The 57,671-nt window shown below is 39.8% G+C and carries 55 protein-coding genes and 2 riboswitches (2 of these 57 running past the window's edge); of the genes, 42 read left to right on the forward strand and 13 right to left on the reverse strand.

Going from position 1 to position 57,671, the window contains the following annotated elements; genetic code table 11:
- Positions 1-910: the 5' portion of a metal-dependent hydrolase family protein gene (locus JF53_RS16370; protein WP_047982631.1), read on the reverse strand. 356 nt of this gene lie to the left of the window's left edge; 910 of the gene's 1,266 nt are visible here — the first part of the coding sequence; its start codon is at positions 908-910; the stop codon falls past the left edge of the window.
- Positions 911-1,392: 482 nt separating this feature from the next.
- Between JF53_RS16370 and JF53_RS16375 the strand changes: the two genes are divergently transcribed.
- Together JF53_RS16375 and JF53_RS16380 are read left to right on the forward strand one after the other, a co-directional pair.
- Entirely contained in the window at positions 1,393-2,316 is a 924-nt protein-coding gene (locus JF53_RS16375; RefSeq protein ID WP_053072067.1) for a DMT family transporter, read from the forward strand.
- A 51-nt stretch (positions 2,317-2,367) separates the two neighbouring features.
- Positions 2,368-2,787: a GNAT family N-acetyltransferase gene (locus tag JF53_RS16380; RefSeq protein ID WP_047982633.1), complete on the forward strand. Its 420-nt coding sequence runs from the start codon at positions 2,368-2,370 to the stop codon at positions 2,785-2,787.
- A 200-nt stretch (positions 2,788-2,987) separates the two neighbouring features.
- Here JF53_RS16380 and JF53_RS16385 read toward each other — a convergent pair whose 3' ends face one another.
- Entirely contained in the window at positions 2,988-4,373 is a 1,386-nt protein-coding gene (locus JF53_RS16385; protein ID WP_047982634.1) for a class II fumarate hydratase, read from the reverse strand.
- 331 nt (positions 4,374-4,704) lie between these two features.
- On the opposite strand from JF53_RS16385, the gene JF53_RS16390 reads away from it, so the two are divergent.
- Positions 4,705-5,718 carry a DUF1646 family protein gene (locus tag JF53_RS16390; RefSeq protein WP_157052557.1) on the forward strand — a complete coding sequence of 338 codons (1,014 nt, stop codon included), beginning with the start codon at positions 4,705-4,707 and terminating at the stop codon, positions 5,716-5,718.
- A gap of 80 nt (positions 5,719-5,798) precedes the next feature.
- On the opposite strand, the gene JF53_RS17990 is transcribed toward JF53_RS16390, so the two are convergent.
- Together JF53_RS17990 and JF53_RS16395 are read right to left on the reverse strand one after the other, a co-directional pair.
- Positions 5,799-5,933, reverse strand: a complete 135-nt coding sequence (locus JF53_RS17990; protein WP_269083313.1) for a hypothetical protein — start codon at positions 5,931-5,933, stop codon at positions 5,799-5,801.
- A 131-nt stretch (positions 5,934-6,064) separates the two neighbouring features.
- Complete coding sequence (locus JF53_RS16395; protein WP_083443670.1) at positions 6,065-6,976, reverse strand: LysR family transcriptional regulator; 912 nt, start codon at positions 6,974-6,976, stop codon at positions 6,065-6,067.
- A gap of 107 nt (positions 6,977-7,083) precedes the next feature.
- Between JF53_RS16395 and JF53_RS16400 the strand changes: the two genes are divergently transcribed.
- Both JF53_RS16400 and JF53_RS16405 read left to right on the forward strand, forming a co-directional pair.
- Positions 7,084-8,127 (forward strand): 2,3-butanediol dehydrogenase, encoded by a 1,044-nt coding sequence (locus tag JF53_RS16400; RefSeq protein WP_047982635.1) that lies wholly within the window; start codon positions 7,084-7,086, stop codon positions 8,125-8,127.
- Positions 8,128-8,143: 16 nt separating this feature from the next.
- Complete coding sequence (locus JF53_RS16405; protein WP_047982636.1) at positions 8,144-8,914, forward strand: SDR family NAD(P)-dependent oxidoreductase; 771 nt, start codon at positions 8,144-8,146, stop codon at positions 8,912-8,914.
- A gap of 202 nt (positions 8,915-9,116) precedes the next feature.
- On the opposite strand, the gene JF53_RS16410 is transcribed toward JF53_RS16405, so the two are convergent.
- Complete coding sequence (locus tag JF53_RS16410; RefSeq protein ID WP_047982637.1) at positions 9,117-9,980, reverse strand: TetR/AcrR family transcriptional regulator; 864 nt, start codon at positions 9,978-9,980, stop codon at positions 9,117-9,119.
- 155 nt (positions 9,981-10,135) lie between these two features.
- Here JF53_RS16410 and JF53_RS16415 point away from each other — a divergent pair, with 155 nt between their 5' ends.
- Positions 10,136-11,653, forward strand: a complete 1,518-nt coding sequence (locus JF53_RS16415) for a DHA2 family efflux MFS transporter permease subunit (RefSeq protein ID WP_047982638.1) — start codon at positions 10,136-10,138, stop codon at positions 11,651-11,653.
- A 348-nt stretch (positions 11,654-12,001) separates the two neighbouring features.
- Here the strand turns inward: JF53_RS16415 and JF53_RS16420 are convergent, their stop codons facing one another.
- The 3 genes from JF53_RS16420 to JF53_RS16430 form a co-directional block, all read right to left on the reverse strand.
- A complete protein-coding gene (locus tag JF53_RS16420; protein ID WP_047982639.1) occupies positions 12,002-12,367 on the reverse strand; it encodes a DUF779 domain-containing protein in 366 nt (121 codons plus the stop codon).
- 91 nt (positions 12,368-12,458) lie between these two features.
- Positions 12,459-13,979, reverse strand: coding sequence for an aldehyde dehydrogenase (gene adh, locus JF53_RS16425; RefSeq protein ID WP_047982640.1), 1,521 nt, complete (start codon positions 13,977-13,979; stop codon positions 12,459-12,461).
- A 261-nt stretch (positions 13,980-14,240) separates the two neighbouring features.
- Positions 14,241-14,591, reverse strand: a complete 351-nt coding sequence (locus JF53_RS16430) for a VOC family protein (RefSeq protein WP_047982641.1) — start codon at positions 14,589-14,591, stop codon at positions 14,241-14,243.
- 239 nt (positions 14,592-14,830) lie between these two features.
- Here JF53_RS16430 and JF53_RS16435 point away from each other — a divergent pair, with 239 nt between their 5' ends.
- The 14 genes from JF53_RS16435 (at position 14,831) to JF53_RS16505 (ending at position 28,393) form a co-directional block, all read left to right on the forward strand.
- A complete protein-coding gene (locus JF53_RS16435) occupies positions 14,831-15,559 on the forward strand; it encodes a DUF6904 family protein (protein ID WP_047982642.1) in 729 nt (242 codons plus the stop codon).
- Positions 15,560-15,719: 160 nt separating this feature from the next.
- Positions 15,720-15,835, forward strand: a riboswitch (TPP riboswitch).
- A gap of 125 nt (positions 15,836-15,960) precedes the next feature.
- Positions 15,961-16,449 carry an energy coupling factor transporter S component ThiW gene (thiW, locus tag JF53_RS16445; protein WP_047982644.1) on the forward strand — a complete coding sequence of 163 codons (489 nt, stop codon included), beginning with the start codon at positions 15,961-15,963 and terminating at the stop codon, positions 16,447-16,449.
- A 31-nt stretch (positions 16,450-16,480) separates the two neighbouring features.
- Positions 16,481-17,170 carry a thiaminase II gene (gene tenA / locus JF53_RS16450; RefSeq protein WP_047982645.1) on the forward strand — a complete coding sequence of 230 codons (690 nt, stop codon included), beginning with the start codon at positions 16,481-16,483 and terminating at the stop codon, positions 17,168-17,170.
- Positions 17,167-17,973 (forward strand): bifunctional hydroxymethylpyrimidine kinase/phosphomethylpyrimidine kinase, encoded by an 807-nt coding sequence (gene thiD, locus JF53_RS16455; RefSeq protein ID WP_047982646.1) that lies wholly within the window; start codon positions 17,167-17,169, stop codon positions 17,971-17,973. Before tenA ends, thiD begins: the two co-directional genes overlap by 4 nt.
- A complete protein-coding gene (thiM, locus tag JF53_RS16460) occupies positions 17,970-18,746 on the forward strand; it encodes a hydroxyethylthiazole kinase (protein WP_047982647.1) in 777 nt (258 codons plus the stop codon). Before thiD ends, thiM begins: the two co-directional genes overlap by 4 nt.
- Positions 18,743-19,366: a thiamine phosphate synthase gene (gene thiE / locus JF53_RS16465; RefSeq protein ID WP_047982648.1), complete on the forward strand. Its 624-nt coding sequence runs from the start codon at positions 18,743-18,745 to the stop codon at positions 19,364-19,366. The genes thiM and thiE overlap by 4 nt, the downstream gene beginning before the upstream one ends.
- A 144-nt stretch (positions 19,367-19,510) precedes the next feature.
- Complete coding sequence (locus JF53_RS16470) at positions 19,511-20,248, forward strand: MurR/RpiR family transcriptional regulator (protein WP_047982649.1); 738 nt, start codon at positions 19,511-19,513, stop codon at positions 20,246-20,248.
- A 254-nt stretch (positions 20,249-20,502) separates the two neighbouring features.
- Positions 20,503-21,231: a chitin disaccharide deacetylase gene (gene chbG, locus JF53_RS16475; protein WP_047982650.1), complete on the forward strand. Its 729-nt coding sequence runs from the start codon at positions 20,503-20,505 to the stop codon at positions 21,229-21,231.
- 23 nt (positions 21,232-21,254) lie between these two features.
- Positions 21,255-21,581 carry a PTS lactose/cellobiose transporter subunit IIA gene (locus tag JF53_RS16480; protein ID WP_047982651.1) on the forward strand — a complete coding sequence of 109 codons (327 nt, stop codon included), beginning with the start codon at positions 21,255-21,257 and terminating at the stop codon, positions 21,579-21,581.
- Between the two features lie 75 nt (positions 21,582-21,656).
- Positions 21,657-21,962 carry a PTS sugar transporter subunit IIB gene (locus JF53_RS16485; protein ID WP_047982652.1) on the forward strand — a complete coding sequence of 102 codons (306 nt, stop codon included), beginning with the start codon at positions 21,657-21,659 and terminating at the stop codon, positions 21,960-21,962.
- A gap of 23 nt (positions 21,963-21,985) precedes the next feature.
- A complete protein-coding gene (locus tag JF53_RS16490) occupies positions 21,986-23,329 on the forward strand; it encodes a PTS sugar transporter subunit IIC (RefSeq protein WP_047982653.1) in 1,344 nt (447 codons plus the stop codon).
- Positions 23,316-23,555, forward strand: a complete 240-nt coding sequence (locus JF53_RS16495) for a hypothetical protein (protein ID WP_047982654.1) — start codon at positions 23,316-23,318, stop codon at positions 23,553-23,555. Before JF53_RS16490 ends, JF53_RS16495 begins: the two co-directional genes overlap by 14 nt.
- A 209-nt stretch (positions 23,556-23,764) precedes the next feature.
- Positions 23,765-25,093, forward strand: coding sequence for a 6-phospho-beta-glucosidase (locus JF53_RS16500; protein ID WP_047982655.1), 1,329 nt, complete (start codon positions 23,765-23,767; stop codon positions 25,091-25,093).
- A 171-nt stretch (positions 25,094-25,264) separates the two neighbouring features.
- Positions 25,265-28,393, forward strand: coding sequence for an alpha-mannosidase (locus JF53_RS16505; RefSeq protein WP_047982656.1), 3,129 nt, complete (start codon positions 25,265-25,267; stop codon positions 28,391-28,393).
- A gap of 67 nt (positions 28,394-28,460) precedes the next feature.
- Here the strand turns inward: JF53_RS16505 and JF53_RS16510 are convergent, their stop codons facing one another.
- Entirely contained in the window at positions 28,461-29,429 is a 969-nt protein-coding gene (locus JF53_RS16510) for a sugar phosphate isomerase/epimerase family protein (RefSeq protein WP_047982657.1), read from the reverse strand.
- Positions 29,430-29,618: 189 nt separating this feature from the next.
- Between JF53_RS16510 and JF53_RS16515 the strand changes: the two genes are divergently transcribed.
- The 10 genes from JF53_RS16515 to JF53_RS16555 all read left to right on the forward strand — a co-directional run bounded on the left by JF53_RS16515 (position 29,619) and on the right by JF53_RS16555 (position 40,780).
- Positions 29,619-30,605, forward strand: coding sequence for a LacI family DNA-binding transcriptional regulator (locus JF53_RS16515; RefSeq protein WP_047982658.1), 987 nt, complete (start codon positions 29,619-29,621; stop codon positions 30,603-30,605).
- Positions 30,606-30,633: 28 nt separating this feature from the next.
- Complete coding sequence (locus JF53_RS16520) at positions 30,634-31,644, forward strand: Gfo/Idh/MocA family protein (RefSeq protein ID WP_047982659.1); 1,011 nt, start codon at positions 30,634-30,636, stop codon at positions 31,642-31,644.
- Between the two features lie 120 nt (positions 31,645-31,764).
- Complete coding sequence (locus JF53_RS16525; RefSeq protein WP_047982660.1) at positions 31,765-32,574, forward strand: sugar phosphate isomerase/epimerase family protein; 810 nt, start codon at positions 31,765-31,767, stop codon at positions 32,572-32,574.
- A 12-nt stretch (positions 32,575-32,586) separates the two neighbouring features.
- Positions 32,587-33,597 carry a Gfo/Idh/MocA family protein gene (locus JF53_RS16530; protein ID WP_047982661.1) on the forward strand — a complete coding sequence of 337 codons (1,011 nt, stop codon included), beginning with the start codon at positions 32,587-32,589 and terminating at the stop codon, positions 33,595-33,597.
- Between the two features lie 107 nt (positions 33,598-33,704).
- On the forward strand, positions 33,705-34,667 hold the full coding sequence (locus JF53_RS16535; RefSeq protein ID WP_047982662.1) for an ABC transporter substrate-binding protein: 963 nt from the start codon (positions 33,705-33,707) through the stop codon (positions 34,665-34,667).
- A 187-nt stretch (positions 34,668-34,854) separates the two neighbouring features.
- Complete coding sequence (locus tag JF53_RS16540) at positions 34,855-36,375, forward strand: sugar ABC transporter ATP-binding protein (protein ID WP_047982663.1); 1,521 nt, start codon at positions 34,855-34,857, stop codon at positions 36,373-36,375.
- Positions 36,372-37,448 (forward strand): ABC transporter permease, encoded by a 1,077-nt coding sequence (locus tag JF53_RS16545; RefSeq protein ID WP_047982664.1) that lies wholly within the window; start codon positions 36,372-36,374, stop codon positions 37,446-37,448. Before JF53_RS16540 ends, JF53_RS16545 begins: the two co-directional genes overlap by 4 nt.
- Positions 37,449-37,526: 78 nt before the next feature.
- A complete protein-coding gene (locus JF53_RS17995; protein WP_269083314.1) occupies positions 37,527-37,655 on the forward strand; it encodes a hypothetical protein in 129 nt (42 codons plus the stop codon).
- A gap of 88 nt (positions 37,656-37,743) precedes the next feature.
- Positions 37,744-37,920, forward strand: a riboswitch (Lysine riboswitch).
- A gap of 213 nt (positions 37,921-38,133) precedes the next feature.
- Positions 38,134-39,534, forward strand: a complete 1,401-nt coding sequence (locus JF53_RS16550) for a YfcC family protein (RefSeq protein WP_047982665.1) — start codon at positions 38,134-38,136, stop codon at positions 39,532-39,534.
- 82 nt (positions 39,535-39,616) lie between these two features.
- On the forward strand, positions 39,617-40,780 hold the full coding sequence (locus tag JF53_RS16555) for a M20 metallopeptidase family protein (protein WP_047982666.1): 1,164 nt from the start codon (positions 39,617-39,619) through the stop codon (positions 40,778-40,780).
- Positions 40,781-40,944: 164 nt separating this feature from the next.
- On the opposite strand, the gene JF53_RS16560 is transcribed toward JF53_RS16555, so the two are convergent.
- Together JF53_RS16560 and JF53_RS16565 are read right to left on the reverse strand one after the other, a co-directional pair.
- The gene (locus JF53_RS16560) at positions 40,945-44,031 is read right to left on the reverse strand and encodes a GNAT family N-acetyltransferase (protein WP_047982667.1); all 3,087 of its coding nucleotides are present in this window, start codon (positions 44,029-44,031) and stop codon (positions 40,945-40,947) included.
- 567 nt (positions 44,032-44,598) lie between these two features.
- Positions 44,599-45,000: a hypothetical protein gene (locus tag JF53_RS16565; protein ID WP_047982668.1), complete on the reverse strand. Its 402-nt coding sequence runs from the start codon at positions 44,998-45,000 to the stop codon at positions 44,599-44,601.
- A 279-nt stretch (positions 45,001-45,279) separates the two neighbouring features.
- Between JF53_RS16565 and JF53_RS16570 the strand changes: the two genes are divergently transcribed.
- The 8 genes from JF53_RS16570 (at position 45,280) to JF53_RS16600 (ending at position 52,079) form a co-directional block, all read left to right on the forward strand.
- Positions 45,280-46,545, forward strand: coding sequence for an ABC transporter substrate-binding protein (locus JF53_RS16570; RefSeq protein WP_047982669.1), 1,266 nt, complete (start codon positions 45,280-45,282; stop codon positions 46,543-46,545).
- A gap of 94 nt (positions 46,546-46,639) precedes the next feature.
- Positions 46,640-47,602, forward strand: a complete 963-nt coding sequence (locus JF53_RS16575) for a carbohydrate ABC transporter permease (RefSeq protein WP_083443672.1) — start codon at positions 46,640-46,642, stop codon at positions 47,600-47,602.
- Between the two features lie 13 nt (positions 47,603-47,615).
- A complete protein-coding gene (locus JF53_RS16580; RefSeq protein ID WP_047982670.1) occupies positions 47,616-48,440 on the forward strand; it encodes a carbohydrate ABC transporter permease in 825 nt (274 codons plus the stop codon).
- On the forward strand, positions 48,440-49,213 hold the full coding sequence (locus tag JF53_RS16585) for an HAD family hydrolase (RefSeq protein WP_047982671.1): 774 nt from the start codon (positions 48,440-48,442) through the stop codon (positions 49,211-49,213). Before JF53_RS16580 ends, JF53_RS16585 begins: the two co-directional genes overlap by 1 nt.
- 272 nt (positions 49,214-49,485) lie before the next feature.
- Positions 49,486-49,854 (forward strand): response regulator, encoded by a 369-nt coding sequence (locus tag JF53_RS16590; RefSeq protein WP_047982672.1) that lies wholly within the window; start codon positions 49,486-49,488, stop codon positions 49,852-49,854.
- A gap of 104 nt (positions 49,855-49,958) precedes the next feature.
- Positions 49,959-50,747, forward strand: coding sequence for a GTP-sensing pleiotropic transcriptional regulator CodY (gene codY / locus JF53_RS16595; protein WP_047982673.1), 789 nt, complete (start codon positions 49,959-49,961; stop codon positions 50,745-50,747).
- Positions 50,748-50,811: 64 nt separating this feature from the next.
- Complete coding sequence (locus tag JF53_RS17370; RefSeq protein ID WP_162200790.1) at positions 50,812-50,988, forward strand: aspartyl-phosphate phosphatase Spo0E family protein; 177 nt, start codon at positions 50,812-50,814, stop codon at positions 50,986-50,988.
- Positions 50,989-51,122: 134 nt separating this feature from the next.
- Positions 51,123-52,079 carry a sugar-binding transcriptional regulator gene (locus JF53_RS16600; protein WP_047982674.1) on the forward strand — a complete coding sequence of 319 codons (957 nt, stop codon included), beginning with the start codon at positions 51,123-51,125 and terminating at the stop codon, positions 52,077-52,079.
- A gap of 57 nt (positions 52,080-52,136) precedes the next feature.
- Here JF53_RS16600 and JF53_RS16605 read toward each other — a convergent pair whose 3' ends face one another.
- Positions 52,137-53,177 carry an alcohol dehydrogenase catalytic domain-containing protein gene (locus JF53_RS16605; RefSeq protein ID WP_047982675.1) on the reverse strand — a complete coding sequence of 347 codons (1,041 nt, stop codon included), beginning with the start codon at positions 53,175-53,177 and terminating at the stop codon, positions 52,137-52,139.
- Positions 53,178-53,207: 30 nt separating this feature from the next.
- On the reverse strand, positions 53,208-54,854 hold the full coding sequence (locus tag JF53_RS16610; RefSeq protein WP_053072056.1) for a glycerol-3-phosphate dehydrogenase/oxidase: 1,647 nt from the start codon (positions 54,852-54,854) through the stop codon (positions 53,208-53,210).
- A gap of 246 nt (positions 54,855-55,100) precedes the next feature.
- Between JF53_RS16610 and JF53_RS16615 the strand changes: the two genes are divergently transcribed.
- From JF53_RS16615 to srlE, 4 genes are all read left to right on the forward strand, one after another.
- The gene (locus tag JF53_RS16615; RefSeq protein WP_236686968.1) at positions 55,101-56,072 is read left to right on the forward strand and encodes a sugar-binding transcriptional regulator; all 972 of its coding nucleotides are present in this window, start codon (positions 55,101-55,103) and stop codon (positions 56,070-56,072) included.
- A gap of 68 nt (positions 56,073-56,140) precedes the next feature.
- Positions 56,141-56,539, forward strand: a complete 399-nt coding sequence (locus JF53_RS16620; RefSeq protein WP_047982676.1) for a transcriptional regulator GutM — start codon at positions 56,141-56,143, stop codon at positions 56,537-56,539.
- Positions 56,527-57,057, forward strand: a complete 531-nt coding sequence (gene srlA, locus JF53_RS16625; protein ID WP_047982677.1) for a PTS glucitol/sorbitol transporter subunit IIC — start codon at positions 56,527-56,529, stop codon at positions 57,055-57,057. The genes JF53_RS16620 and srlA overlap by 13 nt, the downstream gene beginning before the upstream one ends.
- Before the next feature lie 31 nt (positions 57,058-57,088).
- Positions 57,089-57,671, forward strand: the 5' portion of a protein-coding gene (gene srlE, locus JF53_RS16630) for a PTS glucitol/sorbitol transporter subunit IIB (protein ID WP_047982678.1). The gene runs 473 nt beyond the window's last position; the window shows 583 of its 1,056 coding nt (coding positions 1-583); the start codon lies at positions 57,089-57,091; its stop codon lies off the right edge, out of view.

Raw genomic sequence — 57,671 nt, forward strand, 5'->3', positions numbered from 1 at the left:
ATTCCACCACTTCGCGACATTTTTGCACGCCATAGGCTGGCATCGTGCCACTTGATTCAGCGTTTTCCAGTACGGAGACGGGGGCAAGTAAGGTTGGGACAAGATACGTGCCATGCTGAACCATTAATTTCGCTACCTCATCATCGATGTAAATCCCATGCTCAATCGAATGAATTCCAGCACGAACTGCGTTTTTAATCCCTTCTTTTCCTTGGGCATGGGCCATAACCTTTAAGCCACGCCGGAATGTTGCTTCACGAACCATTACTTCAAGTTCTTCCTGGCTGTACTGGGTAAATTCTGGATGGTCGGTTGGACTTAGAACTCCACCGGTTGCGTGAACCTTGATTACATCGGCTCCGGCTCGAAGCACCTCGCGAACCTTTTTCGTGACTTCTTCCACGCCATCACAAAGTCCATCAGGGCTACCGGGATAGCCATGTAGTGTTAAATCCACACCGGATCGCATCCAGCTATCCCCATGTCCACCGGTGATGGTGAGTGGGGTGATACTAATTTGCATTCGCGGGCCAGGTACGATTCCGTCTTCAATTGCCTGTTTGACACCTGCATCTGTTCCACCTGCATCCCGAACGGTAGTGACACCAGCTTCAAGCGTGCGTCTCATATATTGAGCTGCCTGGTAAAATCGGTAGGAAAAAGGTGTTGTAACCTGTTTTTCTAGGGAGTTAACCTCCATCATCATATGCACATGCGTGTCAATCAAACCAGGTAAAATAAACCCACCACCCGCATCAATCTCCGTCACATTTTCACTTGGAACCCTAATATCAGCTAATTTTCCTGCTGCCTGAATCACATTATCCTTCACTAAGACTGCAGCACCTTCGATTGGTTGTCCGCCATTTCCGTCAATTAATGTTCCATTTTTGATTAGTGTGTATGTCATTACCAGCACGCTCCTTTAATAATTTTTTGTTTTCGTTACATCCGTAGTAATTAACGTTTGTATGCCACATACCACCTTCTGATTTGGAAATTTTTTTAGTTAGTAAAATTTATTTCTATGGATTGTACCACACGATAATTCCCTTGGCTATATATTTTCTAAAAATTCTTTCATATATGATTATTGCGTTAATTTTGTAAGCGTAATCATTGTGTTTGTTACTAGGATTAGCGTGATTATGGGAAATTTAAAATCAGGAAAAAGTACCTAGGAGTGGGTGGGGACTAGTACCTCGTGTCTATCCAGAGTTGGTCGGGTTGCTTATCCATCTTGAATGTGTTTAATTGCTGGAGGACTCTAATTAATAAAGGAATTGTATGTATATTCGTCGAATCAATACGATACAATAGCTTTGAAACAATTGTGTGGAGATATATAAGTAGGCTTTTGGTTTGGAAGACAGTCTGATGGGAGAGAACATCTTGAAAAAGCTTTATATCATTTTATTAATTGTAATGCTCATGTGGGGTATAAATGTCTCTGCGTTAAAGACGTTAGTGGTAAACTTTGATCCGATATTGATTACAGGGTATCGAATATTAGCTGCCGGAATTGCGGTATTAATTGGTTGTTATGTTTTACGGATATTTCGTTTGCCTACTAAAAGTGAATGGATGATTATTCTTTCGATTTCTATTATGAATGTGGTACTTCATCATATATTGATTGCGCTTGGGTTGGAAAAAACCTCTGCGGTGAATGGTAGTTTAATCATTGGAATGGCCCCATTAATTACGATGATTATTTCTGGAATTCTATTAAAGCAATTTGTCTCGCGCTGGAGAGTATTTGGATTTGTCCTTGGGTTTGTCGGGGTATCGATAACAACGTTAATAGGAAGAGATGGTTTCACGGCTATTTCGGTCGGGGATGTTTTTGTGTTTCTAGGGATCGTTGTGCAGGGACTAAGCTTTGTGTCCATTAGTAAGCTGAAGCCTTCTTTTGACCCGCGCTTGCTGACTGGATATATGATGATGGTTGGTTCTGTTTGTATTATTTTATATAGCATTCTATTGGGGAGAGATTTTACCGAATTAGCTAGTTTACTAGATTGGAAGATGGCGTCTATATTTATTTTTAGTGCGGTATTTGCAACTGCATTTGGCCACATGACATACAATTATGCGATTAAAAAGGTAGGACCTGCAGAATCGGCGATTTTTCTTAACTTAAATACGTTATTTGCATTAATTGGTGCGGCTATCTTTTTGGGAGAAGTTATTACGGTCTTTCATGTGGTAGGCTTTATCTTAATAATTGTTGGAATTGTGTTCGGTACGGGAGCTAGTGAGGCGTTGTATCGGCGGTATTGGGGGAAGGAGAAGAATGCGGAACGAGGGGTTTGAGTTTTGTGTTACATTATAAGTAGCATAAGTTATGAGAGGATTGATGGCACCATGAGTACGATGTATTTTAGAGATATCGATAATACAAATGAAGAGATTGTTAGAGCTATAAAACTAAAGCCTGGGCAAGAAAAATTCATCGAAACGGTAGAGGAGTGTTTACAAGAGGCGAAACTTCACCATGAATGGCATCCAGTAGCCATTTATTATCATGATGAAGTTGTTGGGTTTGCGATGTACGGTTCTTTTGGGGCTCATAAAGATACGTGGATAGATCGAATAATGATCGATGAAAACTATCAGGGGAAGGGCTTAGGGAGAATGGCGATGGAGCAGCTGATTGCTCGTGTTTCGAGAGAATATGAGGTGAACACCCTCTATTTAAGTATTCTAGAGGAAAATAGAGTGGCACAGCGTCTGTATGAAAGTTTGGGATTTGAGTATATAGATGAAAAAGATCCGAATGGGTAGTTGATTTTTAGGTATACCGTTGTGTAGGTTCTATTTAAAACAATATTTTATTGGCGATACGGGACAGGTTCCTTGTCCCGAAAATAAACATAGGGAAGGGGGTCTACATTTCATTTTCATGAGCTAGAAGATTCCTTCCCTATGCTTATGCCGTGAGATAAGCTTATTCATTTGAGACAGCACGAGCGTAATTGGTGCTGTTAAATCAAGCTTTTTGGATTTAATGCTTTTTTAATCTCTGGAGTTAAAAGTCCTTTCTGCTGTAAAATTTCCTCAATCGTTACATTCTTATCATCTGCTTCTTTCCCAATTTGAGCTGTTCGATCATATCCCATAATTGGGCTTAAGGCGGTTACTAAGGCAAGGCTAGATTCCATCCATTGTTTACAAATTTCCTCATTTCCTTGTATTCCAATTATACATTTCATGGTTAACGTTGAAATGGCGTTGTGCATGATATCGAGTGATTCTAATAATGTGTGAGCCACTAGTGGCATCATCACATTGATTTCTAATTGGCTAGCTGTTCCTGCATGAGCGATTGCTACTTCATTGCCAATGACTTGGCAGCATACCATGTGTGTCATTTCGAGGATAGCTGGATTGACTTTTCCTGGCATAATGGTAGAGCCAGGTAGATTAGATGGCAATGTAATTTCTGCTAATCCGGTTCGTGGGCCAGAGGCAAGTAGCCTTAAATCACTCGTGATTTTAATTAGATGAATCGATAATTCTTTTAATGTTGTCATGACTCGAATCGGTGCCCTAGTATTTTGCATGAATTCAAAGATATTTTCTGGTTGTCGAAAATGAAGGTTGGTACGCTTCCTTACTTCTTCCATAACTTTTTGTGCAAATTCAGGATGAGTGTTGACCTTGGTTCCAATAGCTGTACCGCCTAAACCGATTTCATATAGTTTATCTGCAGAACGTTCGAGTTGATTGATCATAGAGTGGATGGTTTCCGCATAGCCTGCAAATTCCTGTCCTAAACGCATTGGTACTGCGTCGTGTAGGTGAGTTCTTCCTGATTTTACAATTGGCATGAATTCGATCGCTTTTTTATTCAATTCCGTATGAAGTTCCTGTAAAGCAGGTATAACCTTATGAACAATCGTTTCGATGGCGGCGATTTGCATAGCGGTATGAAAGGTGTCATTAGTAGATTGGTTCTTATTTACGTGATCGTTAGGGTGAATTCGTTGGTTATCTTGCTTCGGAGTCCAAATTTGAGTCGCTCGATTAGAAATTACTTCATTGGCATTCATATTTTGCGATGTTCCCGCGCCTGCTTGATAGACATCAACAACAAACTGATCATCCCATTGCCCTGCGATAACTTCTTCTGTTGCCTGAATGATTGCTTTTCCGATTGAGGGGGGGAGGAGTTCAAGTTCCATATTTGCTGCTGCAGCGGAAGCCTTAATGATTCCTTGTGCACGAATGAAAGAACGTGGAAGACGCTTGCCACTAATTTGAAAGGTCTCGACTGCGCGCTGTGTTTGTGCACCATAATAGGCGTCTTTTGGTACTTTGATGGTTCCGAGGGTGTCTTTTTCCGTACGAAAGTTTTCTGGAAGTGTCATTTTTTATCTCCTTGTATATGGCATTTTGACTTTGGGGTTATTGTTTCCGAAGGTGGTTGGATTAAACGAAAAAATGGAATTCCATGCTTGATGGGGATCTAATTTGGTAAAGAAAGTATACTATTTAATATGACAAAACATCTAGGGAATGAAAGGTTAATGATTAATTGGTAATCGTTGTAATATGTAAAAGGTTATCTAGCTAGATAGCACTGTACCTAAGGGCAATCTTCTTTTTACCCATGTCCTATTTTCCGTGAATATTAAAAGCAAGAGTCAAATATGTATAGGTAGACAAGTTATTTTGACTACTGAAAAGGAGATTTTTACATTGACTGTTGCTCTAGTTATCATGTTGGTGCTTGTATTGTTCTTGCCTTTTTTTGTGAAGTCTATTGAACATAATTTAGAAGTGTTTTTATTTGTGATGGGGGTGCTGGCTGCTATATGCGGTGGGGTTCTTAATACCGATTTATGGTTGAAGGCATTACAAAATCCCATTAAGATTTCCGTAGTTGTTTTGCTTGCTAGCTTATTATTTAAATGGCTGAGACAGCCTATCCAGCGGGTAATTTCAAGCGTTACTCGTGTTTTGGATATGAATGTTTTTCTTTCATTGGTGATTGTTATATTAGGGGTATTATCTAGTGTGATTACGGCGATTGTTGCTGCGATTGTTTTGGTGTTTATTATTAGTATGGTGCGGATTGATCGAGATACACAGATTCGCGCGGTCATTTTGGCGTGCTTTTCCATTGCTTTTGGTTCAATCTTGACGCCTGTTGGAGAGCCGTTAGCAACGATAACGACTAGTAAGCTTCATCAGGATTTTTTCTTTTTATATCATCTTGTAGGTCTGGAAGCAATTGTTGGGGTGCTTGGGATTGGGATTATTGCGTTATTTTTCCTGCGACCGAAGCTGGTTAACAAGGTAGAGGAGAAGGATGTGTCGGAGGGGTATCTAGAGATTTTTTCTCGTGCGGGGAAAATTTATGTGTTTGTCATGGCGTTAACATTGCTTGGAGCTAGTTATCAAATGATTGTAAATCAGTATTTGTTGGATCTAAATACAGGTATTATATATTGGGTTAATATGGTGTCTGCTGTTCTGGATAATGCGACATTGGCTGCGGCAGAGATTAGCCCAGCGATGAAAATAGAAACAATTCGATTCATCTTGTTTAGTTTAATTATTAGTGGAGGAATGCTTATTCCAGGGAATATTCCGAATATCATTGCAGCGAATAAGTTAGGAATTAGTAGCAAAGAGTGGGCGAAATATGGAGTGCCAATTGGGTTGATTGTGCTTGGTTTAGGGTATGGCTATCTTATGGTTGTTGGGTAGTGAGGGGGCGTAAATGCTTACGTTGAAAGGATATTCATTCCGGTAGAAATAGGGGAATGAATATCCTTTTCAGCTACTCGTTAGCCATTGTTTTTCTTTTCTCTTGCGGCTCGTTTTCTTGCTTTTTTACTTTGAGGTACCTCTGAACCGAATTCTGTATCGCTTGCGCTGTTGGTTACTTCTGATCCTGATTGATTTTTCTTTCGCTTGGCCATCGTTCGTTTTTCCTCCCTTCATCTGCAATGTACTGCGTTATTACTTGGGAGGTAGTGTTCCACAAACTAGTGATTTTATGAGGTTTTTTTGTAAATCGCAAGTAATATGGTAATGCTTGCTCTCTAATACATTATTTCTGATTCATTAATAGGGTGTTTACCTGATTGATGAAATGCAGAGCCTCGGCGGATAGTTTATTGTCATATTTATTTATCCAGCCAAATCGAAACGAAGTATCAAAAGAATCTACGATGTCTAATGGAATCACTTGATTTGTTGGAAAGTAGGTATTATATAGGACGGAAGCGTCGTGACCGATTGTGATTGCACCAAGTTCCGTTACTGCTTTATTTATCACATCTAGATTTGTCGTTTTTAAGAAAATATCGATCGGACCATATAGCTGCTGGAAGTTAGTTATAAATTCTTGCACATATTCATCCTTATATAAAACAAACTTTTGCTGCTTTAATAAGTCCATCGTGATAACTTCGTTGGTAGTTGACAAAGCGGAATTCTTAGGAGCATAGACTAAAATTTTTCCGTCGATAATCGGTGTGAAATTCAGTTCCTGGATAAAATCGATATTTGCTTTGTTTATCGCAATAAATCCGATGTCAATTTTATCCTCTTTTACATCTTCTATTATTTCCATGCTTGCTTTTTCGTTCACTTCGATTTTTAAAGTGGATTTCTTTTCCTTAAAAGCGAGATATGTATCGATTATTGGGTTGGTAAGTCCTGGTAGTACAGAAATTCTCAGTGTGTCATTCAAATTCGTTAATAGTTGTTTTGCTTCTTCTTTAATTTGGTAGATTGCTATTAACGCTTGCTGCGCTTTTTCGATGATACGATCTCCTTCTTTTGTTGTTATGGCACCAGTTCTGCTACGTTGAAAGATCTTGACGTTTAGTTCAGATTCTAGTCGGGTGATGGCTTGGCTCAATGCAGACTGACTGATATTTAATGTCTGGGATGCTTTTGCTAGAGATTTCTTTTTTGAAACTTCAACAATATAAGTTAATTGTTCAATATTCATCATGTCACTTCCTTAAGTAATACTTAATAATAATTAAATTATATTAACTTTCGCCGAATTGTACAAATTGTTATACTATAATTGAAATAAATAAATGGAGGGATAAAGAGATGAAAGCAGCAGTTTGGCATAATGTTAATGATGTTCGGGTAGAGGAAGTAGAAGAGCCGAGTGTATTACCTGGGCAACTAAAGGTAAAGGTTGCATGGGCGGGAATTTGTGGTAGTGATCTTCATGCGTATTCACACGGTCTATCTATGGAAGCGCATTCATTAAGTGGCCAAAAGCCTCCACTTACACTAGGTCATGAGTTTTCGGGGGAGGTTGTAGCGGTTGGTGAGAGCGTAACGAATCATCAAGTAGGGGATAAAGTGGCAATAGAACCACTTATTTATTGCGGAAAATGTTATGCCTGTCAACGAGGCTATTATAACCAATGTGCACAGGTAGGATTTGTTGGTTTGAACCGAGATGGAGGTTTTGCAGAGTATGTGATTGTGGATGAACATATGGCACATACACTTCCAGAAAATGTATCGTTTGAGGAAGGGGCATTAGTAGAACCAACTGCAGTTTCCTTCTATGCAGTGCGTGAAAGTAAGTTGAAGCCGGGTGATAGTGTTGCAATTTTTGGAGCTGGTCCTATAGGGTTACTTACACTATTATCGGTTAAAGCAGCTGGTGCAACGCAAATAATTGTTATTGATTTGTCTGAAGAACGTTTGGAAAAGGCGACGGAATTAGGGGCAACGACAGTTATTAATGGAATGCGTGATGATATTGTGGAAACCATTCTTCAATTAACAAATGGTGGAGTTAGTGTTGCGTTTGAATGTGCTGGGGCTCAGCCTACGATGACGAATGCAGTTGCTTCTATCAAACAAGGTGGACAGGTAATGGCCATTGCAGTATTTGCTAAACCTGTTTCCGTTGATATGGGACAAATCATGTTCAAGGCAGCCGACATCACATCAACATTGGCATATAGACATGTATTTCCAGAAGTTATCAATATGATATCTACTGGGAGATTGGATGTAAAGTCTGTAATTACGAAGAAAATTGAGCTTGCTGATATTGTAGAGGAAGGATTCCATCAACTGATCCATGATAAGAAACAAGCAAAAATATTAGTAAGACCAACTAATAATTAATAAGGAGGAAATGATGATGGCAAATTTAAGTGGGAAAGTAGCGATTGTAACTGGTGGAGCATCAGGCATTGGGTATGCAATTGTACAACGGTTATTAGGAGCGGGTGCTAAGGTGGCGGTTGCTGACTTAAACCGTGAGAGATTAAAAGAGATGGAAGAAGCACATAAAGGTAGTGTGATTGGGTGTGTTACCAACGTCACGAAGGAATCTGATGTTGAAGCATTGGTGAGTAAGACGATAGATACGTTTGGTGGGCTTGACTATGCCTTTAATGTTGCGGGGGCATCAAGAGCAGGCGCGATTGTTGACCAGAGTGAAGAAGATTGGGATTTCACTGTGGATTTATGCTTGAAAGGTGTATTTTTATCGCTGAAGCATGAGGCTAAATATATGAAAGAACATGGTGGGGGAGCGATTGTTAATGTGGCATCATTAAATGCACATGTCCCTATGTTTTACGGAGCAGCTTATTCCTCAGCGAAGGCTGGAGTTGAAATGCTAACGAAAAATGCAGCGTTAGAATTAGCGAAAAGTAATATTCGTGTAAATGCCATTCTACCAGGATTAGTAGCAACGCCGTTAACTAGCGACCTAACAAATGTTGAGGCAATTAATGATGCTTATATGGAACGTATCCCGATGAATCGTGCGGCAGATCCAGATGAAATGGCTGGTCCTGCGTTATTCTTAGTAAGCGAAGATGCATCTTATGTTAATGGTGCTAGCTTACTAGTAGATGGTGCTTGGGCTGTAACTGGTTATCCGGATTTGAGTAAGTTTATGTAAGTTGTGGGGAGGTGGCTTGTCGCTCCTTCCTACAAAAGTATTGCTGGCAGTAATAGTGAGTAGTGTTCTTGATACTAAAAAAAAGAAGTAATTACCTTCCACTCTATTAACGTGTTAGGTAATTACTTCTTTTTTAAATCAACATTTAAAATAATTCACCTGTACATTTCCATTCGACAAAATTCGGGAAGTGACAGGCACCTTATAAATAGTTCCATAGGGCGTTGGTGAAGAGTTGGACTTGGGATGCTATGGGTGTTTCTTCGAATTGTTGTTGGAATGGTTTTAGTAGTTTTTTGATGACGATTTTACGGATGCGTTCTTGTTGTAACTCATCTAGGATGACATCCATTAAATCCTGTTGTTCTTCCGTAAAGTCACCTTGTATTTGTAATTGTTGGGCCATTTCCAGTATTTCTGATTTTGTCATTTCTTTCTTTTGAACATTTGACTTCAATAAGTCGATGGCGAAGTTGGTTAAAATAGTGTTGTCATTGGCCTTCATTTTATCGATGAGCACTTCTACATAACCTAAAATAGTTTCGATTACTTCATGTAGGTTATAGGCGCTGTTGGTGACATTAAGCATGAATAACATATAATGCATCATGCCAAAGTACATGACTGTAGCTTCTGGTGCATATTCTCGAATATCTTCCCCCATCACTTCAACCAAACGGTTCGTAATCCATTCCATTTCTATTAATCTATGTTGTAATACGAGTTTTTTTAAATCAGCTTGATTGGAAGAGAGAACATTTTCGAAAAGCGTACGTAGATTATTTTCCTCGTTAAGCTTCAATAAAATCGTAATTTGTTCTATTAACACTTCTCGATCTGTAGGGTCTTTACCAATTTGCATGGCGACACGTCGTTGACTTGCTTCATATCGGATATTCTCCAATATCTCTGCAATACAATCATTTTTAGATGAGAAGTAATTATAAAATGTTCCTTTTGATATAGCGGCTTTGTCAATAATCTCTTGTATAGAAGTTTGCTGAAATCCTTTTTCAACAAAGAGCTTTAATGCTACATGGGCTACTTTTCGCTTCCGTTCATTCATGGTATTATTCCGTCCCTTCTAGTAGCAGTATACGTTCCTTTCGCCTGAAAAACAATATTTTTATACTACTGGTAAAAAAACGTTGCAAAAAATGAACTATGGGTATAAAATAGTCAAATGCAAACAAATTACTTTGAAGATAAGAGGGAACAATCATGAATACACAAATGAATAAGCCACCATATTTAATGATTAGTATTTTATTTATAGGTGCTTTCGTATCATTTCTAAATAATTCCTTATTAAACATTGCACTACCATCGATTATGGTAGATTTAGGAATTAAAGATTATTCAACCGTACAATGGCTTGCAACAGGCTATATGCTTGTTGGCGGAATACTAGTGCCTGCGTCGGCATTTTTAATTACACGTTTTTCTAATCGTAGCTTATTTGTAACTTCGATGGCTATTTTTACGATAGGTACGGCAATTGCAGCATTTGCTCCTAACTTCGGTCTACTATTAACAGGTCGTATGATTCAAGCTGCGGGTTCTTCTGTAATGGGACCATTATTAATGAACATCATGCTAGTAAGTTTTCCACGTGAAAAGCGTGGTACAGCAATGGGTGTTTTCGGTATGGTTATGATTGCCGCACCGGCAATTGGTCCAACATTATCAGGTTATATTGTAGAGTATCACGATTGGCGTTTATTGTTCGAAATGATCTTACCATTAGCGGTCATAACATTAGTGTTAGGTATTTGGAAATTCGATAATGTGATGAAACAAGATAAGAATGCAACGCTTGATTATCTTTCTGTCGTTTTATCTAGTATTGGTTTTGGTGGAATTTTGTACGGAGTAAGTTCAGCAAGTGCTGATGGCTGGAGTGACCCGGTAGTCTTATCAACATTAATTGTTGGCGGAATTGCATTAATCCTATTTATTATTCGTCAGTTGAAAATGGATGAGCCTTTATTGGATTTACGTACGTATAAGTATCCAATGTTCGCTCTAGCATCTGTTATTGCAATGGTTAATGCTGTGGCGATGTTCTCAGGTATGATTTTAACACCAGCGTATGTGCAGGATGTGCGTGGTATTTCTCCACTTGATTCTGGGCTAATGCTTCTACCTGGTGCCATCATCATGGGAATCATGTCACCTATTACAGGGCGTCTGTTTGATAAATTTGGTCCACGTGCATTATCTGGAATTGGTCTTGCTATTACGGGCGTTGCTACCTATATGCTAGCAAATTTACAAATCGATTCATCATATACGTTTATTGTTATGATTTATTCAATTCGTATGCTTGGTATGTCGATGGTAATGATGCCAATTATGACAAATGGTTTAAACCAGCTACCAACTCGTTTAAATCCGCATGGTACAGCTATCAATAATACAGCTCAACAGGTATCTGGTGCAATCGGAACAGCAGTGATGATTACGATAATGACTTCTGTTTCTAAATCAAAAGGTGAAGAGCTATTGGCTTCTGTAGATCCAACTACTTTAACGGAAACAACAGCAGCTTCACTATCACAAGAAGCATTGCTTAATGGTATCCAGTATTCCTTCTATGTAGCACTAGCAATCAACATTGTTGCGTTCATTATGGCGTTGTTTATTAAACGAGTAGATACTAGTGAGAAGGCTGTTTATGAAATCGAGAAGGATGGGAATGGACAGGGAAAACCTGATTCAGAGCCAGTGGTTTCGTAAGAGAGGTTAATAGAATTAGTGTGGGAGGCGTAGTATCTTTGGGTACTGCGTCTTTTTGTTATGTAGGATGGAATGGGGGGGAGAATATAAACGTACGTTCTTGTTGTTTGTAGCATTTCTGCTATACGTAAATTGTAACTACATTGTATGGTGGCGGCTGACCATCTCGCTTATGTAAGATGACGACATATGAATCATGAAGTTTAGTAGCGCAATATTGCTTAATTGTAGTAGCTACACGCGTTCACTAGTTTTGAGCATTGTCGCCTACCTAAATAAAAAGAAATAACCGTCCCCCCCCCACAACCAATGGTTTAGACGGTTATTTCTTATCAACCTCGAAATGTCTCACTGAAGAATACTATTTAATACACGTTGCTCATCTTCTGTAAACACCCGTGACCGTGTCAAAAATCGCTTCCCTTCAGGACCTTCCACAGAAAACATGCCACCTCTACCATCTACGACATCAATAATTAGTTGGGTATGCTTCCAATAGTTATATTGATCCTTGGATATATAAAATGGTGTGTCGCCGATTTCCCCTAATAGAATATCTGAATTACCAATCCGAAATTCATCTCGTGGATAGCACATTGGTGAACTACCGTCACAGCATCCGCCAGATTGATGAAACATGAGGTCGCCATGAATTGTCTTTAGCTTAGCTAGAAGCTGAAGGGTATCATCTGTAGCTACTACACGCTCAACCATTTGTCACACCTCTTTTCATTCTTTGTACTACTATATGCAAAAAAAAGGCGGAATTTCTATTGAAAATCGATTGCAACAGCTTTGTTACTGTTTAAAATAGACCAACAGGACCATCACTATAGCTCACCAATAGGTTCTTTGTTTGTTGGTAATGGTCAAGCATCATTTGATGATTTTCTCTACCAATACCCGATTTCTTATAGCCACCAAACGCTGCGTGGGCTGGGTATTGGTGATAGCAATTCGTCCATACTCGGCCAGCTTCAATTCCACGGCCGAAGCGGTAAGCAGTATTAATGTCACGGCTCCATACGCCAGCACCTAAACCATATAACGTGTCATTGGCGATTTGCATTGCTTCCTCATTCGTTTTGAAGGTTGTCACGGAAAGAACAGGACCGAAAATCTCTTCTTGGAAAATGCGCATGTTATTATTTCCTTTAAAGATAGTCGGTTTTACATAATATCCTTCTGCTAGTTCCCCTTCTAGCTTATTGACGCTACCACCGACAAGTACCTCAGCACCTTCTTGTTTCCCAATATCTAAGTAGGATGTGATTTTCTCCATTTGTTCGGAGGAAGCTTGAGCACCCATCATGGTGTCTGTATCAAGTGGATGGCCAATTTTAATTTGGTTCACGCGTTCGATAGCACGCTCCATAAATGGTTCATAAATCGATTCATGGATTAATGCTCTGGACGGGCATGTGCAGACTTCCCCTTGGTTCAAGGCAAACATCACCAGACCTTCAATTGCTTTATCTAAGAAGCCATCATCCTTTTCCATCACATCTTCAAAGAAGATATTAGGAGATTTACCCCCTAATTCTAAGGTAACAGGAATTAGATTTTCGGATGCATATTGCATGATTAAACGACCAGTTGTTGTTTCACCAGTAAAAGCAATTTTTGCAATACGGCTGCTTGTTGCTAGTGGTTTACCTGCTTCCAGTCCAAATCCATTTACGATATTGACCACTCCTGGTGGTAGTAGGTCATGGATTAGTTCCATTAACACATGAATGGAGGCAGGCGTTTGCTCGGCTGGTTTCAAGACGACACAGTTTCCGGCGGCTAGAGCGGGTGCTAATTTCCAGGTTGCCATTAATAGTGGGAAGTTCCACGGGATGATTTGCCCGACTACACCTAGTGGCTCATGAAAATGATAGGCAACAGTATCCTGGTCGATCTGGCTAATACCACCTTCCTGTGCTCGAATTGCCCCAGCAAAATAACGGAAATGATCTACTGCAAGTGGTATGTCAGCGGCAAGGGTTTCGCGTACTGCCTTACCATTGTCCCAAGTTTCTGCAACAGCAAGTACTTCTAAATTTTCTTCAATTCGATCCGCAATTTTATTCAAGATATTTGCGCGTTCTGCAACAGAGGTAGCTCCCCAAGCTGTTTTTGCCTCGTGTGCTGCGTCAATTGCTGCTTCAACATCCGCTGAATTAGAACGGGCAATTTCACAGAAAACTTGCCCGGTGACAGGGCTTACATTTTTGAAGTACTCACCGCTTGCGGGAGGACGATACTCCCCACCGATAAAATTATCATACCGTTCCTTAAAATTAACTAAAGCCCCTTCAGTATTTGGATTCGCATACTTCATGTTAACAATTCCTCCTCTTATTTTTTGATGGAGAATCAAGATGAAGTCTCTATTAGATTTGTATTCCAATATTTAGGGAAATATTCATAGATGGGGAGGGGGTATTGTGTTTGTAACCAAAAGAAGGTTCGATAGTGATATTAGATATGAAAAAGGAACATCCACACAAACTACGAAGTCCCTCATTAATAATGGTGGCTTGTTAAACTGTAGTACCTCGACTATGTAAAATCTAGTTTGATATAATCTAGTCGCATATAGTCAAAGATGGATTAATATATTGACAAGTTTTCCAAACGGATCCCTGACTAAGAAACGCCGCACACCCCAAGGCTCTATGGCTGGTCCATATTCGATTGGAATACCTGCTTTTTTTATGCGAGTCAGTGCACTATCAAGATCATCAACTTCGATTGACAAATCAGGAACCGGTGTCCCGGAGCCACCTTCTGAAAGGAAACTAATTTGAATATCCATTTTTTCATGCGTGCCATAGGTTGCAATAAATCCCATATTCATTAATTGATCAAGTCCTAGTATGTCCTCGTAGAAATGTTTTGCTTTGGAAAGGTCCTGTGTCCCAATGTTGGCAACAATTCGCTTAACCTTCACTTTTACACCTCCAAGATTTTAATGTTTATTTTTCATTATTCCTAATCAGTTTAACATAAGTTTATTTTTTCCTTATGCAGATTTAGTAGGATTTATCGCACACTTGTTACCAAAAGAAAGAAGAAGTAGATTGTCCTGTCCCAACCGAAACCAGGTCTATTATATAGTTCTATCATCTGTTACAATCGTTATAGCGAAAACCTCTTTTTAAAATCGAAACTAAAGATTGGAGCTATAATATGTTAAAAATAACACCAACGCCAAATTTTGCTGGAGTAGAAGTTACGGGTGATTTTCATGATTTTGATTTGCTATATGAATCGTTACATAGAATTGTAGGTGGTGAGGATGAGTATCCAGCCTATGAAAGTTCACGGATGCGAATATTGGGCTTTTGTTATGACTTGAGACATGCAATGATGGGAAACAGAGAAATTGTATACGTTGATCATGGGATTAGCGATGAGACCATGAAGTGGAAAGGGATGGTTGGGGCTAAGAAAAATCTTTACCTAAGCTTCAACACCTATTATCCCGAAATTTTGTACATTGTAATGGCTTTAAATGAGTTTATCAGACTGTATGAACAGAATAAGAACAATCATAAGCAATGGGATTTAACGATTAATACGGTTAATATGCTTCGTGCAGCAGTTGTGCAATCTCTAAGCGAAACGCTTAAGCCACATACATTTAAAATGATGCTTGGCAATATGAGTAATCGTTTCATGAGTTTCAGTAATTATTTCACCCAATATTTGGATCAATTAAATATTCGTTTCCTGAAATGGGACAAAGAAAAACGCTTGAAGAATATTTCGATTATGGCTAAGAGAATTGCTGAACAGGGCACAGATTACCAAAAAGCAAGAAGAGATATATTAGAAGTTGCCCATGAAGATAACGTTGATCCGAGTGAGATTAGGTATTATGAGGAATACCCTGATTATGAGGAGATTGAGTGGTAGGGAATTATATAAAATAAATGTAAGTTCTGTTGTTATCGATGGAACTTTTTTGTTGTTTCTGAAACTTTCTCCTGGGCAGGACTTTTCTCCCGTTTTCAATTCTAACCATGACAAAACAGGATTAATTTGGTATGGTAAACTTGAACAAATTAATAAAGATATTTACTACTAGGGGTGCCCTAATATTCGTGGGCTGAGAGGAAAGCGCGTAAGCTTTCTGACTCTTATGGACCTGATCTGGTTAGTACCAGCGTAGGGAAGTAGTCGGGCGATTGTTGTCTATTCTATTTCAGCTTATGAAAGCCAGGTCCTATTTAGGATCTGGCTTTTTTGTCGTTAGAACTGGATGATAATCTATCTCGTCGTTTATCAGGTGCTCCTATAAGATTGGAGGGATACAGATGAATCGAACACGTTATTTAACAACGATTGCAATGCTTGTCGCAATCGGAACCTTAGGTGCGCAGTTGCTTTGGTTTCCAGCAGGAATTGCTAAGGCATACCCGGTTCAACATGCAGTTAATGTGATAGCTGCTGTCACACTAGGACCAGGACCTGCTATTATAGTTGCTTTTATGATTGGCTTATTGCGCAACTTGCTTGGACTTGGAACGCTATTAGCTTTTCCAGGAGGGATGATTGGTGCTCTTTTAGCTGGGGTTCTCTACTGGAGATTTGGGAAGAATTTAGCGGCGGTTATTGGAGAAATGGTTGGTACTGGCATTATTGGAGCATTAGTTTGCGTACCGTTTTCCATTGTGTTGATGGGAAGCTCGGTAGGTGTATTTGCTTTTATGCCATCCTTCCTTATCAGTAGTATTACCGGTGCATTGATTGGTTGGTTTGTTTTGTCTCGTGTGAAAGTGAAGGCACTTGTACAAAGAACATAATTATATCAAATTTTATAGGAGGATCATCGACATGACATTTACGAAACAGTTGCGAAGTGAGAATGACGATATTTATCAAATGATTTTTGCGCATCCGTTTGTGGAAGGTATTGGAAACGGTGATATAGCGAAGCGTGCAGTAGAGCATTATGTGAAAGCAGATTTCGAATACTTAAATGCATTTATGAAAATTTATGGAATTGCAATTGCCAAAGCTACTAATCGAGAAGAGATTGCATATTTTCACGATAAGATTGCTTTCATTGTAAATGATGAAATTCATCCACACCGGAATTTTTGTGACTATATTGGTATCGATTATGACGTACTACAGGGGCATCCGCTCCCACCAACAGCGGATCATTATGTGAAACATATGATGTATCATGCCCAGCTAGGATCGCTTGGAGAAATCTTAGGAGCGCTCTTACCTTGCCCGTGGACTTATTTGGAAATAGGAAAAACACTTATGGAAAAGCATCAGCCAAACCAAGACCATCCGTTTTATCCTTGGATTAGTTTTTATGCTGATTCTAGAGTAGAGAAAACAACAACGGACATGCGAATGCTTTTGGATAGCTATGCAGAGCACATATCATCAGAAGAGAAATCACGTATAAAGGATGCGTTCCGTAAAAGCTGCCAGCTAGAATTGCAGTTTTGGGAAATGGCGTATAGTTTGGAACAATGGCCAGCAGGGAAGAAGGTTGAAACTATATGACTAGCATAGCTTGCGCCCTAACGATTGCAGGTACTGATCCCAGTGGAGGTGCGGGGATACATGCCGATTTAAAAACTTTTCAGGAGCTAAAGACATATGGCATGTCTGTCATTACTTCAGTTGTTGCCCAAAATACAACAGGTGTTCAGGCGGTCCATCATATGTCTATTGAAATGATTAAAGCACAGCTAGATTCGGTATTATCTGATATGCCTGTTCATGCATTCAAGACAGGTATGATTGCTACAGTCTATATGATGCGGGTTATCAAGGAAAGTATTGCAACAATAAAGGCACCATACATTATGGATCCGGTCATGGTAGCTACGAGCGGGGATTCCTTAATTGATGAAGATGCTCGTACCTATTTGCGTGAACAGCTTTTGCCATTAGCAAGTCTTGTCACGCCAAATATTCCGGAGGCAGAATACATTACTGGAAAGCGTATCGAAACAATTACCGATATGCAAGAGGCGGCGAATGAAATTGTTCATCAGTATGGCGCCAGTGCTGCCCTAATAAAAGGTGGTCACTTATCAGGAGAAGCAATCGATTTTCTATATGATGGTGATAAAATGCATACTTTCTCAGCGAAACGAATTGCTACCAAAAATACACATGGGACAGGATGTACGTATTCTGCGGCGATTACAGCCTATTTAAGTAAGGGGAATTCACTGCCAGGGGCAGTAGAAAAGGCTAAGCTTTTTGTTACAAAGGCAATAGAGCATTCTTTTTCGATTGGTAGTGGGAATGGTCCAACGAATCATTTTGCTGCAAGGATGATGGAGGTGGAGAGTTGAATTTTTCGATTATACGAGATGTGCGAAAACAACAACCATTGATTCATCATCTAACGAATCAGGTAGTGATGAATTTTACAGCGAATGGTCTGCTCTCCTTTGGGGGAACTCCAATTATGGCGAAGGCTAAAGAAGAAGTAGAAGCAATTGTGACGATTGCGGATGGTGTCTTGATTAACATTGGGACACTGACAGCAGATGAGGTTCCTGCTATGATTCTAACGGGGAAAACCGCTAATGAGAAAAATATACCAGTAGTACTTGACCCTGTGGGGGTATCGGCAACTCCTTTTCGCACTGCTATGGTGAAGGAAATCCTTAACCAGGTTCAACCGACGGCTATTAAGGGGAATGCTAGTGAACTCGCACACCTAGTTGGCAGGAGCTGGGAATCTAAAGGAGTGGATTCTATTGGCGGAGGAGATGTGGAGGAGGTAGCACTTCAAGTAGCCAAAACCTATCAAACTACAGCTGTACTGACTGGGAAAACGGATATCATTTGTACGGAATCTAAGCTTGCTCATAATCAATCAGGTCATGAGATTCTTACTAGAGTTACAGGAGGGGGATGTCTATTGGGATCGGTGTTAACGGCTTGTTTAACGACGAATTACCCAGCATGGCAGCAAGCATTAACCGCTGTTTCGTTTTATGGTTTAGCAGCGGAATATACTGCCTCGAATCCGGAAGTAAAGGGTTCGGGTACGTTTATCCCCCGATTTATTGATGCGTTATCCTTGAATATGGCGGATTTGGAAGGGGTTAATTCATGAAGGAGTCTTTAGCAGAAAAATTACGAAAGTACTTTATCATGGGGACTCAAAATAGTAAACAGGATCCAGTAGTGGTATTAGAGGAGGCTGCAAAAGCAGGGATTACAGCTTTTCAGTATCGAGAAAAAGGCGATAATGCACTGACCGGAGCAAGGAAGCTGGAATTAGGAAAACAGCTACGCCAAATTTGCTGGGAGCATGATATTTTATTCTTTGTAAATGATGATGTTGATTTAGTGGAACCATTGGAAGCGGATGGTATTCATGTTGGGCAGGATGATTTAACCGTTCAGGAGATTCGCGCGTTAATGCCAGATAAAATCATCGGTCTTTCTGTTTCGAATGTACGTGAGGTGGAGCAAAGTCCTATTGTATTAGTAGATTATCTTGGAGCTGGTCCAATATTTCGTACATCAACAAAGACGGATGCTAAAGAACCCGTTGGTACGGCATGGATCGCATCATTGCGGAAGCAGTTTCCGAGTATGCCTGTTGTAGGAATTGGTGGGATTAGTACTGAGAATGCAGAAAATGTAATCCAAGCAGGTGCTGATGGTGTGGCGGTGATATCCGCTATTACAGATGCAAAAGATATAAAAAGAGCAATAGAATATTTGTAGAAATAAAACGGGGCGGGACATATCCTGCCCCGTTTAGAGTGCCTGTCACCACCCGAATTTTGTCGAAAGTTCAAAACCAAAAACGGTGCAAATAATGCGATAATATGAGTAAGTTTTTTTAGTCTAATGAGCAGGGGGGATTTAATGTTCTTGTTACAGGAAATTAAAAGCTTAAATGAATTGGAATTATCCGTTTATAACTATGTCATTACGAATCTGGATAAAGTTGGCCAGATGGGAATTAGAGAATTATCGGAAAAGGCACATGTTTCCACAACAACGATCCTTCGTTTTTGTAAGAAAATGGATTGCCAAGGGTTTACAGAGTTTAAGTTTAAATTAAAAATGCTTCAGGAAAATCTAAGTTTGGCATTGCCGAGTGAGGATGCTACACAAATGATTGATTTTTTTATGAAGATTAATAATCCAGAGTTTGATAGCTTGCTTGAACGAGCTGCAGAAATGATTGTAGATAAAGATAAAGTGCTGTTTTTGGGAGTTGGATCAAGCGGGATATTAGGAAAATACGGAGCTAGATTCTTCGCAAATGTGGGGAAATTTGCCCAGTATTTAGATGATCCGTTTTATCCGGTACCAGCGGGCTATTATGACTCCTCGGTGTTAGTTGTGTTATCTGTTTCTGGTGAGACTGGTGAGACATTAAGACAAGTGAACAGCTTTAAAAGTAAGCACTCCAAGATCATTAGCATCACTAATTATGAGAACAGCACGCTTGCTAAAATTGCTGATCTAACGATTTCTTATTATATGCCATTCATAATTCTCCCTAATAATAACAACATTACCTCACAAGTGCCGGTTGTCTTTATCTTGGAGATGATAGGAAGGAAGATTCAGCGATTGCTAAGGTCGGAGGATTAATTATTTATGATGGATTGTTTTTTTTATGTAACATTTTTTATTTGGTAAAACATGTACTTTTATCGCCTCAAAGTAATGATTCTTTCGTTCTATGTATCTATAATACTTGTAAGATAGTTTGATACAAGCAAATTTCGTAATCGAGTGTAGTGAAAGTGCATATAATTATAGCGCTTACATGATGGAGAGTCTTCATAGTAGTAAGCAATGAATCACCGAAAAGCTACTATTGATACTTACTGGAGATGATATGGATGAAACAGTGGATTATCAATGCCGATGATTTTGGATATTCAAAAGGGGTTAATTATGGAATAATCGAAGCATTTCATAATGGGATAGTATCATCAACAACTCTCATGGTAAATATGAGTGGAACAAAGCATGCGGTGGACTTGGCGAAAAAAAATCAAGGATTAGGTGTGGGCATCCATTTTGCGCTGACTTGTGGTAAGCCGATACGAAATGATGTACCATCGCTTGTTGATGATAAGGGAGATTTTTTGCGATTACCTGATTTAGAATCAAGCGCAACAGTTGCGGACATAGAAAAGGAACTAACAAGTCAGCTGGAACGATTTTTATCCTACGGTTTAACCCCAACACATTTAGATTCTCATCACCATGTTCATACAAGCAGCAAGGTTTATCCGGTGTTTACAAAACTGGCTAATCATTATCGGCTCCCAATTCGAAATGCATCCAATCAAAGATCTTCCTTACAGGTTGTAGAGTATTTCTGCTCAGAATTTTATGGAGCGGGACTTACGGTAAAAAATACACTCACATTGTTTGAAGAATTACAAGCCTATAAAACGGTTGAAGTGATGTGTCATCCTGCATTTCTTGACATACCATTAAAAGAAGGAAGCACCTATGCGATGGAGCGATTAAATGAATTACGTATCCTAACGCATCCAGCTATATTATCTTATTTACATGACAAGGAAATACAACTGCGAAACTATCAAACGATAGCTTGAAAAAATGGGAAGGAGTGTAGGCTATGCCAATGATTTCAGAGGATGTTGTTTTTCAAATTATCCTTCATGGTGGAGATGGTAAAAGTCATGCGATGGAGGCTATCCAGCTTGCGAAAGAGGGGGATATTGTTGGAGCTGAGGCGAAACTACTTGAGGCAGAAGAAGCATTGAATGAAGCCCATCACATTCAAACAGCTTTAATTCAGGAAGAGGTTAGCGGAAATAACAGTACGATTTCGCTACTTATGGTTCATGCGCAAGATCATTTAATGACGGCTATAACAGTGAAGGATTTGGCGAGGGAGTTTGTTGATTTGTACAAACAACTATCACATCAGAATAAAATGTAAAAGGGGGTTGAGAGTATTTTTCGGTAGATTTGTCACTAAATAATGAAAACGTTTTCAAAAAAAGGAGGTAATTAGATGAAAAAGATTTTACTCGTTTGTGCAGCAGGTATGTCGACTAGTTTACTAGTAAATAAAATGCTAGAGGCAGCAAAGAATAGGGGGGAAGAAGTTGAAATTGCTGCACTTCCTATCTCGGAAGCCAAATCGGTAATTGATGAAGTGGATTTAGTGTTGCTTGGGCCACAAGTCAGATATCAGAAAAAGCAGGTTGATTCCATGGTGAAAGGTCGTGTACCAGTCGAGGTAATCGAAATGCGTGCTTATGGAACGATGGATGGCGAAAAAGTATTAGGAAGAGCATTTGAACTCATCAATGGATAAATAGGAAAAAGGAGTGAAGGACCATGGCGGTAATGGACAAATTTGAAAGAGGAATGGAACGATTCCTTGTACCAATTGCAGCTAAGTTGAACTCACAACGACATGTTGTCGCAATACGTGATGCATTTATTTTAGCTTTTCCGATTACGTTAGCAGGTTCTCTTGTATTACTATTGAATTTTGCAATTTTAGCAGAGGATGGTTTTATCGCTAAAATATTATTCTTGCATAAAATGTTTCCTAATCTAGCGGACTATCAGGAAGTCTTTACACCAGTCCTGAATGGTTCTACAAATATTCTATCGATATTTATTGTCTTTTTGGTTGCGAGAAATATTGCCATTGAATTAAAAGCCGATGAATTACTTTGCGGAATTACAGGATTATCAACGTTCTTCATTATCTATCCACCCTATACCATGGTAGATGGCGCTAGCTTTTTGTCAACGCAATGGGTTGGAGCACAAGGACTATTCGTGGCACTTATTGTTGGGTTATTGGTTGGAGAATTATTTAGTAGGCTATCGAAGTCGACCAAATTACAGGTTAATTTGCCAGCATCTGTACCACCAGCCGTATCGCGATCCTTTAAGGTGCTGTTTCCCATTGTCATTATTACGCTTATTTTTGCGATTGCAAATGCGCTTATTAATGCAGTCTACCCAGATGGCTTGCATCAATTAATTTACGAAGTGTTACAAACACCATTGAAAAATTTAGGAACGAGTATTATTTCGTTAGTCATTCTTGCGGTTGTATCCAATATCCTGTGGGTATTTGGTATTCATGGTCCGAATACGGTTGCTGCAATCCGCGAGGCGATGTTTGCGGAAGCGGGTGTAGAAAACTTAAACTTCGTTGCAGAAAATGGAACGGCTTGGGGAGCGCCATATCCAACTACATGGGCAATCAATGACGCATTTGCCAATTATGGTGGTTCAGGTATGACCTTAGGCTTAATCATTGCGATATTCCTTGTTTCTAGGAGGAAGGATTATCGCAATATTGGGAAACTATCGATTGCACCGGGATTATTTAATATTAATGAGCCCATTATTTTTGGACTGCCGGTTGTTTTAAACCCAATCTTGATTATTCCATTTGTTCTAGTTCCAGCGGTGAATGTGATTATTGGTTGGACGGTCATTCATTTTGAATGGATTCCGCCAATTGCATATGCCGTACCTTGGACGACACCTGGACCACTAATTGCTTTCTTAGGTACAGGTGGAAACTGGTTAGCGTTAATAATAGGGTTTGTCTGTCTTGCGGTATCTACTATCATTTATTTACCTTTCGTCATCGCGGCAAATAAAGCTGCAAATGTGACTAATGGAGATGGGATAGCAGAAGATGAATCAGCATAAGCTAACAGTTTTTTGTGGGCAAATCAAATTTTTACATGAATTTTTTGAAGGCTATCAGGATGAGAACGTGCAGGTGATGATTGATAAGGTAAATAAAATTGATATGCAACTAACGGCTGAAACGGATTTATCTGGTGAAGAAACGGAACGTCATTTAAAACAGGCATTCAAACAATCCTCGTTGGGGACTGCCCTATACTTCACCATAAAATTACAGGAAAAATAGGTTCATAAATTTGTGGGAGTCAACATCAACACTGACTCCCATCCTTATTAAACTGTGAAATCGATTGATAAGAAGAATGAACATGAACAATTATATTACGTTCGTTCTAGGTGGTACGAACGTTAAGCATGGTGGGATCTGGACATTTTCATACAACGGATGAAAAAAGGACGATGTAGAGGCTACTAATCTTAAGGAGGAATCTACAAATGAAAAAAGGATTAAAGATTGCGACCATTGGTGGTGGATCTAGTTATACACCGGAGTTAATTGAGGGTTTTATTAATCATTATGATGAGTTACCAGTATCTGAAATTTGGCTAGTAGATATTGAACAAGGAAAAGAAAAGCTCAATATTGTTGGTAATTTAGCAAAACGAATGGTTCAAAAAGCTAATCTTCCAATTGAGATTCATCTAACACTTGATCGCAGAGAAGCATTACGAAATGCAGATTTTGTTACTACGCAATTTCGAGTTGGATTACTTGATGCGCGTGCAAAGGATGAGAGTATTCCATTAAAATATGATGTGTTAGGTCAGGAAACAAATGGTCCGGGAGGTTTGTTTAAAGGTCTGCGAACCATACCAGTTATTTTAGGAATTTGTAAGGACATGGAAGAACTTTGTCCCGATGCTTGGTTGATTAATTTCACGAATCCTGCTGGGATGATAACAGAGGCAGTTCTCCGGTACTCATCTATCCAAAAAGTTGTAGGCTTATGTAATGTCCCGATCGGGATGGAAATGGCAATTGCGAAACTATTAAATGTAGATCATTCTCGCGTTCGAATTGATTTTGCTGGACTGAACCATATGGTGTACGGTCTTGGTGTTTATTTAGACGGGGTTAGTGTTAAGGAAGTGGTAATCAATACGTTAACCGGTCTTGGGGACAGTAGTTATGTGAAAAACATCGAGGGCTTTGGGTGGGAGCCAGAATTTTTAAAAGCATTGAACGCTATCCCATGCCCATATCATAATTATTATTATAAAACGAAAGAGATGGTTGAAAAGACCAAGAAAGACGCTGAAGAGAATGGGACTCGTGCCGAGGTAGTCCAAACACTTGAGAAGGATTTATTTGAACTATACAAGGATCCAGAACTCGCAATCAAACCACCTCAATTGGAAAAAAGAGGTGGGGCCTATTATTCTGAAGCAGCTGTTCGATTAATATCTAGTATTTATAATGACAAACGTGATATCCAACCGGTTAATACGAGGAACAATGGAGCAATTGCAAGTCTACCAAATGAATCGGCTGTGGAAATTAGTGCAGTTATTACGAAGGATGGTCCGAAGCCACTTGTTATGGGGGATTTACCTGTTTCTGTTCGGGGGCTTGTGCAGCAAATAAAGTCCTTTGAACGAGTTGCTGCAGAAGCGGCTGTGACAGGAGACTACAATTTAGCTGTCTTAGCATTAACGATTAATCCGCTAGTTGCCTCGGATACACTGGCAAAGCAAATCGTGGATGAAATGTTGGATGCACATCGAGAGTATTTGCCACAGTTTTTTGAGGTGGTAGAGAATTGATGCGAGTATTTTGGACTTGGATTGTAATTAGGTGGAGAAATTTAGTAGTCAATTAGAAAAAGGAACAATCACAAATCATGTACGAAAAAGAATCCGAACTGGTCAAGTCGGATTCTTTTTTCTATACTTATTGTATAAATGATTTAAAAGAATCGGAAAAGAGGGAGATTATTGTTTCAGACTGAAAAGAAACTCCACGCAAGGTTAACAGAATTAGATGGCTACCGTTATCGCGATAAAATCGAAATTCCTTCGTTCCAATTTCAGCTCGATGAAGAAGGGGAAGTTGGTGCAAAGCCTTTACTTGAAGGGGAATGGTCTACTTATAAATTAGGGGAACAATGGGCTGGAAGAGATTTATACGCTTGGCTGAAGGCTGAAGTGAGTATTCCAGAAACGTGGCAAACACGTGAAATTGTTGGTGTGTTTGATTTTGGAATAACAGATGGTGGAACAAATTCTGGCTTTGAATCGTTGTTATATCTCAATCGTGAAATTTATCAAGGTGTGGATGGAAATCATAAAGAGGTTTTTCTTTCGAATGAGCTAGCTGGTAGTGCTGCTGAGTTCGTTTTCCGCTTATGGTCTGGATTGGAAGGTGGCGGACGTCCAGTAGAGCAGGTACATACTTTTCAACAGGCTTTTGTCGCGTGGTTAGATCCTGCGGCGGATGATTTGTACTATACGGGGAAAGCGTGTCTTCAGACTATTGAAATGCTTGATGAGATGAATCCTATCCGTGAAGATTTGCTAAATGCTTTAGATAGAGCGTTTTATCATGTGGACTGGATGGATTCGGGTTCAGCTGATTTTTACCAGTCGGTAGAAGTTGCATGCAAGGATCTACAGGACCGTCTGCAACAAATGGAAAAGCATCATCCAGTTACTATTCATGCAGTTGGACATACGCATATTGATGTCGCTTGGTTATGGCGGTTAAGACACACTCGGGAAAAGGCAGCTAGATCATTTTCAACCGTTCTACGTTTAATGGAAAAGTATCCGGACTACCTATTTCAACAGGCACAACCACAGCTCTATGATTATATTAAACAGGATTACCCAGAAATCTTTCAGAAAATCAAGCAGCGTGTAAAAGATGGACACTGGGAACCAGAGGGTGGCATGTGGCTGGAGCCGGATTCAAATCTTCCGTCTGGCGAATCGTTGGTAAGACAATTGCTGCACGGAACCCGGTTTATGCGAGCGGAATTTGGGGTGGAGTGCACCTATTTATGGCTACCAGATGTGTTTGGTTATAGCTGGGCACTACCGCAAATTTTACAAAAGTCTGGAATAAAATCGTTCGTCACGACAAAAATTAGCTGGAATCAATTTAATCGCATGCCACATGATGTGTTTAGATGGCGTGGGATTGACGGTACGGAGATTCTAACCTATTTTATTACGACACCATATCCAGGTCGAAAAGGCTGGGGTGCGGATTATAATGCAGCCATTACGGCGGAAACAATGATTGGTGCCTGGGAAGCATTTCGGGATAAGGGCGTTACGAAGGATATCATGGTGACCTATGGGCATGGTGACGGCGGTGGCGGTGTTACCCGTGACATGTTAGAAATGAGACGCAGGCTACATGATATGCCTGGGGTGCCGAATGTTGTACCGGCAAAAGCAAAGGATTATTTGGCTAATCTACATAAGACTGTGGAAGAAACAGAGGGCTATGTCCATGTTTGGGACGGCGAGCTTTATCTAGAATTTCACCGAGGTACTTATACATCGCAAGCGAATAATAAGAAGTCCAACCGGAAATTGGAGCTTTTGTATAAAGAGGTTGAGTTCCTTAATGTATTAAACAGCGCGATTTCAAATGACTGGGACAATTATCCCCAGAAGCAACTGAATGACGGTTGGAAAATTATGTTGCGAAATCAATTTCATGATATTTTGCCTGGTTCTTCTATTAAAGAAGTTTATGAAGATAGTAAATTGGAATATAAGGAAGCAGAAGGATTGGCACTTGCTGCAAGGGAAAAGGTGGAAGGAAATGCTGAACACTCTTATACAGTCATCAACCCAGCAGCTTGGGAGCGTCATTCAATTGTATCGATACCAGTAACCGAGGAAACGGAAAATGGTACCTGGGTGGATCATAACAAAGCACCGCTACGTGCTGTGAAAACGGAAGAAGAGTGGCTGCTTGAGGTCAAGGTACCATCGCTCGGAATGACAAAAGTGGAATTCCAACCTGTAGCAGTTGAGGAGCCTGTAGATCCATCTCCGTTTACTGTACTTGGGAAAAATGGCATTCAAACGCCATTTTACAATATTGAATGGGATGAATTAGGGCATTTGACGAGAATCTATGACATTCCTAACCACCGGGAGGTTTTACAAGAAAATCAAAAAGGTAATGTCCTGCAAATCTTCGAAGATAAGCCATTGCGATGGGATGCATGGGAGATTGATATTTTTTATCAAGAAAAAATGAAGGAAATAAGCAACCTGAGATCAGTAGAGGTGCTGGAAACGAATTCGATTCGAGCAGTTATTGCGTTCACGTGGGAATATCATCATTCTGTTATTCAGCAAAAAATGATTGTTTATGCAAGCAAGAGACGGATTGATTTTGTTACCGAGGTTCAGTGGCATGAGGTGAATCAATTATTGAAAGTTGCGTTCCCAGTCGATATCCGCTCGACCGAAGCAACATTTGATATCCAATTTGGGAATGTGAAACGCCCGACGCATTGGAACACAAGCTGGGATATGGCTAAGTTTGAAACTGTCGGACACCAGTGGGCAGATTTATCGGAGCAAGGGTATGGTGTGAGTCTGCTTAATGACTGTAAGTATGGATACGATGTGAAGGATTCTACGATTCGTTTAACCTTATTAAAAGGTGCTACTTACCCAGATTATACACAGGATCAAGGTAATCACATGTTTACGTATTCGCTGCTTCCACATGAAGGATCATGGGTGGAAGGGGAGACGGTTCAAGAGGCAGATGATTTAAACCTACCATTAGCTTATAGCGTGGGTGATTTTAGCTATCAGCAATTAAGCCTGTTTAAGATCTCGGCTGATTACGTCATGATTGATGCAGTGAAAAAGGCGGAGGATAGCAATAAAGTAGTACTTCGCTTACATGAATTCACTGGTAGAAGGGGTTCTGCACAGATTACGTCGGATTTGAATATCAAGTCTTGGCAGGAGTGTAATTTGATGGAGGAACCAGTAGGGGAGAAGCAATCGGCGGAAATACTAGTGTTTGGAATTAAGCCTTATGAAATAAAGACTTTCTTAGTGGAATTAGAGAATCTAGTAGAATAAGTAGTATGGGACGGTTCAGATGCTACACTAAACCGTCCCTATTAGATTTATAAGCCAACATGCGGGATTACGTCCACCACATCTCACCAACCGATTCCTTCACCATCACAGGCTTCAATGTCTCCACGGCTTTTGTAAATCCCTCATCAATCGACATCAGCCCGTCTTCATGTTCAATACTTACGACATAATCATAGCCATATAACCGTAATGTGCTAATCATATCTGCCCAGTCTTTTTGGGCGTGGCCAAAGCCGACTGTTCGGAAATACCATGCACGGTTTTGCATATCGGAATAAGGTGTCATATCGGTTAATCCATTTCGATTCATGTTGGATTGATCGATAATCGTATCCTTGGCGTGGAAATGATGAATCGCATTTTCACGGCCTAAGATTTTGATCGATTCAACCGGATCAATACCTTGCCACCACATATGACTTGGATCAAGATTTGCTCCTATTGCTGGTCCACATGCTTCTCGTAAACGTAGAAGTGTAGCGGGTGTATGTACGGAAAATCCGCCATGTAGCTCTAGACCTATTTTCACATTATGTGCTTCGGCGAACGCTGCTTTTTCCTTCCAGTACGGAATGATTTTTTCTTCCCACTGCCATGTTAAAATTTCTTGGTAGTCATTTGGCCAAGCGGCTACTGGCCAGTTGGGATATTTCGCATTCTCGTGATCTCCAGGGCAACCAGAGAATGTATTCACAACTGGGATTCCTAGTTCGCTAGCAAGCTTTATGGTTTTGGTAAAAGTAATGTCTGCCTCTTCAGCAATTTTCGTTTGCGGATGAAGCGGGTTACCATGACAACTTAAAGCGCTTACAATTAATCCCCTGCTTGTAATAGTATTCATGAACTCCTGTTGTTTTTCGTTGTTGCCAAGTAATTCATCGAGTTTACAATGGGCATTACCTGGGTACCCACCTGTACCTAACTCCACAGCTTCGATTCCTTTTGCTGCTACATGATCAAGCATTTGCTCTAGATTTTTGTCAGAAAATAATACGGTAAATACTCCTAATTTCAAGAAAAACCCTCCCTAAGAAATGTAATCCGTTACATCCATTATACATAAATCAACCGTAAATCAATACTAAAATTTATTATTTTTAAAATTTACACTTAATTTTATTGACAAACATATAGGCTGCCGTTACAATCATAAATGTAATCGATTACATTTTAAGTGAATTACAGATTGAAGGTAGGAATCATCATGGCAAATATTCAGCAAATCGCACAGCAAGCTGGTGTGTCGGTTGCGACGGTATCGAGAGTATTAAATAACGCTACCGCTGTTACACCTGAGACGAGGCAGAAAGTGCAACGTGCGATTCAAGAGTTAAACTATCAACCAAGTATGCTTGGACGAAATCTACGAAACTCAGAAAGTCGTCTGCTACTTGTATTGCTACCTAGTATTTCCAACCCTTTTTACACCGAAATCATCAATGGGATTCAAAACACCGCGATAGCTAACAACTACAACATACTTCTTTGTGAAACAGACTCTAAACCAGAACGAGAAAACATTTACTTCAATATGGTAAAAAACAAATTAGCAGATGGGATTATTTCGATGGATCCAACGGTCAATATGCATAAGCTTCATGAATTAGCGGAGCATCATCCGGTTGTTTTATGTAGCGAATATGAGACCGACGGGAGTATTCCATACGTGACCATCGATCATGAACTAGCTGCGTATCATGCGGTAAAGCATTTGATCAAACTAGGGAATGAGAAAATTGCGCTCATTAATTCCGATGACACATTCCTATATGCGAGACATCGCTTGGCAGGATATGAGCGAGCATTACAAGAGTTTGGCTTAGCGGTTCGTGATGAATGGATTTACCATACGAAGGAATTGGATTTTGAAAATGGGGTTCAGGCAATGCGGGTTTTACTTCAGTTAGAAGAGAGACCTACCGCCGTATTTGCAGTTTCCGATACGTTGGCAATTGGGGCGCTGAAGGCGTTGAATGGGGAAGGGAAAATGTATGAGCCGATTGCTGTAGTGGGTTTTGATAATATTAGCTTTGCTAGTATGACCAATCCTACGCTCACAACTATTTCCCAACCGATGTACAAAATGGGCTGTCTTGCAGCAGAAATGCTAATGACGAGTATTAAGGGTGAGAAGGTAGCGAGTATCGTGTTAGATCACGAATTAATTATTCGGGAATCAACGATGGGATAGTGAGGGTTTACACAGAGGGGGTTAGCATATGAGGTTTAACGTAGGCATTATCGGCTGTGGCTCGATTACGAAATTTCGTCATGCACCAGAATACAAAGCCAATCCACATGTCGATGAAATTGTCTTTTACGACCGAAACTTCGAAAGGGCACAGCATCTTGCGGAAGAGTTCGGTGGTCGAGCAGTTGCACGATTAGAGGATTTGTTAACGGACCCGAAGATTGTTGCGATTAGTGATTGCTCGTCCAACGAAGCACACCATGTGAATACAACAAAGGCACTATTAAGTGGTAAGCATGTATTATGTGAAAAACCGCTAGCTATTAGTGTTGAACATGCTGAGGAAATCATCAAGGCAGAACAACAATCTGGGAAAAAATTAATGATCGACCACAATCAGCGTTTTACAAAAGCACATCAAAAGGCGAAGGAAATATTGGCTAGCAAAGAGCTTGGTGAGGTACTTACGTTTAAGACTTCTTTCGGGCATCAAGGACCTGAAACTTGGGGTGTGACGAAAACAAATGCGACGTGGTTTTTTAGAAAGGATCGCTCCCATTCTGGTGTTGCTGGAGATCTAGGGATTCACAAACTCGATCTCATCCATTATTTGCTCGATGATGAAATCGAGGATGTCCATGCTTTTTCCGGGGCGTTAGATAAGGTGGATGAACAGGGCCAGCCGATTACGGTTTGTGATAATGTTGTTTGTGCTTGTAAGACGAAAAAAGGTCGATTAGGTACAGCATCATTTTCCTGGACGTACTACGGCAAAGAGGATAACTCGACGATTATTTATTGCCAGAAGGGTGTTCTTAAAATTTATCATGATCCGTCTGTACCTCTTTTAGTGGAGAAGCAGGATGGGACGCTCGTTAAGTACGATTTAGAACAAATTCAAACGAATGACAATCAGACATCGAGTGGCGTTATTGATGCATTTATCCAGTGTATTGTAAAGGATGAGGTGCCGCCAGTAACGGCGCAAGAAGCATTAGCTTCCTTAAAAGTTGTGGAAAAAATCCTGGCATCTTCTTAAATCCACTGTTAAATTTTCGAAATAGTTTGACTTAGTGGTTTGTTTCTTTTAAGCTATTTGTAACGGATTACATTGATTTTGTACGATAAAAAATTGGGTCAGTTGACAGGAGGGTTAACCATGTATAACCAACTTGCCATTAATTCCAATACGTATCATGGGTATTCATTAGTAGAGGCTGTGAAAGGCGCTAGTGAGGCTGGATTTACGAAGATTGAATTAGCTGCGGTTAAGGATCATACGCCACATGTTTTACCAACTATGAAGGCGGATGAGCGGCAGTGGGTAAAAGACTTGCTTCAGCAATACGGGATGACCTGTGTTGGAATTGGCGCACATAGTAATGTCATGCGAGAAGAAGGAATTGCCAACTTGATGGAAAGCATTGATTTGGCCGTGTTCTTTGACTGTCCATATATCGTTACTGCAACAGGGGATGCACATAATGATGCAGATGTGATTGAGGATGAGGCTGTATTAATTCGAAATCTTGAGCCGGTTCTAGAAAAGTGTGAGAAATTAGGGAAAACACTCGTGTTTGAGACACATGGCAATAATTTTGCCACGGGAGTTTCCTTGAAAAAGCTCGTTCAATCCTTTCATAACCGGGTGAAAATTAATTATGATACAGCCAATGTAATCTTTTATGGTGATGTTTTACCGTATGAGGACTTAGCGGCATCTGTTGATGTGGTGGAATTTGTTCATTTAAAGGATAAGCTCGGCGCTAATAACGAATGGAATTTTCCAGCAATAGGGGATGGCAATCTTGATTTCGGCCGATTATTTACGATACTCCAGGATGGAAACTACCAAGGGCCAATCAGTGTGGAGATCGAATTCACGAAGGATGGGCCAGCTAATCTTGCTGAAGTAAATGAAGCGGTAGCGAGATCCTTCAACTATCTGAAAAAACTACTAGAAAGTTGAGAGGTGGACGTTATGATCAAGATTGGAATCGTTGGCTTAGGTTTTATCGGCAAAGCACATTTGGAAGCATTTCGCCATATGGCACAGGTTGAAGTGGTAGCCATTTGTACGAAACAGGCTGAAGGAGTGGGAATTGATGATTTCCACGGAGAGGTTGTTTCGGATTATGAACAGCTCCTACAGCGTGAAGATATTGCTGTCATTGATATTTGTGTTCCAACATTTTTACATGAGGACTATATCATCCAGGCAGCTGAGGCAGGGAAACAGATTATTTGTGAAAAACCGCTGACATTAACAGTAGCGGCAGCCAATCGAATCATTGAAGCTGTTAGGCGGTCAAATGTGCGACTGTTTGTTGGTCATGTGCTTCGGTTTTGGCCGGAGTATGAAACGATAAAATCATTACATGACACTGGAAAATTAAAAGGAATCGAAACGATCCATGCCCAAAGGCTAGGGCAGTTGCCGACCTGGAGTGACTGGTTTCAGCATCCGGAAAAGAGTGGTGGAGCATTATTTGATCTCCATTTACATGACATTGATTTTGCCTATTATTTACTAGGTGAGGTGGAGACTGTTTATGCGGTTGGCCATCAGAATCAATACGGCGCATGGGATCATGTGATGTCAACGTTGACGTTCCAAAATAAAGCAAAAGCATTTATCGAAGCGTCCCACCGGATGCCAAATGGTTATCCGTTCACGATGGCATTTCGTGCGCAGGGGCAGGAGGGTGCAATAGATTTTCACCTGAAGGCTGGGGAAAATATTGAGAGAATCAATGACCGGCATTTTGTTTTTTATGACAAGGATCAGGTGGAGGAAGTGGCAGTTGAGACTGCGGATGCTTTTCAACAAGAACTGGCGTATTTTATCACGTGTATCAAACAAGAAAAGGAAAATACCGTTATACCAGTAGCGGATGTTTTATATAGTTTAAACTTACTTAAGTTAATTGAACAATCATTGGAAACAGGACGTGAGATTCACGTTCCAGCTACCTCATTTTCATCTAATTGAAAGCGCTTTTATTACGAGGGTAATAGATTCGTGAAGTAGTAAGTTCCATTATTATAATTGGTTTCATAGTTTTATCCATATTTTAAAAATTTGAGGGGGTTATTTCATTGAAAAAGTTTATTAAGTTGTTTGTTTTACTTGTGCTAGTGATGGTGCCAGTACTTGCTGCTTGTGGTTCAGACAATACGTCTGGCGATGGTGAATCTGGTGATAAGTTCAAGGTAGGAATCTTAGCACCTGCTGTAACACATGGTTGGGTAGCTGCGGTTGCCTATCATGCAGAAGCTCGCGCGAAGGAATTATCGGATGAGATTGACTATCAGATTTATACGAGTAGTGACGCTTCTGAGATGACGTCACAGTTGGATGATTTAATTACGTGGGGTGCTGAAGCAATTGTTGCATTTCCGCAGTGGGAGGGCATGGAGGTGCCAATCCAACGTGCAATTGACGAAGGAATTGAAGTAGTAAACTTTGACATTGCGATTGATGTGGATGGTGTTTACCGTGTTGCTGGTGATAACTATGATATGGGTGTCCAGGGGGCAAATTATATCGTGGATAAAATCGGTACAGAGGGTGACGTAGTTATCTTAGAAGTACCATCGTCTGGATCTGTTTCAGAATTACGAACTGGTGGATTTAAGGACACAATTGCTGAAATTGCACCAGATATGACGCTTCATACGTATGCAACACAATTTACACGCGAAGATGGTTTAGCCGATTTTGCGGATATTTTAACAAGCTTAGATCATATCGATGCGGTTTTATCCTTGGATGATGAAACATCAGTTGGTGTCTTGCAAGCAATCGAGGAAGCTGGGAGAACGGATATTAAAGTCGTAACTGGCGGTGGTGGCATGCAGGAATACTTCAATATGATGCCAGAAAACGAAGACATTTGGATTCAATCGGCCCTATATAGCCCAGCTATGGTGAAGGATGCAGTTGATATCGCTGTGAAAATTTTGAATGGTGAAGAAACAGATGAGGAGACAGTTATTCCGACAACCGTGGTAGACCGTGATAATTATGAAGAATTCCTAGATGCTGAATCACCATACTAAAGTAGCTGGCTTTTAGTTAAACGTAATAGGAGAAGAGGGGTGAAGGCTAGATTCCGCCCTTCTTTTGCCTATTCATAATATATAGGGTGTAGGGAGTTCGAACCGATAGATAGTTTTATAACTTTTCTCGTCGGTATAAGAAAAACAAAAGCGAGTTTTTCTAAAAAAATTGCTTGGATGTGATGACATGCAAATAGAGATGAGTCATATACGGAAGTCATTTGGCAGTAATGATGTACTAAAGGATGTTTCCTTTTCGGTAAGGGGTGGCGAAATCTGTGCGTTGCTTGGGGAAAATGGCGCAGGTAAATCGACCCTAATGAATATACTCGGTGGGGTTTTGCCGATGGATTCTGGTGACATTTTAATCGACGGAGAAGTAGTGGACTTTGTAACACCGGTAGATTCGATGGAAGCGGGGATAGCGTTTATTCATCAGGAGTTAAATTTGATCAATGATCTGCCTATCTATGAAAATATGTTTCTCGGTCGAGAGATTAAAACGAAGCGTGGCGCACTTGATCTTCGCCAGATGTATGAAAAGACGGCAGATATTTTTGCAAAGATGAATGTTGACCTAGATCCGGCAAGAATGGTTGGGACGCTGGATGCTTCGTATAAACAGATTGTGGAAATCTGCCGGGCGATGCTCATGAATGCGTCAATCATTATTATGGATGAGCCAACTACTTCATTAACGGATTCTGAAATTGAACGTGTGTTTACGATGATGCGCACGTTGCAGTCCCATGATGTTGGGATTGTGTTTATTTCTCATAAACTTAATGAAGTGATGGATATTTGTAATCGGTACACGGTACTTCGAGATGGTAATTTAGTATCTGAAGGGGATGTACGTGACGTTACGAAAAAGGACTTGGCTAGCTATATGGTCGGGTTTGATGTCCGAACAGAATCGTTACGAAGAGAGCGGGAAAATGAGGAACTTGGGGAAGAAGTTTTACGAGTAGAAGGATTAACCGATGGTAACCATTTTCGTGATATTCACTTGCGGGTTCATGCCGGTGAAATTGTTGGGGTCACTGGACTATTAGGTGATGGCCGGAGTGAATTGTTTCAGGCGATTTTTGGAGCGGACTCCTACGCATTTGGGAAGATTTTTATCGATGGAAAAGAGGCTACGATAACTAGCACCTACCAAGCTATTAAACAAGGAATTGCTTATCTTCCGCGGAATCGAAAAGAAAATGGCATTTTAAAGGATATGGATATTTTTGAGAATGCATCGATTGCGACTTGGCCGATGTTTGCAAGGCGTGGCGTTATTGATACGTCAAAGCATGAAGCATTATTTGCAGAACAGCGAGATGCTTTGCGAATCAAAATGGGCAAGGAAACGGATAGTATTACAAGTTTATCCGGTGGAAATCAGCAAAAGATTGTCCTGTCCAAATGGTTAGCCGCAAACCCTAAGGTATTGATTTTAGATAATCCGACACAGGGTGTAGACGTTGGGGCGAAGGAAGATATTTACGATATTATTTTAAAACTGGCGGAAGAAGGTATTGCTGTCATTGTCCTGTCTAGTGAGGCGGGGGAAATCATACGTGTCTGTGACCGGGCGCTGGTGATGTATCATGGTGCCATTCAAGGTGAGGTGCGTGATGAGATGATGAATGAGCATACAATTATGAGATTGGCTACAGGCGGCGAGCTTAGCGAAGAGAAGGAGGTACACCAACCATGAAACTAGTAAAAAAATCAGAAGTGGAAACAAATCATGAGACAACAACAGGTAAGAGATCATTCGCGGGGTGGTTCCGGAATAAATGGTCAACGGATCCGCTGTTTAGTATTTTAATAGCACTTATTATTATGGTTGTTTTACAGACGTTGACGTTGGGATTTGATTACGACTCCTTTGGGGAGTGGTTCCAATCGTGGACGAATAACTGGATAAATATTTTACGTAATAATGCTGGAGTGGGGATTATTGCGCTTGGGATGACGCTAGTAATTATGACTGGTGGGATTGATTTATCGGTTGGTTCTACCTTGGTTATTACGGGTGCATTTGCGATGTATCTATTGGATACTGGTGCACAGGGAATTCTAGGTGCGGTTGGCATAACTGGAGTTCCGGCAATTATTTTGACGGTGATTCTTGTAATGGGATTTGGTTATCTACTCGGAGCGCTTATTGGTGTATCGATTACCAAAGGGATGGTGCCACCGTTTATTGCTACACTTGGGGCGATGATGATTTTCCGAAGTGTTACCCAGCATTTCACCCAAGGTTATAACACAACGGTGCCAGCGGAGTTCTTGCAGTTATCTAGCTTGAAAATTGGCAATCTGATGATCATGCCAATCCTTTACTGGGCAATCATCGCTGCAATTCTATATTATGTATCCAAGCGAACCGTTTTTGGTAGACAAATTATTGCGGTAGGCTCTAATGAGCGTGCGGCCAGATTGTCTGGGGTCAATATTCATAAAGTGAAGTTACGTGTGTATGCGTTGATGGGGCTACTTGTGTCAGTTGCAGCGATCATTCAAGTTTCTCGAATCGGCTCCATGGACTTTTCCAATGCCGGAAGAGGAGTGGAAATGGATGCCATCGCTGCCGCTGTAGTTGGTGGTACCAATATGCTTGGTGGACGAGGCTTTATACTTGGTACCGTATATGGCATGCTGATTATTGCTGTGATGAATAATTTATTAAACTTGTTCGGTGTACCGCCTTTCTTACGGGAGGCTTTTAAAGGGGTCATTGTGATTGTGGCGGTGTTATTACAGCGTAAGGAGAAGAGCGCTTAATTGTTTTTAATTGGCTGGGGGTTGGAAATTTAGGGTTTTGGAAAATGGGAGCAATGAGCTGGAGTGGGGATTATTAGCTTGAACGGGAGGAATATCGCTCGAAAAGGTGAGATATCGCTTGAACGGCAGGAACATCGCCCGAACTGCCCAAATATCGCTCAAACGGCAGAAACATCGCCCGAAACACCAAAATATCGCCCGAACTGAGCGCCAGCCTCCTGTGAAAAAATATCTGCTTGACAATTTTTCATAGTTTGATAATATTGTATTTAATTTCATAAATGACCTTATCATTCGATGAGGTAGAGGTGCGAGTAATAGGAGTAAACAATCGGAGTATGACATCGATGAGGATTGTTGAAAGGATTAGTTGCCGAAGCATAATGAAGGTCAAGTTCATTATTGCTGGGATGTCTGCTGAATAAGGGGCATACTGTCATGCGAATTATGTGCATGGAGAACTACTGATCAGGATGGAGGATAACGTATTGTGTAAACAGCAATGGTAGGTTATTTTCCTATCGTTGCTTTTTTGTTTTCTAAAATTTTTCAAGTAAGTCTATGAATATGGACATTCGCCCAAGCTTGGATAGTTTATGAGAGACAAGTAACCACAACAACACTATACCTTCAAGTTTTCTGTGTACATCCAACACAATTTGAAACGAAGAAAGGGATGTGCATCATGAGTACAGAAACAGTTAAAGCAAAGAAAAAATTTGAATTTCCACATGGGTTTGTCATTTTATTTGGCCTAATGGCGTTGACGGCTTTATTAACGTATGTGATACCAGCAGGGGAATACGATCGAACAACCGATGAGAACGGTAGATCAATCGTGGTGGATGGTACGTATCATGCGGCTGATTCCAATCCAACTGGTTTTATGGAATTATTTGAATCCTTACATATCGGAATGGTTGAAGCGGCAGGAATCATCTTCTTTATTTTTATCGTTGGTGGAACGTTTGGTATTTTTCGGGCGACAAATACCATTGAAGCGGCATTTGGTTCGATTACGAAAAAAATGGCAGGGAAAGAGCTTTATTTAATTCCTGTGGTTATGTTGTTCTTCGCGATTTGCGGTGGAACTTGGGGAATGGCTGAGGAAGCTATTCCGTTCCTACTGATTGCAGTACCACTGGCGTTGATGCTAGGATTTGACTCGATTACTGGAGCAGCGATGATTCTGGCTGGAGTGTATGCTGGATTTGGATCTGCTTTTATGAATCCATTTACCGTTGGTGTAGCACAAGGGATTGCTGGTTTGCCAACATTTTCTGGGATGGGTGTTCGATTTGTCTTTTGGTTGATTTTTGTTGGTGTCACAATTGCCTATGTGATGCTATATGCTCGCAAGGTAAAGAAGGACCCAACAAAGAGCTTAATGTATGAGGAAGATTTAAAGCGTGTGGTTGACCCAGAACTAATGCAACAGCAAACATTAACGAAACGTCAACTGGTTATTTTAGCAGTGCTGGTACTTACATTAGTTGGGTTGGCATTTGGGGTTATTTTGCAGGGCTGGTATATTACCGAGATTGCTGCATTGTTCTTGATTATGGGAATCGTTGTTGGGATTATTGGAAAAATGCGTGTGAATCAAATTGCAGAGTCTTTTGTTAAAGGCTGTGAGGAATTGGTCATGGGCGCCTTGATCGTGGGATTTGCATATGGGATTTTAACGATTTTACAAGAATCTCATACGATTGATACGATTTTATATGCGGTATCCAATCTTGTTGCTGGATTACCTAGTGGGTTATCAGCACTTGGTATGTTCGTCACACAAAGTTTATTGAATTTCATTGTTCCATCTGGCAGTGGACAAGCTGCGATTAGTATGCCAATTATGGCTCCACTTGGCGATTTAGTAGGTGTAAGTCGTCAAACGGCTGTACTGGCATTCCAATACGGAGACGGTATCTCAAACATCTTCACACCAACAGCAGGAATCCTATTAGCGGCATTAGCTATCGCCAAAATACCTTGGATTAAATGGATGAAATGGGTCCTACCACTAATCCTAATCCAATACGCATTAGGCGCAATATTTGTGACAATAGCTCATATGTTCATTTGGTAGGGGAGTGCCTGTCACTTCCCGGGTTTTGTCGAATATTGTATGATAGAAGCAGCTAGAATGATAGACAGCGGAGGTTAGAGGCATGTTAGATAATTTGTTTAGTAGACTCGAAGAAATATATCCGGAATTAGTAGAGTTACGTCGTGATTTTCATATGTATCCGGAGCTTTCCCATACGGAAGTGAATACACCTAAGAAGATTGCGGCATATTTAGAAAGTCTTGGAATTGATGTGAAAACTGGAGTAGGTGGAAGAGGAGTCGTTGGTACGTTAGAAGGTGGCAAGCCGGGGAAAACGATTGCCTTACGTGCTGATTTTGATGCCCTCCCAATTCAAGAAGAGACTGATGTACCGTATAAGTCTCAGGTTCCTGGCGTAATGCATGCGTGTGGACATGATTTGCATACAGCAGCCCTGCTTGGAGTTGCCAAAGTTCTAAGTGAAATCAAGGATGAAATCCCTGGTACAATCAAGTTTATTCATCAGTTTGCGGAGGAAGTGACACCTGGTGGTGCACAACCAATGATTGCTGATGGTTGCTTGGATGGGGTTGATATGATTTACGGAGCGCATGTTATGTCTACTGAGGAGTATGGCACGGTTAGTGTGAAGGAGGGCTATGCTTCTACTGCACAGGATGATTTCAATATTGTTATTCGCGGAAAAGGTGGACATGGTTCGGAGCCACATTTAACTGTTGATCCGCTTGTTACCGGAAGCCAATTGGTGGTTAACTTACAGCAGATTGTTAGTCGCCGTGTGAATCCGTTGCAGGCAGCGGTTGTAACTGTAGGGTCATTTATTAGTGGTGGAGCGAACAATATCATTCCAGATACCGCTACGATAAAAGGGACTGTTCGTACGTATGATGAAGAAGCTCGGTCGATAATTGAGGCAGCGATGGAGCAGGTTACGAAAGCTACTTGTGCAGCTAACGGAGCGTCGGTTGACTTTGAATATGTGAAGGATTGTCCATCGATTTATAATGATCCAGATGAAACAAAGCGTGTAGCAGAAATTGGTGCTCGTTTATTCGGAAAAGAAAATCTGATAACAGGAATTCCAATGGCAGGAAGTGAGGATTTTTCTTACTATCAGAAAGAAATCCCAGGTGTCTACTTTACAGTAGGTGGCAAAAATGCAGCAATTGGCGCTGACTACCCACACCATCACCCCAAATTCAATATAGACGAACGAGCTATCGTGAATATCGGAAAGATGTTTGTAAGTTTAGTACTTGGATAAGTGGAGGGTGCCTGTCACTTCCCGGTTTTTGTCGGAATTAGGCGCATAATTTTCAAAAAGAAAGAAGGGGCAGAATGATTAATCTGTCCCTTCTTTTCTGTGTTTAGACGTGTAACCTTAGCCCTTAAGTCGTCAGCTAATCACTAGTGACTATGTTCTTCCTCTTAAAACCGTATCCCTTTTAAATCAATCTGTGCTCCAACAGGAATCACATCATGATTAAATAGATAGAATATCGGTGTTGTAAACTGGGTTTCACCGGCTGGAATCGTGATTTGTTCCAAGTGCCCAGATGTTAGTACTTGCTTATTGATGTACGTGTACGGCAGATTGGTAGAGTCGGTGATGATTTGCATCTGTTCCTTGCGATCCGCACAGCCAATCAACAAATTACGGTCAACGATGCTCTCGTTTTCCCCTTTACCGGCAACGATTTTCGTCCAATCTCCTTGTTTATCCTGTACACGAGCCCAATTGTCTTCAATGTTCTGGGCTGGTTTGAAATAAGCCTCATTTCGCCATTCCTTTTGCTGGAAAAATGTTCCCGTTTTCTGATTGATTTCACTAACGTGGCAAAGTACGGGCGCTCCTGGTAATACAAGGAAATATTGGTGATAGGTTAGCCCTTTATAATCCTTATTTTCTTTCACCAAGGTAGTAAGCTTAATTCCCTTCCATTCATTCCCTTTATTATCGGTTACATTTGCAAAGGCAGCTGTACTCTTTTCCTTCATTAGAGAATTAGGACGAATTGCTCCTAAGCCACTCCATAATCCACCAGACCAAGGATTCCACCATAATTTTGGATGTAGCGATGGAAACGAGGTATCCAACCATTCATGTCCTTGATACGTTAAGCTATGAAGCGTTGGGAAAAATTCTGGTGACGCTTTTAATTGAATGATTCCGTTGTCAATTGTCCATGTATCAAAGCCCTGTTCCTCAAGTACTTCTGCTTTGATGTCGGTATTTTGTTGTTTAATTGCAATTGTTTGCCTTTCATGGACGCTGGCATCAAGTGCAGCCTTCGCTGTCACAACAGAAACGGCTGGCGCATTTTCAAGTGAAAGTGCAGTAGTCCATTCTGTTTGTTGTTCCTCGCGGTTAACGTGCCCTGTAATTGCAGCTGTTTTTGCATTGGTAATTGTTAGCTCCAATTCCCCGTTAAGGTAATTTGATTTAAAATCTTTTACCATAACTGTCGCTGTTTCATCCTGGACAAATGGATTATTATTTTCCAATGAAACAGATACATGATTTACTGGCTGAACCTTTGGTGTGCCAAAGGATTGATTCGCATAAGAACGCAATGTTTCCACGTCATGAAATGCACCGATGGAAAAGTAAACCGGATCCGTTTGGATGGTGCTTTTTCCAGGGATTTCACCCAGATCGTGCTCCACATAAGTATACCAATTGCCAAAATGAATTTTGGTATCAGGATGCCAGCACATTCCGATTGGTTCATGAATTCCATTTACAAAGAGCCAATTCTCGGTAACTAGACTTTCATCCCAATATTCATAGGAGTTACCAATCGAGTCATTCATTTCCACGACGGCGCCGCGGAACGGAAGGATTGCTTTTTCTAAATTAAGATAAATAGATTGGTTTAGCCAGATTGGCTGTGTGGTGCTGCCATCTAGTAAATTGTCAATCTCATAATAATTTTCTACAAGCCCCTCACCATACAGCTTCACGATGACATGCACCTTAATAGAAGGGAAGGCTGGTAATTCATAGGTTGCCTTTAATCCAATAGAACCCGAATCTTCCATATAGGTGACGGCGGTTGGTGTAGCCTTTGCAAATTCCTCTGAATATGGCTTCCCGAGCTTCGGTGTCAAAATGCGTATGCTGCTTTCTTTTTTCTTTCTTCCTGTAGTAATACTGTTCCCGCGTTTAGTTAATTCGGCAAAGTACTGACCATTATAAAGCTGGATGGTTTCTTCATCTTCCCCGTGGAATTGCGCACCAATTGCTCGTAACGGAATCCCTATTTCACGCTCGAAATGGACTTCCTCGCCATTTTCTTTTCGCGCTTTGATGGCAAGTTTTTTGTAATAATATCCATGTGCTGTTACGGTAAAAGGCACAGGAATCGATACTTTTTCCTTTGGTCCAATTTCTATCTGTACCGTGCTTGTTGCCATCTGTACGAGAGACGAGGTAGGAAATTCTAATTCATATTGCACTTTTTCAGGGAAATTATTTACGATGTCCAAGTAAAAAATATTTTCTTTTCCAATGAATGTTAATTCGTCAGCTAAAATAGCTTTTATTTGTGCTGGATATTTCGGTAAAATTCCTGTCTTGAACACCGCTTGTTTCCCGTTGATGGTTACATTGGTTTGAACGGTTGGATGTGTTTTGAAAGTATCCTGTTCTTCTTGGATGCTATCTACATAAAAGCTCCCGGTTAACTCGATAGAATCTGTTACATCAATGGACTCCTGGAAGTTAAACGTAATATTTTTATCATTTACTCCAGTTAAGTCAATGTGAAGTGGTTTACCCGATTTATTTTGCAGGCTGTACCGAATGTCATACTGATTACCGAATACTAATGGGTGTTGCTCGACTGTTGCTGATATAACGTAATCATCGGTTTCGATTAACCGAATACCTCTTCCAGTGCGCTCAAATTCCATGCGAAGGGAGGTGTTTGCTTTTTCCCATGTGTATTCATAGTAATGAAACTCATTTTCTACGCGTCCGTCAGGCTCTACGACGATTTTGCGAGTGCTCATGTCATACCAGCTTGTATCCTCAAAGAAATCCTGAACTGCTTCTGTGTGTAAAACAGTGGGCATGAAGTTCATTAAATGGGTTGTGTCGTCACGATCTTCCCAGAAGAAACCACATTTTTTATAAAGTGGAACTGCCTTGGTGTTCCCTGGCCACGTATACAAATCAAGTCGTGGCCATTTCAAATCGATTGCTTCCTGTAAGGCGGTTAAGAGTAATTTCTTCCCGATTTTTTTGCCGTGATAATCATCACGAACGTTTAAAAGTGGAATGTAAAGCGCTCCGTCATCATCGCGATATTCACTAAAACCGCAATAACCGACTACTTTTTCTCCCTCAAGGGCTAAATACGTATGGATGTTCGTTGAATTCGCTTCACGGTTTACGATCGATTCCTCTGTATCTACTGTATTTGCGCCGCCCCAGCCATCTCGGCTATGGTTCCACATATCGGCGACTCGTGCTGCATAGCTTTTGTCATACTTTACAATTTCAATTGTCATTCTGTCATCTCCTTATGCGGGATACTGGTTTATGTATCCCAATTCCCTACTACGAATTCAATTATGATACAAAAAAAGAACCACTCAAAAATCACTGAATAGTTCTTTAAACCCATTTGGATAGAGGAGTGCAAAAGCTCGAGCCTTACCCAAATTATTGAATTAAAAAACCATAGAATGCATCATACATCCTATGGTGTCGTATCATTTTGTTATTAGAACGCGCAATAGGTTGTATTAAACATGGTATGAAGTTTTGCTCTGATTATCGTTGTGTTAATCATGTTTTACAACCTCCCTGAAAAGTTTTTACTTTGTAAGTATACTGAAAATTGTTGTTTTTGTAAATAGGTAATTGGAAAAAATATGTAGTGGATTTGGTAGTTGGAGGTTTTATGTAAGGAACGCAGAATCAGATGGTGGGGTTTGTGGGTGTGACGTGTATAGAGATGGAAGGACGAATGCATTCTTTGATTCGATAATTCAGGAAAAGTAGTAACCGAGGTGTTAACAAAAGTTATGATAAAAATTAGAAACCGCTGGGAAATTCTCCTAGCGGTTTTCCATTCAGTAACTGAAAACAGTATCAAGTAAATCTGTATAATCCGCATCAGATAGTTTGAAGTCGTTGAAATCGGACCATACGACTTCGAACTCTTCGGTTAGTGGGTCTACCTCAAATTCAAGATTGACATTGACCACCTCGCCTAGATATTCTGCTCCTCCGTTAAATGTAACGATATGCTCGTTTTCATCTGATTGATAATAATCCCAAGTAGGATGGGAGAAAAATGCATTAAATGCGTCCCCAACATAGGTGTCTGGATAATCATAGAAAGTCCCTTCGGTCACGATGCTTATGTATTCGTTGTTCTTCTTGTTGTTGGAACTTGATGTCAGAATTCCACAGGCAGTTAACATAAATAATGAAATGATGGCAATTACGAGAAAGGTAGTCTTTTTTACCATGGTTGTTTCCTCCTAGAAGTTTGTTAGATTTACTATGCAGCAGGACTTTCCTCCTAATTATAGCAAGATAAAATATTGATAGATAGAATTATTCGACAAACTTCGGGCGGTGACAGGCACCTCGGTTCTATTCGACAATTTTCGGGTGGTGACAGGCACTGTTCTGTGTGCTTGGTATATTTGATTTGGTGGGTTCATATATTTGGGTGAATTGTTGTATGTGTAAATTTTTTGTGAATTTTTATGGTTTTAGCTTGGGCATTTTAGGAGGGGAAATGGATGAGTGTGAAGAGGGTTTTGCTTTTGGGATTGCTGCTAGTAGTAGCTATTATGATGGTTTCTTGTGGGGATAAGGATTCAGAAGGTTCAAGTGGGGATGGGGTGAGTGAGGATACGGTTGAGTTAGTGATGTACAGCTGGCGGCCAGAGGACCGTGCAATGTATGAAAAAGCTATTGCTGCCTTTAATGAACAATATCCAGCTATCACGATTGATTTTCAGCCATATGAATCTACTGAATATAATACGATTCTTACTAATGCATTAGTCTCTGGTAGTGGTCCGGATATAATCCAACTGCGCCCGTACTCTGGAGCAACAACAATTGCAGATAATGACTATTTATTGCCACTGGATGAAATAGCAGGCTTAGGTAGTTTCAATGAGCAATATTTAGATGCGGCTCGTGGTAGTGATGGAAAAGTATACGGGGTGCCATTGTCACTCAACTCTGGGGTTATTTTCTACAATAAGAAACTATTTGATGAGCTAGGTTTGGAAGAACCAACCACATATGAAGAGTTGTTGGAGGTTTGCCAGGCTTTACAAGCTGAAGGAATTACTCCAATTGCTCAATCTGGTAGAGCTGCTTATCTATTGTCGATGACCCATGCAGTTATTGCACCGACTGCATATGGTGGCAATGCGTTCGTGGAAGGTGGAATGGATCTGAAGAATCCTAGCTTCGTAGAATCGATTGAGCGTATGCAAGAACTAGCGGAATTTTTCCCAGAAGACTTTATTGCTATTGAGGATGACGCTGCGCAATCGCTTCTGTATACAGAGCAAGCAGCAATGTACATTAATGGTGATTACCGGTTAGCTACATTTGAATCAACTGCACCAGACATGGAGTTTGGTGTCATTCCAGGTTTAGCAGAAGAACCTGGTGGTACGCCGATGGTAACTACTTGGGTGGATGGTTCATATGCGGCAGTGAAAAATACCGAGCATCCAGAGGAAGTCATGCTTTTTATGGAATTTTTGGCATCCAAGGAATTTGGAGAAATTTTTAGTAATGAGGTCAATCGTTTGAGTGCTGTCCCAGGTGTTGAAGCGGAGCATCCGATTGTACAGGAAATTTCAGCCGCGAGTGAGGCAAGCGCTACACCGTATTTAATGCTTGTTCACTATGGTGAGGGAGAGCCAACCACAAAGACGGTTTTTGAAAATGCATTACAAGGCATGTATTTAGAAGAAGTAACGGTTGATGGTGTTATTCAGGAGGCGATGGAAAACGCCAAGCGTGCTGCAGCAAGTGAATAGCAGATAGTCTCGTGAATATAGAGTCAATAGATTGTATTGACTCTATATTCCTATTTTCATCAAAAAGTGAAATGTTGTGCTGAGGAGTGATGGTATGTCGGAAACAAATCTCAAATCTTCTGTTTCTGTATCGAATCCTCCTTCTAAGAAGAAAAGGAACTATCGAAAGCATTGGGCTCACTTGTTTTTACTTCCGGCGGTGTTGATTTATGGTGTGTTTCAGCTTTATCCATTATTGTCAGCGGTAGTAAATAGCTTTTTCTCTTGGAATGGATTTGATCGGGATTCTTTTATTGGGATTGATAATTTCACCGTATTACTGACAGAGGAGCCTTATAAGGGAACCTTTCTAAATGCGTTTAAGCATAATTGGATTTTTTTTATTGTGAATGTTTTTTCGGAGCTAGCGATTGCGTTTCTCTTGGCAGTAATCATTAACAGTAAAATAAAAGGAAAGGAATTTTTTAAGACAATATTTTTTCTACCGAAGCTGTTGTCGGTAATTGTGATTGGCTTTTTATTTAGTTTGATATTGAATCCTTCAACAGGGGCATTACATACCTTTTTGAAAGGAATCGGATTGGAATCATGGGCACATCCGTGGCTAGGTGATCCAGATACTGCCTTGATTACGATTATTTTAGTTAATAGTTGGGCTGGAATTGGTTTTTCTATGCTGATTTTCTTGGCTAGCTTACAGGCTATTGATCGTGAAATTTTTGAAGCGGCGAGAATTGATGGTGCTTCAGGGTTTAACATGCTTTTTCGAATTACCATTCCAATGGCAATGAATGCCATCATGGTGATGACCATTTTGACGTTTATTGGTGCATTTGAAACGTTTGAATTGATTTATGCCATGCAAGGATCTTCAGGAGGGCCTTACTATTCAACAGATGTATTAGCAACCTTCTTTTACAGGCTGGCATTTGGTTCGGCAGATGGTGGTCAGGCAATTGGCTTAGGCTCTGCGCTTGCTGTGATTTTGTTTTTTATAATCGCTTGTTCAACCGCGATACTCATGTTTTATTTCCGGAAAAAGGATTTTGAACGATAGGAGGAATTGAAAAATGCGAACAAGATGGGGTATTCAGTTCATCAAGTATTTGGTGCTATTTGTAGTAACGGTGGTGCTTTTCTATCCAATATTTCTGATGATTATTTCCTCCTTTAAGACAAAATTAGAAATTTTTACGTCACCATTACGGTTGCCTGAATCACTTCAATTCGAAAATTATGCACTCGTATGGGAAAAGGTGAATTTCTCGGGGTATGTTTGGAATAGTATTTTTGTGAGCTTCGTTGCTGTTTTTCTCGTGGTGTTTGTTTCCTCGCTTGCTGGGTATTATTTGGCGAGGTATCGATTTAGATGGAACGGTTTTGTGCTGTTTTTCTTTATGATTGGGCTAATGCTCCCAATGAAACTGGCGATTATCCCGTTGTATTTACTGATGATGAAATTCGGGTTGCTTGATTCTTTGTTTGCTTTGATTGCGGTTTATGTTGCGGGGGGCATCCCATTTGCGGTGTTTCTATTTTATGGCTTTTTCAGAACGCTATCTAAGGATTTGGAACAGTCCGCTAGACTTGATGGCTGTAATGATTTTCAAGTGTACTATAAGATTGTGCTTCCGCTAATGAAGCCATCTATCGCGATTGTGGGGATTGTGAATTTGGTAAATGTTTGGAATGACTTTTTCTATCCGTTAATCTTTATTCGCAGTGATGAGTTTCGAACGATTCCACTGGGGATGTTGACGTTGTTCGGGGAATACGATACGGAGTGGAATTTGTTATTTGCGGGATTAACGATCTCCTCTCTTCCATTATTAATTGCTTTCCTTTTTGCATCCAGGACTTTTATTGATGGATTAACGACAGGGGCTATGAAGTAATGGGGAAAAAATGGATTACCTTTGATTTGGATGGAACGTTGATGCAGAATCCCTTTGCCAAATGGGTTTTTCCAGAGATAGAAGAAATTGTAGCGCAGGAAGGTTATCGTGGAATTCGGCATGAGTTGGTTGAAGAGCATCGGCAGCGGATGCGTGCAGGAGCGGTTGTAGAGGCATATGATTGGGATGATATTTTACGAGATGTATGCCGACGTAACGGATTGTCGGTCGAGATTAGTGTGGAACAATTAGTGCAAAAACATGCGGCTCCAGCTAAGGTGTATTTGTTAGAACGTGATGTGCTAGAGGTGTTACGTATCTTAAGGAAGAATGGCTATACACTAGCTGCTGTAACGAATGGATTTTACCATTATCAAAAGCCTGTGATGGATGTGCTGGGGTTGACTGCATTTTTTGATACTGTAATAACACCAGATAGAAGTGGATATGGAAAGCCGCAAATAGAAATGGTTAAGAGCCTACAGGGTGCTGGTGATCGCATCATTGCACATGTTGGTGACCGAATTGATCATGATGTAATATTTGCCAATGAACTTGGTATTTTATCGGTATTTTTCTATAGAAATATGACAGGATTTGTAAGAAAAGTGCCGCCTGAGATGCGGAATAAACAGGAGGAATGTTTAGCTTATTTTCGCTGGAAGTGGCGTCAAGAAACAGAGGAAGACGATTGGAAGTTTCCGTTAACAGGTGTACCAGATGTGGTAGTTTACACAATGAATGAGTTGGTAGCTCAGTTGCGATTAGCTTGAATACAGACCGTTTGCCTGAGGTATAGAAACTGGTTGTGAAAACTGGTAGTTACACTGTTTGTGTAGCTATCAGGTTTTTTTGTTGTGTTCGACAAAAACCGGGTGGTGACAGGCACCTTGATTAGTACTCTGTTCCTAATGGGGTGGGTGAAATTGAGAATGTTGGGTGATGGTTATTTTTTGTGGTAGTGGGAAAATGACTGTAGAGGGAATTACAAGAATACTTATTCTAATCTCATTAGTTATAGCATTTTAAATTTGGAGAAGAGGTTATGGAGATGAAAATTTTAATTGCAGATGATTCGAAGTTTTCGCGAACAGTGATGCAAGGAATATTGAAACAGCATGGGTACACTAATTTTATTGAAGCGAGCAATGGAATCGAAGCAATAAATTATTATTTACAAGCGCAACCAGATATTGCGTTCCTTGATATTACGATGCCGCAAGTAAGTGGACTGACAGCGTTAGAGCAAATTCTTAAACATGATCCTAATGCAAAAGTCGTCATGTGTTCTGCGATGAGTACATCATACAATATAGCGGAGGCAATGGAGGTAGGAGCAAAGGGATTTATTGCAAAGCCTAACTTCAATAATGTCATTGATGTAATGGATCAATTACTGCTGGAGAGGGGTTGAGGTAATTTTAGCGAATTAATTCCACGCCACACGCCCCAGATAACACCACAGATTCTAAACGTAAAAGGTTCCACAATAATAACTAGGATATAGGAGGAAAAACAATGAATTTATTATCAAAAGCAAGGGAAATTAATGCTATGCTACAAAACACAAAAGATAGCACAGTAGACTACAAAGGGATGGCAGAGGTGTTACGAGATACCGTTAATGCCAATGTGTTTATTGTCCAAAAAAATGGAGATTTACCGGGATTTGCAATCTTAGAGGAAATTGAAAATCCGCGAATGAGGGACATGCTAGAATCTAAAAGGTTCCCGGCTGAATATACAGAAGGACTATTAGCTGTTACCCAAACGACTTCTAATATTGGAATCGATAGTGAGTATACTGCTTTTCCAGTGGAAAATAAGGAATTATTTCAGGCCGGATTAACTACAATCGTGCCAATTCTAGGTGGAGGAAAACGGCTTGGGACACTTATCATGTCTCGTTTAGGCGTAGATTTTCAAGACGAGGATATCATTTTAGCGGAGTACGGTGCAACAGTTGTTGGCATGGAAATTTTACGAGACTTATCTGATGAGATAGAAGCACAAGTACGTGCTAAAGCAATGGTCCAAATGTCAATAGAATCCCTTTCGTATAGTGAGTTAAAAGCAGTCAAAACAATTTTTCATGAACTAGATGGTACGGAAGGCATGATTGTCGGGTCCAAACTTGCCGATAGCATTTCTATTACACGCTCTGTCATCGTGAATGCTTTGCGGAAATTAGAGAGTGCTGGCGTAGTGGATTCCCGTTCGTTAGGAATGAAGGGGACGTATATTAAAGTATTAAATGACTATTTCCTAGATGAGCTTGAAGGAATACAGGAACCGATTTTAAATTAATTCCATGATGCCTGTATACGAGCATCATTTGAAGAAGCGCCCATGTTTAGTAAGGAGGACCTTGATGATGAAGATGTACAGGCACCGAAATAATTTGGTGAAAAAAATAAATCAAGTACGCGAAAAGATGTTTCACTATGCAAAGCAATACGGCATGGATAGTCAGAAGACGCTGTCAGCTAGTATGGAGTTAGATGAGTTGATAATGGAGTATATGCGGGAGTTTAGGGGTGGGAAATAGAGTTGGCAATTTAGTAAACATACACTCTTCTAGTCACATGGCTAAATCGTTAGAATCTTGACAGTCTATTGAATTCAACTTATCATTTAATTGATTAATCACTAAATATTAAGTTTTAGGAAAAGAGCGGTTATATGTTAAGTTGGGAAGAAAGACGCTTAATGGTAAAAGTGGCAATGCTTTATTATTTTGAGGGGTGGACACAAGCAGAAATTGCAACTAAGTATAACGTTTCACGTCCAGTAATTTCAAAATTATTGAACACAGCGAAAAAAGAAGGCATTGTAGAAATATATATCAAAGATGAGACATTTCATACTGTTGAATTAGAACAAAAATTAATTAAAAAATTTGATTTAAAAGAAGTAATAGTAGTTTCTACTGCAGGATTTGCTCCTGAATTGGCTAAAAGACAATTAGGGAAAACTGGGGCATCGTATTTAGCTAAGCGTACAAAAAATGTTAAAAGCTTAGGAATATCTTGGGGATCCACTCTTCTTTCTTTGGTAGAAGAATATCCTTACGAGCATAAAAACAATGTCCATATAGTTCCAATTGTTGGTGGAATGGGTAGTGAGTATGTTCATCTTCATTCGAATCAATTAGCATTTAATTTAGCACAAAAAATGAATACTACTTGTTCATATCTTTATGCACCTGCTTTAGTGGACTCATTAGATTTAAAGGAAAGATTAGTGAATACCAAGGATATTGCGCATGTACTTGAAGAAGCAAGAAATGTGGAATTAGCTGTCGTGGGACTTGGAAATCCATTTAAGGGATCGACGATGGAAAAAATTGGATACCTGAATCCGGATGATTTAACTTCCTTACGTAAAGCTGGTGCAGTCGGAGATATTAGCTCACGTTTTTTTGATGCAGTTGGGAATGAATTGCAACATCCATTGAACCAGCGGGTTATTGGACTTGATTTAGAAGATATAAGAAAGATACCTGAGGTTATTGGGATTGTAGAAGGATCGTATAAATTAGAAAGTATCGAAGCAGCGCTCCAGGGTGGCTACCTAGATGTTTTAATCACTGATGACCGAACTGCTCAGGAACTCGTTGAAAATCAAACATATAAATAAGGTACTTAAAGACAAAAACGAACGTCTATAGTTTAATAGCCGTCCGTTTTTTTTTGTTTATAGTGATGGCTTAACTACACATTTTAGACCTTCTTTTCGAAGTGCAGTCTGAAAAGCCTTAGTGGTTTCATTTAAAGGGAATCTATGTGTAACGAAAAATGAAAAATCGATGAACTGTTCATTTATCCACTTCACTGCCTCTACGTGTAGATCACGTGGTGCGCCGTGAGTACCAACGATCTTTAATTGCTTATAGATAATATGATTTGTATTCAGTGTTATATTCTCAGCTGGTTTAATACCTGCAAAAAATAAAATTCTCCCAGTTTTTTTTGTGATTTCAAGTGCTTCTGCTTGGACGGAAGAAGAAGGTGCGGTTACGATTACTACATCTGCTCCATAACCATTTGTTTCCTGGTTAACTTTTTCGATTGTATTAACTTTTGTTGGATCGATGATAATATCGGTTCCAATGTCTAATGCCATTTTTTGCCTTGGCTCAGACCGTTGGACAGTAATTATCTTGCCAGCGCCCATTTTTTTAGCTGCTGCAATAAACATACATCCTATTGCTCCAGCTCCATAGACGACTACTGTATCACCTGCATTAATAGTTACTTCTCGCAAGCCACTTAATACACAAGAAAACGGCTCTGATAAGCAAGCTAATTCGTAAGGAGTAGTATCCGCGATTTTTTGAATAGAACCATTTTCTATAAATTTTTTGGGTAAAACAACATATTCAGCAAATCCTCCATCAATTTGATACCCGATAGACTCACCTTTAATGCATTGGTGTCCATCATTTTTTTTGCAATAGAGACATTCTCCACAAGGAATGTGTGCCCCAACTGTAACCCTGTCTCCTGTTTTAAATAGTTCAACATGGTTCCCAACCTTAATAACTTCACCTGCAATTTCATGACCGATAATTCGGGGGAATCGGACTCTACTATCACCGTTTTTATATATTCTTAAATCAGATCCACAAACTCCAACTGCGTGAACTTTTAATAATAGTTCATGATCAGTTATCATGGGGATTTCTCTTTGTTGATATTCAATCTTTTCTTTAGCAGTAAGTGCAGCAACTAGCATTTTAAATCCTCCTTACTAGTAAACTAATAATCATTTAAAGTTTAAACCCCTCTTTAATAAAGTCTGCATCTCAAATTTCTCTTCATTCTGCTTGTCAATTGACCAATTAAATATGTTGGCCAACTCTTCACAAGTATAATCTAATGTACGTGTTACTTTTTCTGGATCAAATAATACATAGCTAGTTCTACGATCATAAAAATCTATTAATGTTGAAACCATTTCGTGTTCAACAGTATACCTTAATTCTCCTAAAATATTTCTTAGTTCCGTATCAGTTTTATCATTGTATTGTTTAAACATAGCAAGCATTATTTCTGTGTTAGATCCATATCGATAAACGTATTTACTTACTTCATCGAAAGAAAGGTCTAGTTCCTTGAATTCTTGAACCAATTTAGTTGTATAATCATCTATTTCATTAATTGAGTTAAACTTAGCTCCAGTTAGATTTAGATGTACAGTTTTTGAGGTAGTGATAGCTTTCTTTTCTTTTCTCTCAATATATTGTAGAACTCGCTCTGCCATTTTTCGATAACCCGTGAGTTTCCCACCTGCGATAGTGATTAATCCACTGTCAGATTCAAAGATTTCATCGTGTCTAGACAACTCTGCCGGAGACTTTCCATCTTCACCTATTAAAGGCCGAATACCAGCCCAACTTGAAATAACATCATTAACAGTTAAATTAATGGATGGAAACATATCTTTTAGACAGTTGAGCAAATAATTAACTTCAGATAGCTTTACTGGGATATCATCCATATTTTCTTGATAAATAGATTCAGTTGAGCCGACGTATATTCGATTATGAATGGGTATTACTGCTATCGTTCTGCCTTTGTGTTGGAAATATATAGAGGATTGAACTGGTAAGGAATTACGGTCGAATACGATATGAATGCCTTTGGCCAGAACCATGTATTTACCTTTTACTGGTCGATCTTTTTTTCTGACCACATCTACCCATGGGCCAGTAGCATTGACAACGTATTTGGAATTTATCGTGAATGTTTTCCCTCCAATATGATCTTTGACGACAATTCCTTTAATTTGGTTATTTTCGTCTTTAAGAAATTCAGTCATCTCCGCATAATTTAATATTTTTGCTCCTCTTTCAGCCGCAGTTTTGGATACTTCCATAGTTAATCTGCTATCATCTGTTCGGTACTCCACGTAAACGCCACTCCCCTGGACTGTACTAGGATTAAACAGTGGTTCGTGTAGCAAAGTTTTCTTTTTTCCGTAGATTTTATGCCGTTCGTTTTTGTGGACTCCAGCAAGGCGATCATAAAGGGTTAAGCCTGCTTTTAACGTAAATAAATTATACGACTCCTTTTTGATTAAAGGAAAATTCATTTTTATAGGGTAAACAAGATGCATGGCATTGTTAAAAACAATTTCTCTCTCGGAACCAGTTTCTTTCACGACTTTAAAATCAAAGTTTTGAAGATATTTTAATCCGCCGTGAATTAGTTTTCCTGACCTACTGCTCGTACCTGATGCAAAGTCATTTCTTTCAACTAATGCAACCTTTAATCCTCTGCTAATAGCATCAAGCGCAATTCCACTACCCGTAATACCCCCTCCAATTATAAGAACATCGAAGCATTCTTGTTCCATCTGTTTGATGGTGTTATTACGTTCAAAAGTAGAGAAATGATGGTAAGTTTTCAAAGAGCTTCCCCCTTTTTAAAAAAATATGATACAAATGTTACTGTTGAGAACTTTTGTAATATTCGATTTAAGTATAGCTATTTAAAATTTAAGAGTCAATAAAGGCTTACTTTGTTTAAAGGAATTGTTGTCATAAAATACATGTAGACTGATATTGTTCAAAAGAATTTATTGAAGACGATTTCAAAATAGAATGGATATGCTAATATGATAAATAACTCATAAAGGTAAAGGGAGTGAACATAATTGAAACAAGATGAGCGAAAATTGATGATAAAAGTTGCTAAGTTATATTACTTTGAAGGCTGGACGCAAACGGAAATATCAAAAAAAATTAATAAATCGAGACCCATTATTTCCAGATTACTTAAACAGGCTAAGGAAACTAATATAGTTGAAGTTTATGTGAAGGATGAATCAATCCATACTGTTCAACTTGAAAGAATAATAGAAAGAGAGTATAAATTGACGGAAGCTATTGTAGTCTCATCAACGAACTACGGTCATGATATGACAATCCGTGATCTTGGTAAGGCTGCGGCAGCTTATGTGCAACGTAAACTGGATAGTATTAAATCAATTGGTATCTCGTGGGGAGAATCTGTGCATTCTTTTGTTGAGGCATTTGACTATATTGAAAAAAAGCATATTCATGTGACCCCATTAATTGGAGGAATGGGTCAGAATTTTGTTGACTACCATTCTAATCATCTTACCTTTCAATTGGCACAGAAGTTAAATACAACTTCTTCTTATTTGTATGCACCAGCGATGGTCGATAACGAGGATTTGCGAAATCGTATCATCTATTCAAGGGATGTAGAGGAAGTGCTAACGAAAGGTAAAAATGTTGATCTAGCAATAGTAGGTGTAGGGAATCCCCATAATAGCGCTACGATGAATAAGATGGGCTATTTAAACGAAGAAGAGCAAAAAAGCTTATTGAAATCAAATGCTATTGGAGATATCAATTCTAAGTTTTATGATGCTAATGGAAATGAAGTTGAACATTCGTTGAACAATAGAACTATTGGGATTGATTTACAGGATCTGAAACGTATTCCGGAGGTTCTTGCAATTGTCAGTGGTACATATAAAGTTGAAAGCCTTGATGTAGCTTTACGGAGTAATTTTTTGACTACTTTGATCTTAGACGAAGTAACCGCGAGAGCGCTTGTAAAATTACAAAAAGAAAATAAAAAATATATTGACAATTAATTGAAAGCGCTTTAATATTAGCTTAACAAACGTAATTATAGCTTACTTATGTAAAGGGGGAGGAGTAAATGTGGGGTAAATTTATAATCATTTTTGCGTTGATTTGGGGCTTGCAATTTCTATTAACCCAGCTTCAAGTAAGACAGTATCGGAATCACATCAACGAATTTACGAAAAGAAAGTCAGGATATTTGGGTACAGGTTATTACAAGAAAAGATTTGGAACTGGTGCTTTAGTCATGCTAGTTTGTGATGAGGAATTAGAAATTGTGGAAGCAAAAATCATGAAAGGCATCACTGTATTTGCGAGGTTTCGAGATTGTAAACAACTAATTGGCAAGAAAATAGCAGACAGTAATAATTCGGAATTTTTAAGTAATAATGAAAAAAATGCCTTAAAGGGTGCAGTTGAAATGATTCAAAAGGAACTTAAAAAGGGGAAGGGGAATGAAGCATGGACTTCTTAATTTCATTAGCTGAGGGCTTTATTGGTATGTTCCAAGAAGGCGGGAACACGTTTATGGGATTAGTTACAGGAATTATCCCAATGCTTGTTGTATTAATTACTGCTGTAAATGCACTCATCAAATTTATTGGGGAAGAACGAGTGTATGGATTTTCTCAGAAGTGTACGAAATACTTTATTCTACGGTATACAATTTTTCCATTTTTAGCTGTTTTCTTTTTAACAAACCCTATGTGTTACACATTTGGACGATTTTTACCGGAAAAACAAAAACCAGCATTTTATGATGCTGCCGTGTCATTTGTACATCCAATCACTGGTTTATTTCCGCATGCAAATCCAGCGGAACTATTCGTATATATGGGTATTGCTGCTGGTATAACAGAACTTGGACTCTCACTTGGACCACTTGCACTTAGATTCTTACTTGTAGGTATTGTCGTTATGTTAATTAGAGGTCTTGTTACGGAATTTATTACAGATCGAATGATTAAAAGTAAGGCAAAGACAGCTGCATAGATTTTAATGATAATCGAATGGAGGCTTTAGTATGAGTGAATATAAATCTGTTAAGGTTGTAAAAGGTGCCACAGGTTGGGGCGGGCCACTTATTATTACACCAAGCGAAAGTCAAAAATATATAATTTCTGTAACAGGTGGAGGTATCCATAAGATTGCCCAGGAATTAGCTGATCGTACTGGAGCAATTGCAATTGATGGCTTTGAAAAGTCTGTTCCAAAAGAGGAAATTGCAGCAGCTGTTATTAATTGTGGCGGAACGGCAAGGAGCGGAGTATATCCGCGAATGGGAGTTAAAACGATAAATACTTTTAGTAATTCTCCATCTGGACCTTTATTAAAGTTTATTAATGAGGGTAATTTTGTATCTGGAGTGGACGTAAAGAATATAGTAGATCTAGATGAAGATGACGAGATACATGTAGCAGCAAGTGTAGAAGAGGCAACACATAATTCTTTGATGGATAAAAACATAGCAAAACAAGTAAAAGAAGAGGCAAAGGCGAAAGTGGCTGAACAAAAAAGTAGTAATGGCGGCGTAAAGAAAAAGAATCCTATAATGGCTTTCATTGAGATATTAGGAAATAAAGTTGGCAGTGTCGTAAGTATTTTTT

It is taken from the genome of Ornithinibacillus contaminans, from assembly GCF_001038425.2.
In the GTDB taxonomy this organism is placed as follows: domain Bacteria; phylum Bacillota; class Bacilli; order Bacillales; family Amphibacillaceae; genus Ornithinibacillus; species Ornithinibacillus contaminans.

Excerpts from the sequence above, each read along its gene's own strand:
- JF53_RS16400 (WP_047982635.1), top strand. The coding sequence starts at position 7,084 with ATGAAAGCAGCAGTTTGGCATAATGTTAATGATGTTCGGGTAGAGGAA.
- JF53_RS16620 (WP_047982676.1), top strand. The coding sequence starts at position 56,141 with ATGTGGGGTAAATTTATAATCATTTTTGCGTTGATTTGGGGCTTGCAA.
- JF53_RS16560 (WP_047982667.1), bottom strand. The coding sequence starts at position 44,031 with ATGACAATTGAAATTGTAAAGTATGACAAAAGCTATGCAGCACGAGTC.
- JF53_RS16485 (WP_047982652.1), top strand. The coding sequence starts at position 21,657 with ATGAAAAAGATTTTACTCGTTTGTGCAGCAGGTATGTCGACTAGTTTA.
- JF53_RS16575 (WP_083443672.1), top strand. The coding sequence starts at position 46,640 with ATGTCGGAAACAAATCTCAAATCTTCTGTTTCTGTATCGAATCCTCCT.
- JF53_RS17990 (WP_269083313.1), bottom strand. The coding sequence starts at position 5,933 with ATGGCCAAGCGAAAGAAAAATCAATCAGGATCAGAAGTAACCAACAGC.
- JF53_RS16470 (WP_047982649.1), top strand. The coding sequence starts at position 19,511 with ATGTTCTTGTTACAGGAAATTAAAAGCTTAAATGAATTGGAATTATCC.
- JF53_RS16435 (WP_047982642.1), top strand. The coding sequence starts at position 14,831 with ATGTTAAAAATAACACCAACGCCAAATTTTGCTGGAGTAGAAGTTACG.
- chbG (WP_047982650.1), top strand. The coding sequence starts at position 20,503 with ATGAAACAGTGGATTATCAATGCCGATGATTTTGGATATTCAAAAGGG.
- JF53_RS16590 (WP_047982672.1), top strand. The coding sequence starts at position 49,486 with ATGGAGATGAAAATTTTAATTGCAGATGATTCGAAGTTTTCGCGAACA.
- JF53_RS16420 (WP_047982639.1), bottom strand. The coding sequence starts at position 12,367 with ATGGTTGAGCGTGTAGTAGCTACAGATGATACCCTTCAGCTTCTAGCT.
- JF53_RS16415 (WP_047982638.1), top strand. The coding sequence starts at position 10,136 with ATGAATACACAAATGAATAAGCCACCATATTTAATGATTAGTATTTTA.
- thiE (WP_047982648.1), top strand. The coding sequence starts at position 18,743 with ATGAAGGAGTCTTTAGCAGAAAAATTACGAAAGTACTTTATCATGGGG.
- adh (WP_047982640.1), bottom strand. The coding sequence starts at position 13,979 with ATGAAGTATGCGAATCCAAATACTGAAGGGGCTTTAGTTAATTTTAAG.
- JF53_RS16555 (WP_047982666.1), top strand. The coding sequence starts at position 39,617 with ATGTTAGATAATTTGTTTAGTAGACTCGAAGAAATATATCCGGAATTA.
- JF53_RS16480 (WP_047982651.1), top strand. The coding sequence starts at position 21,255 with ATGCCAATGATTTCAGAGGATGTTGTTTTTCAAATTATCCTTCATGGT.
- tenA (WP_047982645.1), top strand. The coding sequence starts at position 16,481 with ATGACATTTACGAAACAGTTGCGAAGTGAGAATGACGATATTTATCAA.
- JF53_RS17370 (WP_162200790.1), top strand. The coding sequence starts at position 50,812 with ATGATGAAGATGTACAGGCACCGAAATAATTTGGTGAAAAAAATAAAT.
- JF53_RS16500 (WP_047982655.1), top strand. The coding sequence starts at position 23,765 with ATGAAAAAAGGATTAAAGATTGCGACCATTGGTGGTGGATCTAGTTAT.
- JF53_RS16570 (WP_047982669.1), top strand. The coding sequence starts at position 45,280 with ATGAGTGTGAAGAGGGTTTTGCTTTTGGGATTGCTGCTAGTAGTAGCT.
- JF53_RS16545 (WP_047982664.1), top strand. The coding sequence starts at position 36,372 with ATGAAACTAGTAAAAAAATCAGAAGTGGAAACAAATCATGAGACAACA.
- JF53_RS16525 (WP_047982660.1), top strand. The coding sequence starts at position 31,765 with ATGTATAACCAACTTGCCATTAATTCCAATACGTATCATGGGTATTCA.
- JF53_RS16395 (WP_083443670.1), bottom strand. The coding sequence starts at position 6,976 with ATGATGAATATTGAACAATTAACTTATATTGTTGAAGTTTCAAAAAAG.
- JF53_RS16495 (WP_047982654.1), top strand. The coding sequence starts at position 23,316 with ATGAATCAGCATAAGCTAACAGTTTTTTGTGGGCAAATCAAATTTTTA.
- thiD (WP_047982646.1), top strand. The coding sequence starts at position 17,167 with ATGACTAGCATAGCTTGCGCCCTAACGATTGCAGGTACTGATCCCAGT.
- JF53_RS16385 (WP_047982634.1), bottom strand. The coding sequence starts at position 4,373 with ATGACACTTCCAGAAAACTTTCGTACGGAAAAAGACACCCTCGGAACC.
- thiW (WP_047982644.1), top strand. The coding sequence starts at position 15,961 with ATGAATCGAACACGTTATTTAACAACGATTGCAATGCTTGTCGCAATC.
- srlA (WP_047982677.1), top strand. The coding sequence starts at position 56,527 with ATGGACTTCTTAATTTCATTAGCTGAGGGCTTTATTGGTATGTTCCAA.
- JF53_RS16410 (WP_047982637.1), bottom strand. The coding sequence starts at position 9,980 with ATGAATGAACGGAAGCGAAAAGTAGCCCATGTAGCATTAAAGCTCTTT.
- codY (WP_047982673.1), top strand. The coding sequence starts at position 49,959 with ATGAATTTATTATCAAAAGCAAGGGAAATTAATGCTATGCTACAAAAC.
- JF53_RS16540 (WP_047982663.1), top strand. The coding sequence starts at position 34,855 with ATGCAAATAGAGATGAGTCATATACGGAAGTCATTTGGCAGTAATGAT.
- JF53_RS16580 (WP_047982670.1), top strand. The coding sequence starts at position 47,616 with ATGCGAACAAGATGGGGTATTCAGTTCATCAAGTATTTGGTGCTATTT.
- JF53_RS16600 (WP_047982674.1), top strand. The coding sequence starts at position 51,123 with ATGTTAAGTTGGGAAGAAAGACGCTTAATGGTAAAAGTGGCAATGCTT.
- JF53_RS16380 (WP_047982633.1), top strand. The coding sequence starts at position 2,368 with ATGAGTACGATGTATTTTAGAGATATCGATAATACAAATGAAGAGATT.
- JF53_RS16585 (WP_047982671.1), top strand. The coding sequence starts at position 48,440 with ATGGGGAAAAAATGGATTACCTTTGATTTGGATGGAACGTTGATGCAG.
- JF53_RS16515 (WP_047982658.1), top strand. The coding sequence starts at position 29,619 with ATGGCAAATATTCAGCAAATCGCACAGCAAGCTGGTGTGTCGGTTGCG.
- JF53_RS16565 (WP_047982668.1), bottom strand. The coding sequence starts at position 45,000 with ATGGTAAAAAAGACTACCTTTCTCGTAATTGCCATCATTTCATTATTT.
- JF53_RS16520 (WP_047982659.1), top strand. The coding sequence starts at position 30,634 with ATGAGGTTTAACGTAGGCATTATCGGCTGTGGCTCGATTACGAAATTT.
- JF53_RS16490 (WP_047982653.1), top strand. The coding sequence starts at position 21,986 with ATGGCGGTAATGGACAAATTTGAAAGAGGAATGGAACGATTCCTTGTA.
- JF53_RS16530 (WP_047982661.1), top strand. The coding sequence starts at position 32,587 with ATGATCAAGATTGGAATCGTTGGCTTAGGTTTTATCGGCAAAGCACAT.
- JF53_RS16550 (WP_047982665.1), top strand. The coding sequence starts at position 38,134 with ATGAGTACAGAAACAGTTAAAGCAAAGAAAAAATTTGAATTTCCACAT.
- JF53_RS16405 (WP_047982636.1), top strand. The coding sequence starts at position 8,144 with ATGGCAAATTTAAGTGGGAAAGTAGCGATTGTAACTGGTGGAGCATCA.
- JF53_RS16605 (WP_047982675.1), bottom strand. The coding sequence starts at position 53,177 with ATGCTAGTTGCTGCACTTACTGCTAAAGAAAAGATTGAATATCAACAA.